Raw genomic sequence first — 54,458 nt, 5'->3', positions numbered from 1 at the left:
ACCGGGTACTTCTCGCCGCCGGCGGAGTCGACGACCACCACGGGCAGGTCCGGCGGGAGGACGATGTCTGCCTCGTCGAGCAGGTGCGCCTCGACGATGATGATGACGCCGTCGACCGCCTCCTCGCTCAGCCGGTGGAACGCGACCGACACCTCGCCCTGGGTGGGGTGGGAGACGGGGATGAGGGTGATCGAGTAGCCCGCGTCGGCGGCCGCGATCGCGATGGCGTCGAGGGTGCGCATGTTGCCGAACGAGGACAGCGTGAACATGATCACGCCGATGCTGTGGAAGCGGCCCGTCCGCAGGGCCCGCGCCGCGCTGTTGGGCCGGTACCCGAGGGCCCGCATCGCCTCGAGGACCCGCTCGCGCGTCTCGCCGTCGACGTTCTGCTTGCCGTTCGACACCCGCGAGACCGTCTGGCCGGAGACGTTCGCGCGCCGGGCCACGTCGGCCATCGAGACGCCGCGTCGCGGCCGGGTGGACGGGGACGGGCGGTCGGTCTCGAGTGACATGGGCTTCCCTTTATAGCGCGCCGCCCGTCAGCCGTGGTGCATCGTGCGCCGAACCGTGACGCAGGAACAGTCGCGGGTGGCGACGTGGACATGCTACGGTGACGCTCTGCCATGTTGACGTGAACATGACGGGCCCGCACTACTCCCCGAACGGAATCCCATGACGACGACGTCTCCCCCCGTCCCGCTGAGCGAGGTCGCCCCTCCGGCGTCCCCCCTCGCGGCCCCGAAGTCGCGGGCGAAGAGCGAGTGGAAGGGCCTGGCGTTCGTCGCACCCTTCCTCGTCGTCTTCCTCCTGGTCTTCATCGCCCCGGTCGTCTACTCGATCTACCTCAGCCTCTTCCGCGAGCAGCTGGTGGGCGGCAACTCCTTCGTCGGCTTCGCGAACTACGCCGCGATCTTCACCGACCCGAACTTCTGGGAGGGCTTCGGCCGCGTCCTGCTGTTCCTCGTCGTGCAGGTCCCCGTGATGCTCGTGCTGGCCCTCGTCGCGGCCCTCGCGATCGACAGCGGCCGCCTCCACGGCACCGGCTTCTTCCGCATCGTGGTCTTCCTCCCCTACGCCGTCCCCGCGGTCGTCGCGGTGCTGATGTGGGGCTTCATCTACGGCGACAACTTCGGCCTGGCCGCGAACGTCAACGACCTGCTCGGCTCCGACGTCGTCCAGCCCTTCTCGCGCGACTGGATCCTCGCCTCGATCGGCAACATCGTCACGTGGGAGTTCGTGGGCTACAACATGCTCATCTTCTACTCCGCGCTGAAGACGATCCCCGGCGAGCTCTACGAGGCGGCCGAGATCGACGGCGCCGGCCCGATGCGCGTCATCCGCTCGATCAAGCTGCCCGCCCTGCGCGGCGCGATCGTCATCGCCACGATCTTCTCGATCATCGGCAGCTTCCAGCTGTTCAACGAGCCGAACATCCTCCGGACGCTGGCGCCGAACATCATCACCACCTACTTCACCCCGAACATGTACGCCTACAACCTGTCCTTCGCCGGTCAGCAGTACAACGCGTCGGCCACGGTCGCCATCGTCATGGGCGTGATCACCGCGGTGATCGCCTACGTCGTGCAGCTCCGCGGCGCGCGGAAGGAGAACTGATGGCCCTCGCGACCGCTCCCCGGACGCCCGCCCGCGCCCCGAAGCGCCCGGCCGCCCGCCGCGGCTCCTCGGTGCAGCCCAAGAAGTCGATCGCCTTCACCCTGCTGATGTCGGTCTTCATCCTCTACAGCCTCGTGCCGCTGGCCTGGCTGGTCATCAACGCGACGAAGACGCAGGCCGGCCTGCTCTCGAGCTTCGGCCTCTGGTTCGACGGCGACTTCGTCTTCTTCCAGAACATCGCCGACACCCTCAGCTACCGCGACGGGATCTTCCTCCGCTGGCTCGGCAACACCCTGCTCTACGTCGTCGTCGGCGCCGGAGGAGCGACGCTCCTGGCCACGCTCGCCGGCTACGGCCTCGCGAAGTTCCGCTTCACGGGCCGCAAGGCGGTCTTCGCCGTGGTGCTCGGAGCGATCGCGGTCCCCGGCACGGCCCTCGCCGTCCCGACGTTCCTCATGTTCAGCCAGCTCGGCCTGACCAACACCCCGTGGGCGATCATCATCCCCTCGCTGATCAGCCCGTTCGGCCTGTACCTGGTGTGGGTCTACGCGGTGGAGTCGGTGCCCACCGAGCTGCTCGAAGCGGCGCGGATGGACGGGGCGGGCGAGTTCCGCACCTTCTTCACCATCTCCATCCGCCTCCTCGCCCCCGGCATCGTGACCGTGCTGCTGTTCTCGGTCGTCGCGACCTGGAACAACTACTTCCTCCCGCTGATCATGCTGAGCGACCCCACCTGGTACCCGCTCACCGTCGGCCTCAACCAGTGGAACGCGCAGGCCACCGGCGTCAGCGCGCAGCCGATCTACAACCTCGTGATCACGGGCTCGCTCCTCACGATCATCCCCATCGTCGTCGCCTTCCTCGGACTCCAGCGCTTCTGGCAGTCCGGTCTGAGCGCCGGCAGCGTCAAGGGCTGAGCCCTCCCCCTACCCATCCCCCGGCCGGAGCGTCCTGCCCCGTCCACAGCACCCGCAGCACGAAGAAGTGAAGGGAAACACCACCATGAAGATCGCCCGTTCCGCCCTCAGGCGGACCCTGACGGTCGCGGCCGTCGCGGCCCTGGCCGCCGGCTCCCTCGCGGCCTGCTCGTCCACCTCCGGTGGCGGCACGACCACGAGCGCCGGCTCCGCCGCCGACCTCGACTCCGCCCTCGAGGCCGGTGGCAAGATCACGTACTGGAGCTGGACCCCCAGCGCCGAGGCGCAGGTCGCCGCGTTCGAGAAGGCCTACCCGAAGGTCGACGTCGAGCTCGTCAACGCCGGCACCAACAAGGACGAGTACACCAAGCTCGAGAACGCGATCAAGGCCGGCTCGGGCGCCCCCGACGTCGTCCAGATCGAGTACTACGCCATGCCGCAGTTCGCGCTGTCGGACTCGCTCCTCGACCTGTCGCAGTACGGCATGGGCGACCTCGAGGACAAGTACTCCGCCTCCACCTGGGGCAGCGTCAACATCGACGGCAAGCTCGTCGGCCTCCCGCAGGACTCGGGCCCCATGGCGCTGTTCTACAACAAGACCGTCTTCGACCAGTACGGCATCGCCGTCCCCGCCACCTGGGACGAGTACGTGGCCGCGGCCGAGAAGCTGCACACCGCCGACCCGTCGAAGTACATCACCGCCGACACCGGCGACGCCGGCTTCGCGACCAGCATGATCTGGCAGGCGGGCGGCGAGCCGTTCACCACCGACGGCACGGACGTGAAGATCGACCTCGCCGACGAGGGCACCGCCAAGTGGACCGGCGTCTGGAACCAGCTCGTCGAGAAGAAGCTGCTCTCGGACACCCCCGCCTGGGGCGACGAGTGGTACAAGGGCCTCGCCGACGGCTCCATCGCCTCGCTGGTGACCGGCGCCTGGATGCCCGGCGTGCTGGAGTCCAGCGTCCCCGACGCCTCCGGCGACTGGGCCGTCGCGCCGATCCCGACCTACGACGGCACCGCCGTCAGCGCCGAGAACGGCGGTGGCGGCCAGTCCGTCACCAAGCAGAGCGAGAACCCGGCGCTGGCCGCCGCGTTCCTGCGCTGGCTGAACAGCGACCAGGCCTCGGTCGACGTCTTCCTGCAGAGCGGCGGATTCCCGTCGACCACGGCCGACCTCGACAGCACGGACTTCACCGGTCAGGAGTCGGAGTACTTCGGCGGCCAGAAGATCAACGAGGTGCTGACCCAGGCCTCGAAGGACGTCCGCTCCGGCTGGTCGTACCTGCCCTACCAGGTCTACGCGAACAGCGTCTTCGGCGACACCGTCGGCCAGGCGTACGCCAACGGCACCAGCCTCGACCAGGGCCTCGCCGACTGGCAGAGCAAGCTCGTCCAGTACGGCAACGCGCAGGGCTTCACCGTCTCGGAGTAGCACCACTGCTCGACGCGGGGCCGGCCGGATCGCTCCGGTCGGCCCCGCGTCGTTCTCACGCTCGGACACACCGGGCACCGATCCTGAGGGGGATCCAGATGACCACCGCTCCCGAGAGCCGCTTCGCCATCGGCGCGGCCGACTTCGAGCTCGACGGCCGCCCGCACCGCATCCTGTCGGGGGCGCTGCACTACTTCCGCATCCACCCGGACCTCTGGGCCGACCGGATCCGCAAGGCCCGCCTGATGGGCCTGAACACCATCGAGACCTACGTCGCCTGGAACGCGCACGAGCCGCGCCGCGGCGAGTGGCGCGAGGACGCCGGGCTCGACCTGGGCCGCTTCCTCGACCTGATCGCCGCCGAGGGCATGCACGCGATCGTGCGCCCCGGCCCCTACATCTGCGCGGAGTGGGACAACGGCGCCCTCCCGGCCTGGCTCTTCCGCGACCCCGAGGTGGGCGTGCGCCGCTCGGAGCCGAACTACCTCGCCGCGGTCAGCGACTACCTGCGCCGCGTGTACTCGATCGTGGCTCCGCGCCAGATCGATGCCGGCGGGCCCGTGGTCCTCGTGCAGATCGAGAACGAGTACGGCGCGTACGGCTCCGACAAGGAGTACCTGGCCGAGCTCGTGCGGGTGACCCGCGACTCCGGCATCACAGTGCCGCTGACCACCATCGACCAGCCCACTCCGCAGATGCTCGCCGACGGCAGCCTGCCGGGCCTGCACCTCACCGGCTCGTTCGGCTCGCGGACCACGGAGCGCCTCGCGACGCTGCGCGAGTTCCAGCCCACCGGCCCGCTGATGTGCATGGAGTTCTGGTGCGGCTGGTTCGACGACTGGGGCACCCAGCACCACACGACGGACGCCGACGCCTCCGCCCAGGAGCTCGACACGCTGCTCGCGGCCGGCGGCTCGGTCAACATCTACATGTTCCACGGCGGCACCAACTTCGGCCTGACCAGCGGCGCGAACGACAAGGGCCGCTACGCCGCGATCACGACGAGCTACGACTACGACGCCCCGCTCGACGAGGGCGGTGACCCGACCGCGAAGTTCTGGGCGTTCCGCGAGGTCATCGCGCGCTACGCGCCGGTGCCGGAGGAGGTGCCCGCGGTGCGCCCGCCGGCCCCCGCCCTGACCGCTCCGCTCGTCCCCGGCCCGGCGCTGCTCGGCCTCGGCCAGGCGTTCGGACCGGCCGCGCACCTCGACGCGATGGCCAGCTTCGACGACCTCGGCCACGACGACGGCTTCGTGCTCTTCACGACGACGCTCGACGGCTCCTCCGCTCCGGCCCGCCTCGTGGTGGGCGAGGAGGTGCGCGACCGCGCCTGGGTGCTGCTGGACGGCGTGCCGGTGGGCGTGCTGGCGCGCGACCACCACGAGCGGGCGCTGACGCTGCCGAGCGGACGCGGCGAGCTCGCGATCCTGGTCGAGAACCAGGGCCGGGTGAACTACGGCACGCGCATCGGCGAGCACAAGGGCCTGATCGGAGGCGTGACGCTCGACGGCGCCCCGCTGACCGGCTGGGCGGCGCGCGCCCTCGCGCTCGAGTGCCTCCCCGACCTGGCCGTCGCGGCACCGGCGTTCTCGGCCGGGCCGCAGCTCGCCTCCGGCTCGTTCGACCTCGACGAGCAGGCCGACCTGTACGTGGACACGCTGCACTGGGGCAAGGGCCTGGTCTGGTTGAACGGCTTCCTCCTCGGACGCTACTGGCGTCGCGGACCGCAGCGGACGCTGATCGTCCCCTCGCCGGTCACCCGCGCCGGCCGCAACCGCGTCGTGGTGCTGGAGCTGGAGGGCATCGCCGAGCCGGAGATCCGCCTGCTCGCGGGAGCCGAGCTCGGGCACAAGGAGATCTGAGCTGCGGAGCGGAGGCGGCGGGAGCGGCCGTCGGAGGCGTGGGTTCGGGGTTCCGGGCTTCGTCGTGCGGGTGGGGCCGGGCCGACTCCGATCCGCACGCGCTGCCGGACCGCCTCCGGCCTGCGGGAGCCACCGGGTCGCCCCCGTCCCGCGGGCGGCGCCGGGCCGCCTCCGGGACGCGAGGCTCTGCTAGCCTCAGGCGCCCCGGTGCGGCGCCGGCGGGCGAAGGGGGAGACATGATGTCCAAGACACTGCTGCGCACGACTCTGATCGGAGGCGCGCTGCTGCTCGCCCTCTCGGGCTGCGCGGGGACCGCGACGAGCGGATCGACCCTCCGCCCGTTCACTCCGACGCTCCCCTCGTCGTCGGCCGCCCCGTCCGCCACCGCGACGGCCGCCGCCCCTGCCGCCGACACCGCTCAGAAGACCGGCGAGCAGGTGGCCGCCGTGCTGACCGGCGTGCAGTTCGTGCCCGGCGAGTACGCGAGCATCCAGGAGATGCTCGACTCGATCTACCCCGGCCTCACCGCGACCGACGCGAGCTGCCTCTCGCCGTTCGGCCTGGGCTGGGACACCGCGCAGCCCGCCGCCGGACTCTCGTACGGCACCAGCGCCGACCGCTCCATGACCGCCGTCGTGTCGAGCACCGGCACCGCCGACGCGGCCGCCTCGCTCCTCGCGAGCGCCACCGACGCGACCACGCGCTGCGCCTCCGGCTCGACGCTCTTCGCCATGCAGGGCGTGCCGGTCGAGACGACCGTCGAGCGCACCGAGCAGACGCTGACCGGCGCCGACGAGACGCTCGGCTGGAAGGTGTCCGGAGCCGTGGGCGGCAAGCCGTTCTCGCTCGTGGGCATCACCGCGCGCGTCGGCGGCGACGCGGTCGCGCTCGTGGGCTGGGACCCGACGACGAACACCTCGTACGTCCCGCGCGCGACGCAGCTCGTCGTCGACGGACTGTAGGGCGCTGGGCGCTGGACGCTGGACGCTCTGAGCTCCGGCTCTGAGCTCTGAGTCCTGCGCTCGGCCGTCCTCCCCTCCGCGAGAGTCCAGGAGTTGTCGCACTCGACGCCGAGTGCGACAAATCTTGAACAGTGGGCGCGGGTCGAGCGCCGGGACTCCGAGCTTTCGGCGCTGCATTTCGACGCCCTCTCCTTCGCGACTGTCCGGGAGTTGTCGCACTCGACGCTGAGTGCGACAACTCGTGAACAGTGGGCGGACGATCGGGCCGAGCGCCTGAGCTCAGAGCTCTGGTCGCTGCGCGTTGGGCTTCGGGCTTCGGGCTCGCTCCTCCGCGAGAGTCCAGGAGTCGTCGCACTCGACGCTGAGTGCGACAACTCTTGAACAGTGGGCGCGGGTCGAGCGCCGGGGCGGAGCGGGCACCGGGCGCCGGGCACCTCCCGGGCTTCGGGCACCCCGCTCCCGGCGCGGGAGCGCGGCTCAGGCCAGCCAGGAGAGGGTGCCGCCGTGGGCGGCCGCGCTCGCGAGCGGGACGCCGTCGGCGGCGAGCAGGAACGGGGTCGGCTCGGGAGCCGTGCGGTCTCCGCGCGCGGCGACGAGGTGCGGGAGCAGCGCCTCCGCCTCAAGCGTCACCAGGCTCGCGCCGCGATCGGCGACCGTCGCCAGGACGCTCTCGCGCGCGGCCCACGGAAGATAGACCAGGGTCCCGAGCGAGACGACGACCGTCCGCAGACCCGGCGGCACCGCGTCGAGCAGGGCGGGCAGCTCGGCGGCCGCATCACCCGCGACGATCGTGGGCGGGTCGTCCTGCAGAGTCTCCACGGCCGAGTGGAGCCGCGCGGTCCGCTCCGGGCGGTCGGGCGGGAGCAGCGCCTCCAACCAGGCGACGTCCTCGGGCGAGCGGACGTCGAGCGGCGCCAGGTCGAGCCCCCGGCGCCACGCGACGACCGGCAGCCGTGCCGGCGCCGCGCCTCCGCTCACCGCGCACCGCAGCAGAGGCGCGCCCGACCCGAGCCGCGTCTCGCCGTCGCTCGCCGTGAAGGCGTAGGAGTACCGCTCCGGCGCCAGGCAGAGCCCCGCGGAGGCGCCGATCTCGACGAGCGCCACCGGCTCACCGGGTTCCGTGATCCGCTCCAGCGCCGCGACCAGGGGCGCGCACCGCAGCGCCTCGTTGGTCTGCGTCCTCCGCTCCGCCGCCACCGGCGCCACCCGCGCCCACTCGCTCCGGAGCCACGCGGCGAATCCGGCGCCGTCGACGTCGGGCACGCCGAGCAGCCGCGCGACCGAGAAGAGCAGGGACGGCTGCCGGTGCTGCGCGGGCAGCTCGTCGATCAGGGCGAGGAGGCGCGCATCCTCCGTGACGGCGAGCGCCCACTCGACCTGCCGCTCGGAGGTCTGCGCGAGCTCGACGGCGGCGCGGCGGAAGCGGTCGGCGGAGGAGGGCATGCCTCCATCCTGAGGGAGCGGCGCCACGGTGCCTGCAGCCGGGCGGAGGACCTGCGCGGCGGGCGACGGCCTCGCCACCGCGGATGTCGGTGGTCGCCGATAGAACGGACTCATGTCCGACACCGCTCCGAGCCCCGCGTCCGCGCAGGTCCGCGAGCGGCGCCTGCTCGACATCCGGCGGATCTACGCCGAGCCGGCCGCGCTCGAGCTGCCCCGTGGGCAGGAGGTCGTGGCGCGATGGCCGGGCGCCGAGATCGTTCCCGTCGAGTCGCACTGGCTGATCCCGGAGGTGCACGGCGACGAGGCGAACGTCGCGCGCTGGGTGCGCATCAAGACGGAGGCGCTCGTGCTCGGGGTGAAGAAGTCGCTCGTCACGCGCCCGAACGGCCGCTCGGCCGACTTCATCGCCCCCTCCACCGCCAACGGCTGCGCCATGGCGTGCGTGTACTGCTACGTGCCGCGGAGGAAGGGCTACAGCAACCCGATCACGCTCTTCACGAACATCGAGCAGATCCAGCGCCACCTCGCCCGGCACATCGGCAAGCAGGGCCCCAAGGCCGAGGCGAACCAGTGCGACCCGGAGGCCTGGGTCTACGACATCGGCGAGAACAGCGACTGCTCCGTCGACGCGCTGCTGAGCGGGAACGTCCGCGACCTCTGCGAGCTGTTCCGGATGTCGCCCACCGCCAAGGCGTCCTTCGCGACCAAGTACGTCAACCGCGAGCTCCTCGAGTGGGACCCGCTCGGGCGCACGCGCATCCGGTTCTCGCTGATGCCCGCCGAGACGGCGAAGGTCACCGACATCCGCACCTCGCCGATGGCCGAGCGGATCGCGGCGATCAACGACTTCGTCGACGCCGGCTTCGAGGTGCACGTCAACTTCTCGCCGGTAATCCTCACCGAGACCTGGCAGCAGGACTGGACCGAGCTCTTCGACCAGCTCGACGCCGCCCTCCACCCGCGGGCGAAGGCGCAGCTCGCGGCCGAGGTGATCCTCCTCACCCACAACGAGGGCCTGCACGAGGTGAACCTCGGCTGGCACCCGAAGGCGGAGTCGCTGCTCTGGCAGCCGGGACGCCAGGAGCAGAAGGTCTCCGAGAACGGCGCCGTCAACATCCGCTACCGACGCGACCTCAAGCGCGCGGCCCTCGACCGCTTCCGCGCCCTCCTCGCCGAGCACCTCCCCTACTGCCGCGTCCGCTACGCCTTCTGAGCGTCGGCACCCCCGCCGGAGCGGTGGCGCGACGACTCGCGGAGGAGCGCACCCTCCCGCGCACGCCGAGTTACCGCCGCGGAGACGGCGTCTCGACGGAGCCGCACGCCCTGTCCAGTGAGCGCACTGTCACGCCTCCTCCCGCTCCACACGCCCCGCCGAGACACCGCCGGCCCGCCCGACACACCGCCGCCGAGACGGCGTCTCGCGCACGAGCGCGTGTCTCGACGCAGCCGCACCGCCCACCCGAGGCACCCGCAACTGAGCCCCGGAGTCACCCGGCTGGGAGTCCGCCCGGCGGCCGGGGCCACTGCTTCGCATTCCGGATAGCGACACGTGCCCTCCGAACGAGGGGCGTACTTTCGGAGAACAGCCGGAGGGACGGCCCGACCGCCCGACTCCACGGGCCTGCAGAGCAGGCGTCAGCGGGGATCGACGGCTCGGCGCGACGGCATCCGGGCTCGACATCCCGGAGCCCGGCACCCTCGGATCGACACTCCGGACACTCGACTCGGCGGCACAGCGCACCCCGGGTCCTGCTCCCCACGAACACCCCCACCATCTCGCACTCCCCCTCCCGGCGGCACTCGCCGGGGCACCCACCGTCGCGGCCGGCACCCGCGACACAGCACAGAACGGCGGCACGCACCATGGGCGCTCTCCTCTACGGCACTCCCCCCACCTCGCACGAGATCGACGACCGCGCGCTCGCGCACCTCCAGATCGTCATGATCAACAAGTTCCGCCGCGACGAGGCGTTCGCCTTCCAGCTCGACGCCTCGAGCGCGCACGGCACCGGACGCCAGACGCTGTGGCTGCACCCGACCATCCCCCTCCAGTTCTCGTTCCACGGAAGCCGCATGCCGGCGATCAACGCCACCTGGGTGCGCGCACTGATGGAGGAGGCCAACAGCGGCCGGGGCCTGCGGATCGTCACCGAGCCGGCGCAGCAGCCCGAGTCCTCCGGGCTCACGCACGCTGCCTGAGCGCGCCGTGTCCAGGCGCGACGACGACGAGCCGATGGAGGTCACCGACTTCGTCGAGCTCGCCGGTGCAGTGCACGACGACGCGGGCTTCGAGTGCTCCTCCACTGTCGACGGCGTGACGGGCGCGCTCTGCGTCCTGCCCGACTCCCTGGTGCTGCGGAGCGTCGGCACCGGCGACTCGACCCGCGTCGGCACCCGCGACATCCGCTCCTGGCGGGCCACTCCGGCCGGCGCCACCTTCTCGCTCGCCGTGGAAGCCGGAGCGCGGCACACCGTGGTGCTGCTCACGCAGTTCCAGGCGGCGACCGTCCAGGCCATGACCCGCGCCGCCGGACCCGCGACTGGTTTATCCGCTTAACGAATTCCCCGTTCGGGGCACGCGGTGAGGAGCTCTCCTCGTGCGACCCTGATCGGGATGAACGAGAAGGACGAGGTCATGCGCTCCGACATCGGCGGGCGTGACATCGAGCAGGCGCGGGCCCTCTTCGAGCAGTCGTACAACGGGCACCGCTTCGTCGTCGAGCCCGGCGAGGACTTCTCGTACCGCTACACATCCGTCGGCGACGGCGATGTGACGCTCCGCGGCAGCCAGTTCGCCGGCTCCGTGCAGGGCTCGATCCAGACCGAAGGCGAGTACGTCGTCTCGTGGCTGACCGCCGGCGCGGGCGTCACCGATCTCGACGGCGACGCGGTGAACCTCGGATTCGGGCAGCCGGCGATCTTCGTCAACGACCGCCCCAGCCGGTTCGAGTTCCACGACTACCGCCAGAACCTCATCCACTTCGACGGCGCGTACCTCGAGGGCATCGCGGAGGAGGTCGAGGGCACCCGCGGCCCCCTCCTCTTCGACACGACCTCACGGCCCGAGGGCGCGGCGCTGCGGCGCTGGTCGGCGACCGTCGCGACGGTCGCCCGGGTGATCTACGACGCCGACAGCTCGCCGCTGCTGCGCCGCGAGGCCGACCGCGCGGTCGCCGTCGCCCTGCTCGAGACCTTCCCGCACTCGACGCTGGACACTCCCGGCGACCTCGGAGTACCCCGCTCGGGGCGCCTCCGCCAGGCGATCGAGTACATGTACGAGCACGCCCACGAGCCGCTCCGGACCGAGCAGATCGCCGACGCGGCGGGCATCGGCCTGCGGACGCTGCAGACCGAGTTCCGGCGCGAGTTCGGCTTCACCGCGGTCGACTACCTGCGGCGGATCCGGCTGGACGGCGTGCAGAAGGAGCTGCGGGCGGGCGAGTCCGGAGTCGTCAGCGTCAGCGAGGTCGCACGGCGCTGGGGCTTCGCGCACCTCGGCCGGTTCTCGGCCTCGTACGCCCACCGCTTCGGCGAGCGCCCCAGCACCACGCTCGACACCTGAGGCGTCAGAGGTAGTCGGTCCCGCCGTCGTCCTCGCTGTCGTCGCCCTCGCCGCGCGGCTGCACGGTCGGCCGCGCGGGCTGGAGCCGTCGGGTCTTCTCGCGCATCGACTCCACCGCCTCCGGATCGTCGAGGTCGACGCCGCGGTCGAGCGCCGGGCTGGTGAAGAGCTGGCTGGCCGGTCCGACCAGGAGACGGGTCTCGCCTCGCAGCCCCTCGTCCGAGAGCGACGGCACCACGACCAGGTCCGACTTCCCCACGTTCGCCAGCGCCTGCGCGTACTCGACGACCGCCGAGCACACCTCGTCGCCCAGCAGCACGAATCCGCTCGCGTAGTACAGCTTCTGCATCTCGCCCTCCCCTGGATCCCGGACCGCCCCTCCGGTCGGCCCGTCCCCCGACGCTAGGACGGCGCCGACCGGGCGCCCCACCCCTTGACGGGGGTGGCGCGGAGGGGTCAGAGTCCGCGCGGAGGGGTCAGAGTCCGCGCGGAACGGGCAGTCGCAGCGCGGTCGCGAGCGCCTCGACGACGCGGGTCGCGCGCACGTCGCCGACCCCCTCCATCCGGTTGGTGAGGAACGCGAAGCCGACTCCCGCGTCCGGGTCGGCGAAGGCGACCTGTCCGCCCGCGCCGTCGTGCCCGAAGCCGCTCGGCGTGAGGCCTACCAGGCGGTCGCGGAGGCGGGGCTCACGATCCCCGGCGACGTCGCGGTGGTGTCGTTCGACGACGACGAGCTGGCCGCCTACCTCCGCCCCGGGCTGACGACCGTGGCGCTGCCGCACGAGGAGATGGGCCGCCGGGCGGTCGAGCTGCTGCTGAGCGGCGCTCCGGGCGAGCGGGTGCTGGTGCCGATGCCGCTGGTAGAGCGGGCGTCGACGCGGCGGGTCTGACGGGCGGGGCCTGGGGCGGGCTGATCGGGGACGGCGGCGGGCCGGGTGGAGTCGGGCGGAGCCGCCTCAGCCGGCCGAGCGGATCCCTCCGGTCGGACCCCAGGCGACTCCGGTGCCGCCCGCGTCGCCCTGGTAGTCGTCGGGCGAGAGGGTCATGCCGCTCGCGATGAAGTCGGCGGTCGCCGCGCAGTCCGTGACGACGACGTCGCCGTCGGAGCGCGCGAGCCCGTAGAGGCAGACGGACTCGTCGGCGAGCTCCGCGGCCGAGAAGGAGTCGAGGCTGAGGGTGGCGAAGTAGTCGACTCCGGCGATGCTGCCCAGGTAGCGCGTCGGCCCCCAGTGGAAGACGCGGAGGCTCGCGAGGGTCGACAGCGGGCGCGTGGCGACGTCGTCCGGGACGGCCCAGGGCTCGGTGAAGACCTCCAGCGACGGGCGAGGGGCCAGCGCGACGGAGGCGGCCGTGCCGAGGGCGGCGAGCCCGAGCACGGCGACGAGCGCGGCGATCACCCCGAGGCGGCGGCGCGGGCGGGGCGTGGCGGAGGTGCGGGAGTCGGCGTCGTCGCCTCCGGTGGTCTCACTGCGCTCGCCCCAGCCGGGCGCCGCGTCCCGGCCGGTCTCGTCACGGCCGACCTCGTCCCGGCCGGTCTCGTCCCAGCCGGTCCGGTCACGGCGCGTCCCGCCCCGGTCGCTCGCCGTCCCGCGGCCGATCCGGCCCCGGGCCGCTGCGGGTCCGGCGGGCGCGGCCAGTCCCGCGACCGCGGCGTCGAGCGCCTCCTCCCGCTCGCGGCGCTGCGCGCGCAGCAGTGCCAGCTCTTCGAGCGCCGCGGGGTCCGCCTCCGCGCTGAACGCCCGGCGCTCGAGCGCGGCCCGCTGCCTCCGCTCCTCCGGCGACGCCCCGTCGCGGCGCCGCTGCAGGGCGGCCCGGCCCCGACCGCGACCGCCCAGGGCCGCATCGAGCGCCGCCTCCGTCGCGGGATCGAGGTCGTCGAGCAGCCGCGCCGCGCGTGCCGGCGTGACCGCGATGCCGACGGACGCCGGCACGTCAGGCCCGGTCGCGGACGGCGCGCGCCAGCGACTCGAGGCGCTCCCGGTACTCCGGCCACCACTCCTCCGGCACCGGCGGGAGGTTGTCGCCGGGCGTCCGGAGCCCGACCCGCCCGTCGATCAGCTCGCGGACGATGTCGGCGTGGCCCGCGTGCCGGTGTGTCTCTGCGGTGATGTGGACGAGGATCCGGTGCAGCGTCACGTCGCGGTTCGTCCACCAGGGGACCTGCCCGGCAGCGTCGAGCGGGAGAGCCGCGACCGTCGCGTCGGAGTGGGCCCACACGCGGCGGTACAGCGCGACGACGTCGGCCAGGGACTCGTCGGCCGTCGCCCACATGTCCGAGTTCGGCTCCGACTCGTCCTCCATCCACGGCATCGGCTCCGGGAACGGCCGCCCGAACACGGCGCCGAGGTAGCCCGCCTCGGTGCCCGCCACGTGCTTCACCAGGCCGAGCAGGTTCGTGCCCGTCGAGACCAGCGGCCGCCGCACGTCGTACTCGTCGAGCCCGTCGAGCTTCTGCAGCAGGGCGTCGCGCCCCTCCTGCAGGTAGCGGAGGAGGGTCTGCTTCGCGTCGTCGCTCATCCCCCCAGCCTGCCGCGCCCGTCCGAGCCGCGCCAGAGCGGTGCCGGAGCCGCGCCGTGCTCAGACCGCAGGAAGGATCGCCCCGCGGGCACCGGGATCCGCGGATCCACGGCCCGCCGGAGCGATCCTTCCAGCGTTGTGCACGGGTCAGGCCGGGACGCCCGCTCCCGCCCGCTGGACCCGCGTGCCGACGAGGCGCTGCGAGGAGGCGTCGACAGCGGCGGCCGGGCCGACCAGCTCGAGCGCCGTCTCCGTCTCGCGCGTCGCGCAGTCCGGGCCAACCCACAGCTCGACGCGGCCGGGCTCGACGATCCGCACGCCCTCGCGTCCGGTGAAGGCCAGGCGCGCGGCCGGGACCTCGAAGCGGACCTCCGCCTCCTCGCCGGGCTCGAGCGCGACCCGCGCGTAGCCGAGCAGCTGCGCCACCGGCCGGGTCACGCTCGCGAACACGTCGCGGGCGTACAGCTGCACCAGGTCGGTTCCCGCTCGCTCGCCCGTGTTGCGGACGCGCACGGTCGCCGTGAAGGAGCCGTCCGTCGGGGCGGACTCCTCGACCGCCAGCTCCGTCCGGGCGAAGTGCGTGTACGAGAGCCCGTGGCCGAACGGCCGCACGGGCGTGCTGTCGGCGGAGGTCACGTCCGACGGCCCGCCGAGGATCGGGTGCAGGTACGAGAACGGCTGCGCCCCGGCCGAGCGCGGCAGCGAGACCGGCAGGTGGCCGGAGGGGTCGACCCGTCCCGAGACGACGCCCGCGATCGCGCCGGCGCCCTCCTCCCCCGGGAAGAAAGCCTGCAGCACGGCGGCCGGAGCCGACGGCCCGTCCAGCGCCCAGCCCACGGCGTAGGGGCGGCCGGTCAGCAGCACGAGCACGACCGGGGTCCCCGTCGCCACGACGGCCTCGACCAGCTCGCGCTGGCGGCCCGGGAGCTCGAGGCTCTCGACGTCGTTGCCCTCGCCGACCGTGCCGCGGCCGAACAGGCCCGCCCGATCGCCGACGACCACGATCGCCACGTCGGAGTCGGCGGCCGCCCGGACCGCCTCGGCGATCCCGGAGGCGTCGTCGCCCTCGACCGAGCAGCCCTCGGCGAGCAGCAGCTCGGCCGAGCCGAACTCGCCGGCCAGCGCGTCCGCGACCGTCGGGATCTCGAAGCCCAGCGGCACGCCCGGGTGGTGCGCCAGCACGTGGTTGGCGAAGGAGTAGCAGCCCATGAGCGCGGGCGCGCTGTCGGCGTTGGGACCGATCAGCGCGAGGCGGCGCGGCGCAGCGAGCGGCAGCACGCCGTCGTTGGCGAGCAGCACCACCGACTCCTCGGCCAGGCGGCGGGCGATGTCGCGGTGGGCCGGCGAGTCGAGGTCGATCGACTCGGGGGCGTCGTCGAAGCGCGCGTCGAGCAGGCCGAGCCGCTCCTTCTGCGCGAGCACCCGCAGCACGGCCCGGTCGACGAGCGCCTCGTCGGCCTCCCCGGCCCGGATGCGCGCGGCCAGCGGAGCGAGGAACGCGTCGCCCGTGGGCAGCTCCACGTCGATCCCCGCGGCGAGCGCCAGCTCGGCCGCCTCGCCCAGGTCGGCGGCGACCGCGTGCATGAGGTGGAGGAACGCGACCGAGAAGTAGTCGGCGACGACCACGCCGTCGAAGCCCCAGCGCTCGCGCAGCACGCCCGTGAGGTAGGCGGGCGTCGCTCCGACCGGGTCCCCGTCGATCTCGGCGTAGGAGTTCATCACGGAGCGGGCGCCCCCGTCGCGGATCGCCATCTCGAACGGCGGCAGCAGCACGTCCGCGATCTCGCGCGGTCCGGCGTGCACCGGCGCGTGGTTGCGGCCGCCGCGGGAGGCGGAGTAGCCGATGAAGTGCTTCAGCGTCGCGTCGACGCCGGTGGACTGCAGTCCCTGCACGTACGCGGTGCCGATCGTGCCGACCACGTACGGGTCCTCGGCGATGCACTCGTCGACCCGGCCCCAGCGGGGGTCGCGGATCACGTCGAGCACGGGCGCCAGGCCCTGGTGGATCCCGAGCTCGCGCATCGAGCCGCCGATCACGGCGCCGAGCTCGGCCACGAGCTCCGGGTCGAAGGAGGCGCCCCAGGCGAGCGGAGTCGGGAACGTCGCGGCCTGCCAGGCGGCGAGCCCGGTCAGGCACTCCTCGTGGACGATCGCCGGGATGCCCAGCCGCGTCTCCTCGACGAGTCGGCGCTGCTCCGCCCACAGCCAGCGGGCGCGCTCGAGCGGATCGACGGGGCGCGTGCCGTAGACGCGGGTCAGCTGGCCGATCCCCTCGCGGGTCGCCTCGGCGTACCCGGTCGAGGTGGCCATCTCTCCGGCGAGCGGGGCGACGACCTCGCCGCCCTGGTCGACCCAGTAGCCGACCAGCTGGGAGAGCTTCTCCTCCAGCGTCATCCGGCCCAGCAGCTCGGTGGTGCGGGCGGACGGGGCCTGGGGATCCTCTGGTGCGTGCGGTGCGGTCACGGTGCGACCCTCTCTGCGGGTGGGGCGACGGGTGCGGACGGGACGGGGGACGCGGCGGACGGGCGGAGCGATCCGCTCATCCCTTCACCGCCCCCGTCAGCCCGCCGACGATGCGGCGCTCGAAGACGCTGAAGAAGATCAGCGCCGGGATCATCGACAGCGACACGAAGGCGAGCACCTTCGCCGTGTCGACCGAGTACTGCGACGAGAACGCCTGGACTCCGAGCGGGAGCGTGAAGGTGGACTCGTTGTTGAGGATGAACAGGGGCAGCAGGTAGCTGTTCCAGCTCGCGATGAACGCGAGGATCCCCGTGGTGATCACGCCGGGCATCGCCAGGCGCACGACCATCCGGAAGAAGAAGCCGATCCGGCTGCAGCCGTCGATGAAGGCCGCCTCCTGGATCTCGTCCGGGATCGCGCGGAGGAACGGCACCAGGATGATGATCGTGGTCGGCAGGCCGAACGCGATCTGCGGCAGCACCACTCCGGCGAGCGAGTTCATCAGGCCGAGGCTCTTGATCACCAGGTAGAGAGGAGTGATCGCCACGGTCATCGGGAACATCAGGCCGGCGGCGAAGAGCGCGTAGAACACGCCGCGTCCGGTGAAGTCGTAGCGGGCCAGGACGTAGCTCGCCATCAGGCCGAGCACGACCACGCCGAGGGTCGTCGCGAGGCCGGCGATGGTGGAGTTGCCGACCTCCTGCCAGAAGACGCCGCCGGTGATCACGTCGAGGTAGTTCTGCACGTTCCACGGCGAAGGCAGGCCCGCCGGGTCGGTGGTGATCTGCGCGTTCGTGCGGAAGCCGCCGAGGATGATGTACGCCACCGGGGCGAGCATCAGCGCGATCACGACGATCGCCACGACGTAGGCGATCGTGGTGCCGCGGCCCAGGGGCTGCCGGCGCCGCTTCACCGCGAGAGGCCGAGGGGTCTCCGGAGTGATCGGCGGGGCCGTCATCGTCGTGCCGGTCATCGCTTGTCTCCCGTCAGTGCGCCCGCCGTGTCGCGCCGGAGCACGAAGCGCTGGTACAGCAGCGCCACCACGAGCGAGATCAGGAACAGGACCACCGCGACGGCGTTCCCGTACCCGTAGTTGCCGGCGTTGCGGCCGTTGGTGACCAGGTAGATCGCCATGGTCGAGGTGCCCGCGGTCGAGGACACGTACTGGCCCCAGATGATGTAGACGAGGTCGAACAGCTGCAGTGCGCCGATGATCGACAGGAACGCCCAGATCCGCAGGGTCGGCGCGAGCAGGGGCAGGGTGATCCGCCGCTGCACCTGCCAGTAGGAGGCGCCGTCGATGGCCGCGGCCTCGGACAGCTCCTCGGGGATGCCCTGCAGACCCGCGAGGAAGAGGATCACGGCGAAGCCGATGTACTTCCACGTGATGATCAGCATCAGCGTCCAGATCGCGATCGCCGGATCCGAGAGCCAGTCCTGCTTCAGCGCGCCGAGGCCGACCTTCTCGAGCAGGCCGTTGACCGCGCCGCTGGTCTGGAGCATCAGGCTCCAGCCGGTGCCGACGACGACCTCCGAGATCACGTACGGCACGAAGATCAGGACGCGGATGATCGACTGCCCGCGCAGCTTGCGGTTCAGCAGCAGCGCCAGGAGGATCGCGACCGGCCCCTGGAGCACGAGCGAGAGCACCACGATGATGCCGTTGTGCGCGAGGGCGTCGTGGAAGGTGGGGTCCTGCAGGATCGTCAGGTAGTTGCGGAAGCCGACGAAGTCCGTCGGCACTCCGTAGCCCTGCCAGCTGAAGAAGCCGTAGTAGGCCGCCATCACGACCGGGAAGATCACGAAGGCGAGGAAGACGATCAGCGCCGGGCCGACCAGGAGCGCGATCTCGAAGCGCCCCGCCCAGCCCACGCTGCGGCGGCGCCGGCGCACCGGAGGCGTCGAGGTGACGCCTCCGGTGCGCGCGGTCCCGCGGGGCTCATCCACTCCGAGGAGCGGGCTCTCGCGGAGTGCCATGGTGGCTAGGCCTTCGCCGCGGCGGCGTTGACGGCCTCGACCAGCTGCTCGGGGTCGCTCTTGCCGGCCAGCAGGTCGACGACTCCGACGTTCAGCGCGTTGCCGACGTTGAGGCCGTAGACGGTGTCGAGCCACTGCGAGACGTACGGGGCCGAGTTGTAGGCCTCGAGGATCTGCTGCAGGTACGGCTCGGTGACCGCCTCCTGCGCCACGGTGTTCACCGGGGGCGCGTTGAAGGCCGCGTAGTACTCCTTCTGCACGTCGGAGGTGGCCAGGTAGTTGAGGAAGTCGACGCACTCGTCGGGAGCGCCCGCGGAGCAGGAGTAGCCGTCGACGCCGCCCATGATCGCGCCGGCCTCGCCGTCGCCGCCGTCGATCTCGGGGAAGGGGAACCAGCCCAGGTCGGGCAGCGGCTTCTCGTCGGGGGTGAGGGAGGCGATCACGCCGGGGTTCCACGCCCCCATGAGCTCCATCGACGCCTGGTGGTTGGCGAGGAGTCCGGCCGAGCTGCCCGCGCCCTGCTGGGCGGCGGTGGTGAGGAAGCCCTCGTTGAACGGCTCGGTGGCCGAGAAGTCCTGCAGGTCCTCGCCCGCGCGGACCCAGCAGTCGTCCGAGAAGTCCTTGGTGTCGGCCGCCTCGGCCATGGTGTCGGCGCTGCACTCGCGGAGCGCGAAGAAGTAGTACCAGTGCGCGGCGGGCCAGGCGTCCTTCGCGCCGAGCGCGACGGCCTGAGCTCCGCTGCCCTTGATCTTGGTGATCGCGGAGTCGAGCTCGTCGATGGTCTTCGGGGTCTCGGTGACGCCCGCCGCCGTGAAGAGGTCCTGGCTGTAGAACAGGCCGCCCGGGAGGACGGCGACCGGCATCGCCCAGACCTTGTCGTCGAGCGTGTTCGCCGAGAACGAGCCCTCGGGGATCTCGCTGCGCGCCTGGTCCGAGATGCCGTCGGTGAGGTCCTTCAGCTGTCCGCCCGCGACCATGGCGGCGAGCTTGCCGCCTCCGCGCTGGAGGAAGACGTCGGGGGCGTCGCCCGAGTTGAGCGCCGTCTGGAGCTTGCCGTCGAGGTCCTCGTTCTGGATGGCCTGCGACTCGATGGTCACTCCGGGGTTCGCGGCCTCGAAGTCCGCGATCGTCTTGTCCCAGAACTCCTGGCCGGGGCCCGTGGTCGAGTTCTGCCAGAGGGTCATCGCGACGGTGCCGTCGCTCGATCCCGAGTCCTGGCCCGAGCAGCCGGTGAGGGCCGCGACCGTGCCGAGCAGGGCTGCTGTCGCCACTGCGATCTTCCTGAACTTCATCGTCCAACCGTTCTCTTCATCGAGGGCGCCGCCTAGTGCACCGGCGCCGTGGGGGTTCCCGCCTTCGCGGGTGGAGTCAGTGTCCGCAGTGCTTGCGAAAGTGGTCAAACGTTTTCGAAATGGTTTTCGAAGCACGGGTTACAGTCGGCCACATGACCACCCGACCGACCATCCACGACGTCGCCGCTGCCGCCGGCGTCTCGGTGGCGACGGTGTCCAAAGCCGTGAACGGCCGCTACGGCATCGCCCCCTCCACCGCCACCCGCGTGCTCGAGGTCGTGCGCGAGCTCGGCTACGAGTCGAGCCTCGTCGCGAGCAGCATGCGCTCCCGGCGCACGGGCGTGATCGGCGTGCTCGTCGCGGGGTTCGAGCCGTTCAGCGCCGAGATCCTGAAGGGCGTGGGGTCGGTGCTGGCGGAGTCGCGGTTCGACCTGCTCGCCTACTCCGGCTCCCACGAGGGCGAGCAGGAGGGCTGGGAGCGGCGCTCGCTCAGCCGGCTCAGCGGCACCCTCATCGACGGGGCGATCATGGTGACACCGAGCGTGGTGAGCGCCCCCTCCGACATCCCGCTGGTCGCCGTGGACCCGCACACCGGCCGCGCCGACCTGCCGACCGTCGAGTCCGACAACTTCGGCGGCGCCCTGCTCGCCACCCGCCACCTCGTCGCCCTCGGGCACCGCCGCATCGGCTTCGTCGCGGGCCGCGGCGACCTGCGCTCGGCGCGGCTGCGGGAGGCCGGCTACCGGGCGGCGCTGGCGGAGGCCGGCATCGCCTTCGACGAGCGCCTGCTGCGGGTGGGCAACTACCACCGCGACACCGCCCGGCGGCCCGCCTCCTCGCTCCTGTCGCTGGCCGACCGCCCGACCGCGGTCTTCGCCGCCAACGACGTCTCGGCGCTCGCGATCATCGAGACCGCCGCGCACCTGGGCCTCGCCGTGCCCCACGACCTGTCGGTGATCGGCTTCGACGACGTGCCCGAGGCCGCTCGCTTCGATCCGCCGCTGACCACCGTCCGCCAGCCGATGCAGACGCTCGGAGCGACCGCCGCCGAGATGCTGATCGCGCTGATGGCCGGGCGCGAGCCGCGCTCGCTGCACGTGCAGCTGCCGACGCAGCTCGTCCGCCGCGCGACGACGGGACCGCCGGCATGAGCGGCGACGGGACCGCCGGCACGGGCGACGAGCTGGAGGACGACGGCCCGACCGCGGTGCACGCCGCCCTCTTCGACGCGCTGGAGCTGGTGGACCTGCCCGCGCTCGAGGCGCTGCTCGACGAGCGCTTCGTGATCGAGCACCCGACCGGCCTGGTGCAGTCGCGGGAGGAGTGGCTCGCCGACATCGACGAGGCGCGCAAGGAGTACCACGAGATCGACCACGTCGAGAGCGCCCTCTCGGGCGGCGCCGCGCACCCGGTGCTCTCCTCCCGCACCATCACCGAGGCGACCATCGGCCGCCTGCACGCGACCTGGCGGCTCCAGCTGACGAGCCGCCTCGTCCGCCGCGACGAGGGGTGGGTGATCACGCGGACCGTGGTGACGAGCTGGTGAGGCGGGCGGACCGGCGCGTCCGTGGCCGGCCCCAGGCGCGGCGGGCAGGATCGACACCGTGCTCCTCCAGGTCGTGACCCGCTCCGCCCGCCCGGCCGCCGAGATGTTCGACCGGGCGCGCGACATCGACCTGCACATGCGCTCGCAGGCCGGCGCTCGCGAGCGCGCGGTGTCCGGGACGACCACCGGGCTGATCGGCCTGGGCGAGCACGTGACCTGGAGCGCCCGGCACTTCGGCGTCCCGCTCCGGCTGACCAGCACCGTCACCGTGCTCGACGCCCCGAACTCCTTCGTCGACGAGCAGACCCGCGGACCCTTCGCGACGTTCCGGCACGAGCACCGCTTCGAGCCCGACGGCTCCGGCTCCGTGATGATCGACCGGCTCGAGTACTCCGCCCCGCTCGGCGTCCTCGGGCGGATCGCGGAGCGGCTGGTGCTCGACCGGCACCTGCGGCGGCTGCTGGAGGAGCGCGGCGCGTTCCTCGCCGGGGGCGACCGGTGAGGCTCCTGATCCGGACCCTGCTGACGCTCGTCGCCGTCGCCGGGGTCCTCTCGCTCGCGACGACCTCGGTCCTGTTCGCCCTGTCCTCCCTCGACACCGGCCGGGACCCCGGCGAGCTGCTCCTCCCGCTGGCCCGAGCGCTTCTGGCGACCGCCGTGACGGCGGCTGTCGGCGGGCTCCCCTACTCCGCGGGACGGGGTCGCGCGCCCTGGCCGGTCCTCTGGACCGCTTCTACGGTCTGCATCCTCGCGATCGCCTGGCTCGTGGTCTCGATCGCGGCGTGGACCGATGCGGGCGACGGGACGGACGCTGTCGTCGCGCTGCTGACCGTGGTGCCCGCGGCCTGCTGCTCGATCGCCGCGGTGCCGGTGACCGAGCTCGTCCTCCGGGTGGGAACGCGCAGGATCGACGCCCGCTAGCGGATCCGTTCCCGCCGCTTGACGTTGACGCAGCGTCAACCCGTACCGTCGCTTCCATCACCGCCGGAGTCACCGGCGACGCGGAGACGGAGGGCGCTGTGGAGCAGGAGTGGACCGTGCACGAGGTGGCGCGGCTGGCCGGTACGACCAGCCGGACGCTGCGGCACTACGGGGCCGAGGGGCTGCTGCCGCCGAGCCGGGTGGGCGCGAACGGCTACCGCTACTACGACGCCGCCGCGCTCGTGACGCTGCAGCGGATCCTGCTGCTGCGCGACCTCGGTCTCGGGCTGCCCGAGATCGGGCGGATCCTGCGGCGCGACGCGGAGCCGGTGGCCGCTCTCGAGCGGCACCTCGACGTGCTCCAGGAGGAGCGCCGACGTCTCGACCGCCGCATCCGAGCGGTCGCCGGGACGATCACCACGATGAGAGAAGGGAACGGGCCGATGGCCGAGGAGATGTTCGACGGGTTCGACCACGCGGAGCACCGCGAGGAGGTGGAGCGCCGCTGGGGTGCCCCGGCGTACGCCGACGGCGACCGCTGGTGGCGCTCAATGAGCGCGGACGAGCGCGAGCAGTGGCAGCGGCGGCAGGCGGACCTCGCCGACGCGTGGACCGCCGCGGCGGCGAGCGGGGCGGATCCGACCGGGGAGGAGGCGCTCGCTCTCGCCGATCGGCACCGCGCCTGGCTCGCCGAGGTGCCGGGCACGCCCCGCGACGCGACCGGCGGCCCGAGCGACGAGTACCTGCTCGGGCTCGGCGAGATGTACGTCGACGACGAGCGGTTCTCGGCGCACTACGGCGGAGTCGCCGGCGCCCGGTTCGTCCGCGATGCGCTGCGGGCACTCGTCGGGCGGCGGGGATGACGGAGGTTCCGTCTGCCGGGCCGGGACCCCGCTCCGGAACGGCATGATCGCCTGATGGGACGCATCCGATTCAGCAGTCCGGGCTGGGACGAGGACACTGATCGGGGGCCTGCGCCCGACCCCGACCGTGCCCGGTACTCCCGGGACGACGGGGCGAGGTTCACCGCGATCACGCTCACCTGCCTGTCGGTTCTCCCCGCGATCGTCCTCACGGCCGCGTTCCTCCTCGTGCGGCTTCCTCCGCTCGACCGCGACGACCAGCCCGACTGGACGGCGCCGAGCGCGGACGTCCTTGCTCCGTGGCTGCTGCTGTTCCTGCTCCCACCGCTGGTCACGGGACTGCTCGCCCGTCTGGTCGGCGGGCGGGACTCCTTCCACGGGTTCCTGCTGTCCGCCGCGGTCTGCCTCGTGGTGATGGCGCCGTTCCTCGGCCTCTCGGCCCTGTCGCTCCTCGGCTAGGCGCCGCCTCTCACGCCTGCAGGACCACCGCGCCGTAGTGGGTGCCGGCGCCCGTGCCCACCAGCAGCACCGACTCCCCCGGCTGCACGCGCGAGCGGTGCAGGGCCAGCGGGATCGCGCTGCCGATCGTGTTGCCGACCTCGCCGAGCGTGATCGTCATCCGGTCGCGACCCCAGAGGCGGGCCATGCCCTCGAGCCCGGCCGCGCTGGTCTGGTGCGGGACCACCCGGTCGATGCCGGGGAGCCCGCTCGAGAGGCCGGGCCGCACCTCCTCGAGGAACGCCGGGAAGTGCCGCAGCGCGTCGACGAGCAGCGCCTTGCCCTGCATGTCGAAGCGGAAGTCGGCGAGCCGGTCGGGCGCCTCCTCGATGCGGATGCGCGAGCCGAAGCCGCGCAGCTCCGCGTGGCGCACACCGCTCGGGCGGGTGCGGAAGTGCGTGGTGACCAGGCCCTGCCCCGGAGTCTCGGCGCGTCCGATCACGACGGCGGCGGCCGCGTCGCCGAAGAGCAGGGCGCTCTCGGGCTGACCCGGGTCGATGCCGCGGCTGCCGCAGTCGGTCGAGACGATGAGCACGGTGTCGGCGCGACCCGTGGCGAGGAGGAATCCCGCCTCCTGCAGAGCGAAGAGGAACGACAGGCAGGTGGCGCCGACGCTGTACGCCGAGACGTCGTCGAGGCCGAGTCCCGCCGCGAGCAGCGCGCCTCCGTCCGGGATCGCCTGCAGCTGAGTGCCCGAGGCGTTGAGCACCACGTCGACCGTGTCGAGCCCGGCCGCCGCGAGCGCCCGACGGGCGGCGAGCAGGCCGAGCTCCAGCGGGTCCTCGTCGTCGGTGACCCAGTGGCGGGTGCGCACGCCGGAGCGGCGCTCGGCCTCGTCGGCGGGCAGGCCGCAGAGCGCGGCGACCTCGGCGGTCGTGACGATCCGCTCGGGCAGCGCTTCGCCCGTGCCGAGGACGCGGAGCGGGAGGAGGTCGGGCACGCGGGCCCCTTCCTGCCCCGGGACGTGCGGAGCGAATCCCTGTATAGCGCGCCTCTGCACCTCCGCGCGCACTGTTCGGCGCGGTTTGACGGCACGGGCCCCCGCCGACACCATGGTCCCGGAGCGGGGGACGGATGGACGCGCGCGGTTTCTGGGTGGTCGTGCCCTTCCTCGACGAGGAGAAGCTGCTCGGCGGCGCCCTCGACGCGCTCGCCCGCCAGACCGATCCGGACTTCACCCTCCTGCTCGTCGACAACGGCAGCACCGACGGCTCGCGCGCCGTGATCGAGGAGTTCCGCCGCCGGTGCCCGGAGCGGCAGGTCGCCGTGATCGACGAGGCGCAGAAGGGCACGGGAGCCGCCTCCGACACCGGCTTCCGCCACGCGATCGCCGAGGGCGCGACGGCCGTCGCCCGCACCGACGCCGACTGCCTGCCGAGCGCCGACTGGGTGGCGCGCCTCAAGGCCGACCTCCGCGGCGGCGCCCGTTTCGTCGGCGGCCGCCTGTCCCCGCGGCGGGACGAAGCCGTCTACCGCTGGTACGACGGCGTGCTCGGCACCGCGCTGATCCGCCTGATGGAGCACGCGCCGGGCGTCTTCTACCGCCGCCCCGGCCAGCGGTACCGGATGTTCATGGCCGCCGGCTGCAACCTCGCGATCGACGCCGCGCTGTACCTCCAGGTCGATGGCTTCCCGCGCTCGAGCATCGACGACACGGACGAGGACCTGGAGCTGCACCTCAAGGTCTGCCAGGTGATCGGGCGGAGCGAGGCGCTGCTCGACAAGGACGCGGTCGTGCTGATGTCGATCCGGAAGGGCAAGGCGCTCGGGTACCTGGGGATCCTGCTCTGGTACTGGGGCCGCAAGCGCGGGCTGGAGGTCGTCGATGTCCGCTGAGCGCCGGCGCCGCGTGCTGATCACCGGGGCGACGGGCTTCCTCGGCGGCTACGCGGTGCGCGAGTTCCTGGCCGCGGGCGACGACGTGCTCGCCACCGGTCGCGCCCCCGAGGCGCTGGCGCGGCTGGAGGAGGAGGGCGCCACGGTCCTCCGCGCCGACCTCGCCGAGCTGGGCGCGACAACCGTCGAGGCCGACGTGCTCGTGCATGCAGCGGCGCTCTCGAGCCCGTGGGGCACGTGGAGCGAGTTCGAACGCGCGAACGTCGCGGGGACGGAGTCGATGATCGCGCTGGCCGAGCGCTGCGGGATCCGCCGCTTCGTCTTCGTCTCGTCGCCGAGCATCTACTCCGCCCGGCGCCACCAGTACCTGGTGCGGGAGGAGGAGGTCGACACCGGCAGCCGGATGAGCCTCTACATCCGCAGCAAGATCGAGGCCGAGCGGCTGCTGCAGGAGGCGCACCGCGCCGGCCGGATCCCCGAGCTCGTGATCCTGCGCCCCCGCGGCCTGATCGGCGTCGGCGACCCCAGCCTCGTCCCCCGCTTCGTCGCCGCCAGTCGCCGCCGCGGCATCCCCCTCTTCGACGGCGGCCGGAACCCCGTCGACATCACCTGCGTCGAGAACGCCGCGCACGCGCTGGTGCTAGCCGCCGACGCTCCCGTGGCCGACGGCGGCGTCTACAACATCACCAACGGCGAGCCCGCTCCGCTCGGCGACCTCCTCGAGCGCTTCTTCGCCGCGATGGGCGAGGAGCCGCGCTTCATCCGCGTGGACCTGCGCGTGCTGACCGCGCTCGCCGAGATCCTGGAGCGGGTCTACCGGCTGCTGCCCGGCCGCGAGCCGCCGTTCACCCGCTACACCGTGGCGACCCTCGCCTACGCGCAGACCCTCGACATCTCGCGGGCGCGGACCGAGCTCGGCTACGAGCCGACCGTGCCGCTTGCCGAGGGCATCCGCCGGGTCGGCGAGCACCTGAGGGGTACGCGTGGCTGAGTCGTCGCTGCAGGTGATGGCGTGCGGGAGCACCGTCTTCCCGCTGTCCCGGGTGTTCCGCGGGAAGGGGCTCCCCCGCCGCGTCTTCCCCTCGAACGTCTTCCTCTACACGCACGCGAGCGGCCGACGGGTGCTCGTGGACACGGGCTACCCGCCGACGTTCCGCGGAACGGGCCTCGTCGGACGGCTGTACGAGCGGATCCTGCCCGCGACGGTGCCGGACGACGAGACCGTCGACCAGCGGCTGCTCGCCCTCGGCCTGACCCCGGCCGACGTGGAGTTCGTGGTGCTCACGCACCTGCACCCGGACCATGTGGGCGGTGTGCGCTGGTTCCCGGACGCGACGTTCGTGCTGTCGTCGGGCCAGGTCGCCTCCGTGCGGCGGAACCGCGTGCGCGAGGGGATCTTCCGCGCGCTGCTGCCGCCGTGGTTCGCGGCCGGGATCGTGGCGGACGAGCAGCCCGCGACGACGATCGCGGGGCTGACCGGATTCGACCTGTTCGGCGACGGGTCGCTGCTCGTGCTGCCGCTCCCGGGGCACGCACGCGGTCACCTGGGGGTGCTCGTCGAGGGTCGCGTGCTCGTGGCCGGGGACGCGGCATGGGGGCGGGAGTTCCTCGGCTGGTCCGGGCGCCTGCGCCGGCTGCCGCGATTCATCAGCGATGACGCGCGGGCGCACGAGCGGACATCCGAGATGCTGGAGCGGGTGGAGGCGGCGGGGGTGCGGCTGTGCTTCTCGCACGACGCGTATCCGGAGGGGGACGTGCGGCTGGGTGGGGCGGCGGCGAGTGGCGGACAGGACCTCATCGACCTCGACGGCGAGAGCTCCCGTCTCCGCTAGACGGGAGGCGACTCAGGTTCACGCGGTCCTCGGCGGATCAGCCGTTCGAACGTCCCGCGAGAGGCCCCGTCACCGAGGCTTGTCATCGGGCATGTCTTTCGGGACGCTGCGGACCGCGAGATCTCGAGTTCCGAGGCTCGACCAGCCGGCGGTCGTCAGCGGGGCAGGTGCTCGTAGGGGACGCGGCGGCTCAGCCAGGCGAGCAGCCCGGCGGCGAGCGCCGCGATCGCCGCAGGGATGAGCAGCAGCCAGAGGGCCGAGGTCACGGCGACGAGGACGAGCGCCGCTGCGGCGACGCCGGCGCCGATCGCGAAGTTCCAGCGCACATCCGTCGCCACTCCGCCCTCGGGACGCGCCCACAGCACGACGAGGGCCGTCGCGATCGGCCCGAGCAGCAGCCCCAGCACGAACCAGCGCCAGCGCGAGCGGCCCTTCTGCTCGGCCAGACCGGCGGTGACGATCGCGAGTCCGAACCAGATCCAACCGGAGTCCTCGGTGAGTGTCATGCGTGGAGCCTAGGGCGCCGACAGGATCGCCCCGGCGAGGTCGCCGGTCGGGAGCGTGGGCCTGTCGCCCGCGTCTCCCGCCCAGCGGTCCACGGCGCGGCCGCTGACCCCCACCGCTACCCGGGCACCACCACGAAGGCGACTCCGACGACGACGCCCAGCACGAGAGCCACCGAGCCGATCCCGATCAGGAGGGCGAACGTCAGCGGACGGGTCTCGCGGAAGCTCATCGTCCCGGGGATCAGCTCGTTGACCTCGGAGGGGCTGAGCGTCTTCTCCGGGGCGGACGGCACCTCGATCTCCTGGCGACGAGCGGCTCCGGTCAGGCGCGCCCACACGCTTCGGCTACCGGTGTGCACGCCACGCGCCGCCGGCGAGAGCGGTGTCGTCACGGCGGCGACGACGGCCCGCAGATCCTCGAGCTCCCAGTCCGCCCCGCGGAGCCGCAGCGACCGGCTTCCGTCCGACAAGAACAGGATGAGCGACGGCGGCAGATCGATCCCCTCACTGTTGGGGCCGGCGGGCACCCATGCGAGCAGCGCCTTCACCGACGGGTCGGCCCGCTCGAAGGTCACGACCCTGCCTCGAGCGTCCGTGCACTCGATCGCCCGGTCCGAGATCCGGAGCGACGCGGTGGCGAGGAACCGCCGATTGCGGAGCGCCAGCACTCCGACGATCACCAGAGCCACCACGGTGGCGAAGCCGAACAGCCCGAGGTAAACGGCCAGCGCCGCACCGCGGTCGTCGGCGACCACGACTCCCCAGACGCTCCCCGCCAGCAGGACCAGCGCGGGGAGGACGGCGACGGGCCTCAGCCGTCGCGACTCGTTCTTCTGCCGGGCCCTCGAGGGCCGGAACTCGCGAACCGGCTCCGAGCGGTCCGTCCGTCGCCGCTCCATCAGGCGGACGCGACGGACGGAGAGCCGGTGCGGACGCGGTTCCGAAGAGGGTCGTCGAGGATGCGGCGCATGGCGTCAGGGTAGCGGTGGCGCTCACCAGCGCCGCCCTCGCCTCAGGGGCCTTGGATTCTTCGCGCGGCTGTAGCGCGACGACCGCCGAAAGCGAGGACCACCGCTCCTTCTGTGCTCCCGGCGACGCCGATAGCCTTCGCCCGTGACCTCCTCGACTCGCGCACTGGACCTCGCTCGTGCACGCCTCCGGATCGGAGTGCTCGCGTTGGTCCACCTCGTGGTCGCCGTCAATCTGGTCCCGTTCGGACTGTTGAGCTACGCCTCCGAGAACTATCCGGCCGTCGATGAGTGGTCCGACCTGTCGACGCTCGGGCGGGCCGTCCAATGGGCGGCCTTCGCTCCGTGGGTGCTCGTCGTCATCACTCCCGTCGTCTCGTTCATCGTCGTCCGTCGCCTCTCCGCCCCCCTGAGGAGCTTCTGGATCACGCCCGCCGCCGGCATCGCCGCCACCGTTGCGATCCACTTCGTGTCCTACCTCTTCTTCGATGCCCCTCGCCCAGTCACCGGAGGGTGAGCGGACGCGGCGCGCCTGTCGGTCCGCGCGGGATGTCACCGCACGACAGGTCGACCTCTCCCGAGGTGCTGCCGCCGAGCACGATCATCCGAGCGAGGGCGCGTCCGGGTCGACAGACTGGGCTGGTGTCCTCACCGACGACGATCCGAGCAGTGCCGACCTCGGCCCGCCGTGACGAGACGCGCCTCAGGTTCCGTCGCGCGGAGATCAGGGGAGCGCGAGGCCTGGCGGCCGTCCCCGGCGATCGGCCTCCTCAGGACGTCGCGTGCAGGACCGCGCGCTCGACGCACGCGGGACGCCGGGCGCGGCGGCAGCAGGCCGGGGGCCGAGCGCCCTGACGCGACTCCCGTGCCGCCGGCCATCCGACGCCCCCACTCGACGCCCACGTACCCACTCAGACAGGACCTGCCATGACCTCCTCCCTCTCCCACCCGGCGAGCCGCTGGGCTCTCGACCACATGCCCCTCACCGCGCAGGCCGTCCGGGAGCTCGCTCCGGTGCTCTCCGGGAAGAAGCTGGCGATCTGCCTCCACGTCGAGCCCAAGACCGCCGCCCTCGTGTCGCTCCTCGTCGAGGCCGGAATGGACATCGCTCTGACGGGCTCGCCCGGAACCACGAAGGACGACGTCGCCGACGGCCTCCGCGCCCTCGGCGTGCACGTGCACACGAAGCAGAGCGACGGCGAGGCGGAGCACCTCCGCAACATCGAGAGGGTGCTCCAGCACGATCCCGATCTCACCCTCGACAACGGCGCCGACCTGACTCTCCGGCTCATCAACTCGGGCGTCCCGGACCACTACCTCGGCGGCACCGAGGAGACCACCACCGGCGGCATCCGCCTGCGGGAGAACAGCGCGACCCTCCCGCGACCGGTCGTCGTCATCAACGACTCGCCCCTCAAGCTGATCGTCGAGAACGAGTACGGGGTCGGCCAGAGCGTCGTCCAGGGCTTCATGAACGCCACGAACCTCATGATCCCGGGCACCCGCGCCGCGGTCATCGGCTACGGCCCGTGCGGGCGCGGGGTCGCCGACACCCTCTCGCAGCTCGGAGCGCGGGTCTCCGTCGCCGACGTCGACCCGATCCGCTCGCTGCAGGCGATCCTCCGCGGCCACCGCGTCGGACCCGTCGCCGACGTCCTCTCGGACGCGCAGTTCGTCTTCACCGCCACCGGCGCACCCGGCGTCATCGGCGCGGCGGAGATCGACGCCTTCGCCGACGGCGCTGTGATCGCGGGCGTCGGCCACTTCCCGTGGGAGATCGACGAGGACGCCCTCGCGGCCGCCACGGAATCGACCACCGAGTTCGCCGACGGACAGCGCCGGCAGGGCATCCGCCTGAAGAACGGCAAGCGGATCGTCCGCCTCGAGAACGGCCGGATGATCAACCTCACCGCGGCCGGCGGGAATCCGATCCAGGCGATGGACCTCGGCCTGACCCTGCAGGCCCGGAGCCTCGCCGCTGTCGTCACCGCGGACCTCGACGCCGCCGTGCAGCCCGTCCCGGCCGACGTCGAGCACCGCATCGCGACCGACCTCGTCGCCCTCCTCAGCCGCTGAGGGGCGCCGGGCAGGAGGGCCTCGTCGGGCGCAGCGGGTCGGGATCACGACCCCGCTGCGCCGACGTCGTCGCGGTTGCCGACAGCAGGAGCAGGCATCCGTGGCCGCTCCCGCGAGGCCGAATCAGCGGGCCCGCCCGGCTCACGGGCCCGTCACTCGCGGCCGAGCCAGTCCGTGATCGCGCTGACGACGCGGTCGAGGTGGGACTCGAGCAGGAAGTGCCCGCCGTCGACGAGCTCGATGCGCGCGTGGGGCGCGTCGCGGAGGAACGCCTGGGCGCCGGCGGGGGCGAAGATCTCGTCGTTCCGGCCCCAGACGGCGAGGACGGGGACTCCGGACTCGCGGATCCACGCCTGCACCGCGGGGTACAGGGCGCGGTTCGTGGCGTAGTCGCGGAAGAGCGCCAGCTGCACGTCGTCCTGGCCGGGGCGGGCGAGGAGCGCGAGGTCGTGCTCCCAGGCGTCCGGATCGACGGTGGTGGAGTCGGGGACACCGTGGGTGTACTGCCATTCGACGGCCTCCCGGCCGAGAGCCGGCCGGAGGGCGTCGCGCGTCTCGTCGGTCCGCTCGGCGGCGTCGGCCCAGATCGGGTCCCAGAAGCCGGGCACGAAGCCCTCCTCGTAGGCGTTGCCGTTCTGCGAGATCACGGCGACGACCGCGGACGGATCGGCGAGGGCGAGGCGCCAGCCGACGGGGGCGCCGTAGTCCTGGGCGTAGATCGTGTACCGGGTCACCCCGATGGTCTCGAGGAAGCGGCCGGTCACCGCGGTCAGGGCGGCGAACGTGTAGTCGAAGTCCTCGACGGAGGGCGCGGACGAGCGCCCGAAGCCGATGTGGTCGGGGGCGATGACGCGGTAGTGCCCCGCGAGGGCGGGGAGGAGGTGGCGGAACATATGCGAGCTGCTCGGGTACCCGTGCAGCAGCAGGAGGACGGGCGCGTCGACGGGCCCGGCCTCCCGCCAGAAGACGTCGAGTCCGTCGACGGACACGGTGCGGTGATGGACGACGACCATGGCTAACCCCTTAAAATAGATTTACTGGTTAGCCGGACGCTAGCATGGATCGAACGGGCCGCACGGCGCGGGAGGACGGGGAACGATGGATCGGGACGAGGAGCTGCTCCTGGCGGTGCTGAACAGCGCGCCCGTGGTGGACGGACGGCCGACGGACGGCCTCGGCGACGCGCACGGTCGCGAGCTCGCCCGGCGGTGGGGCGGACTCGGCACCGAGGACGAGCTCGAGCAGCTGCGCCGTGCCCGCGACGCGCTCCAAGCGGTCGTGCGCTCGGGCGCGCCCGAATCCGTCGCGGAGCTCGCGGACCTGGTCGCGCACGCCGTGCGCACCCCGCGCATCACCGGTGAGGGCGTCGTGTGGGAGCTGAGCGCTCCCGAGCCGGATCGCCTCGCGGTGCAGTCGGTCCTCGCCTGGTCCGCTGTGAACGCCCGGTTCCCCGGGCGGCTCCGCGCCTGCGCGAACGACGAGTGCAACCTCTTCCTCCTCGACCGCAGCCGCCCCGGCACCGCCAAGTGGTGCTCGATGGCGACCTGCGGCAACCGGATGAAGGCCCGCGCGCACGCGAGCCGGTCGCGGGACTGAGCGCGGCCGGGAGGCGCAGCGGCGAAGGCTACGCGGCGCGCAGCCGGGCCGTCGATGCGGACGCCTGCGCGCGAGCCCGTTGCAGGGCGTCCTCGCGTCCGGCCGCGTCGAGGCGGGCGGGACCGTAGGTGACCACCGGGGGCAGGACGTCGTACCCGACGAACTCGAGCATCCCGCGATGGATGTGGAAGAGGAACGACTGCAGGTCGCCGTAGCCGTCGGCGGCGCCGGGCGCGAAGGCCGCTTCGCCACCTCCCGTCGTCAGCAGGAGCATCGCGGTCCTGCCGCGCAGGCCGCCCTCGGCGAAGACGCCGTGCTCGCCTCCGAACGTCGCGCCCATCACGAAGACGCGGTCGATCCAGCCCTTCATGATCGCCGGCATCGAGAACCACCACAGGGGGAACGAGAGCACCAGGAGATCCGCCTGCATCAGCTCGTCGAGATCGCTCGCGACGGGCTCCCCGAGCGTCTTCTCGAGGACCGCGGTCATCTGCTGCGCCTGCGGCTTGAAGTAGCCGGAGCCGGACGCGAACTGGTCGCGGTGCAGCACCGGGTCCCGGCCCTCGGCGTACAGGTCGAGCCGGCGGACCTCCATGCCGTCGGCCCTCAGCTGCTCGAGGACCGCGTCCGCCTGCGCCGAGGAGAAGGACCGCTCCTCGGGATGGGCGTGGACGAGCAGAGCACGGCGAGCGGGAGCGGCCTCGGAAGCATCGGTCATGCGGCCGATCATATCGACGATTCGCGATACGTCGCTAGATCGAGGCTCCGAGCCGCTTCAGGAGCCCGTCGACGTCGGCGTCGCTCCTCCGGTAGTGGGTGTACTTCCCGACGCGCGTCGAGCGGACGAGGCCCGCGCGCTCCAGGGATCCCATGTACGACGAGATGGTCGACTGCGCGAGACCGCTCTTCGCGGCGAGATGGGTGACGCAGACCCCGAACTCGGCGCGGTCGGCGATCGGCTCGAACTCGCTGAACGACGCCTCGGGAGAGCGGAGCCACTCCATGATCTGCAGTCGCGTGGGATTGCCCAGCGCCTTCAGCACCTCGACCAGTCCCGTGTCCACCGCGCCATTCTCCCCTGCTCGCCGCCCGGGCGCCTCCGCGCCGGAATCACCCTCCGCCCGGACGCACCCCGCTCATGGCAGCAGGATCACCTTGCCGTCGAGCGTTCGGGACTCGGCGAGCTCCATCGCCTCGACGATCCCCGTGAGCGGGAAGCGGGCGGCGATGTTGGCCGTCAGGGAGCCGTCGGCGAGGAGTCCGAGCACGCGGCCGAGGTCCTCCTCGAGCCTCGCACGGAAGCGCGCGGGGCGCATCGAGTGGCCCGCCCAGAGGTCGTAGAAGACCGCGCGCCGGCCGTTGGGGGCGAGCTGGTAGGCCTGGATCCGCACGAGCTGGCGGAGGAAGGGGGGCCAGATACTCCCGGTGCTCGCGCTGACGATCGCGTACGCGACGAGGGTGCCGCCGGGCGCGAGCAGCGACCACGCCAGCCGGGTCGTCGCTCCGCCGACGTTGTCGAACACGGCCTGCACTCCGCCGGGAGCGAGCTCGCGCACGCGGGCGGCGAGGTCGGGATCGGCGTAGTCGACGGGCTCCACTCCGGCCGCTCGGAGGGCCTCGTGGTGGCGGGGCGAGGCGGCGCCGATCACGCGGATCCCCTCGAGGCGGGCGAGGCGGTGCACGAGGCCGCCGACTCCGCCGTTCGCGCCGAACAGGAGGATCGTGTCGCCGCGGGAGACCCGGGCCGAGCGGTGCAGCATCTGCCACGCCGTCACTCCGTTGACCACGACGGCCTCGGCGTCCTCCGACGCGACCGCGTCGGGGACGAGAACGCAGTCGCGGGCGGCGACACGGGCGTGCGCGGTCCAGCCGCCGGTCTTGGTGAGCGCGGCGACGCGGCGGCCCTCGAGCGACGCGTCGCCGCCGGGGCCGACCGCGAGGACCCGGCCGACGAGGTCGTAGCCGGGCGTGAAGGGGAACGGCGGCTGGGCGAAGTAGCGGCCGCGGCGCATCGACTGCTCGGCGAACGAGATGCCGGTGGCCTCGACGGCGACGAGCAGCTCGCCGGCCGCGGGCGGCTCGACCGGTGCTTGCTCGAGGAGCAGCCCGGACGGCTCGACGATCCCGGGGAGGACGACGCGGCTGGTGGTGCGGGGAATGGTGGTGGACATGAGGGGCTCCTGGAGGTTGTGGTGAGTGACTGGACAGTCACATCGGCGGGCATGAGGAAGAGGGTGGCGAAGAGGAGGAGGGGAGAAAGAAGAGGAGCAGACGGGAGGACCGCGGACTCAGTCGCGGTGCCGGATGCCGTCGGAGACGATGCGGGCCCACTCGGAGTCGACGCCGCCGAGGTCGGTCTGCACGATCAGGTGGCAGAGCTGCCCGTAGGCGACGAAGCGCTGCACGGCCGGGCCGTCGGCTCCGGAGACGACGGTGACCGTCCGGACGACCGCGGAGATCCCGCGGCGCACTGCCTCGCGGATCTCGGGGACGTCGCACGCGCTCTGCGCCTGCGACTGCAGCATGATCAGGTCGCGGTCGGCGATCAGGTCGATGTAGGCGACGGTCATCGCCTCGAGCCGGTCGGCCGGGTCCGAGGAGGGCGAGGCCTCCCCCGCCGCCGCGAGCGTGGACGCCACCTGCTCGTAGCAGCGGTCGACCGCGGCGACGAAGACGCCGAGCTTGCCCGGGAACAGGCGGAAGACGTAGGCGGGCGAGACGCCGGCCTCGGCCGCGACCTCGGTGATCGGAGTCGCGGCGTAGCCGGTGCGCGCGAACACGTGCAGCGCCGCCGCGGTGATCCGCTCGCGCTGCGCCTCGGCGGTGGAGCGGGTGGAGGGAGAAGGCATGTGACTGATCGAACACTTACTTCGTTCGGTTGTCAAGAGCGACTGCCGGACGGATCGACGCGCGGGCCGGATCCGGAGCCCCAACGACTCCTTCAGCAGTACCGACGCAGGCCTGCCGGCCAGGAGGGGCGCGCGCCGCTCCGGAGCTCGAGCGCGCCTCCTCCGCCCTGCCGAAAATGGTTCGGCTACCGTCCGTGGCGGGCCGAGTTCCTCGGTCCGCCACCCGAGGAGGGATCGCCCATGCACGATTCGACCGAGGCTGCCGTCGTTAAGAGGGTCCTGGAGGACGAGATCCTCGAGAACTACGCCTCCGTGGTGGACGTGGTCCGGACCTGGATCGAGAGCCCGAACAGCGTCTGCATCGTCTACCGGCGCCGTCTCGACGGCGACCATCTGATCGGTCAGCGCTTCCGCTTCCCACCGCACGCCGCGAACGACGATCCCGTCTCGACGGGAGTCGATGCGGCGCTGAACACGGCCGAGCCCCTCGGCGCGCCCTTGGAACGCGCGCGGCTCGCGGACGGGGTCTTCTGGTTCGCGATACCGCCGACCGACGCACTGCCCGCCATCCCCGACGGGCCGTCAGCACCGAGCCGGGACTGAGCGACGGCGGCGAGCTCGACCGGGCACCCCCTACCCCGCACCCCCACCCCGCCCCTAGGTTGGGGGGACCCGCATCGCCGACCGCGCACCACAGAGTTCCGATGGAGGAACGCCATGGCCACGACACCCGTGCTCCGCAGGATCGCGATCGCGCTGGTCGCGGTCGTCGCAGTGGGAGTGGCGGGTGCCGCACCGGCGTCCGCTCTCGACAGGCCCGTCTCCGGATACCTGAAGGACAGCGGGCTCACGCCCGAGAAGATCCGCGACTTCCTCGGCGGACCCCTCATCTCGCCCTCGACGCAGGTGGGCTACGGCGGAGCGGTCTCGAGCGTCGACGCGAACGCGAGCCGCGTGGGCATGGAGGTGCTGAAGCGCGGCGGCAACGCAGCTGACGCCGCGGTCGCCACGGCCGCGGCCCTCGGCGTGAGCGAGCCGTACAGCGCCGGCATCGGCGGAGGCGGGTACTTCGTCTACTTCGACAAGGCCTCCGGCGAGGTCAGCACCATCGACGGACGCGAGACAGCGCCGGCCGGCATCACCTCGGACGCGTTCCTCGACCCCGCGACCGGAGCCCCGTACCCGTTCACCCCGGACCTCGTCTCCTCCGGCGTCGCGGTCGGCGTGCCCGGCACGGTGGCGACCTGGGACACCGCGGTCGACCGCTTCGGCACCCTGCCGCTCCCCGTCGTGCTGGCGCCCTCGATCGCGCTCGCGGCGAAGGGCTTCCGGGTGGACGAGACCTTCCGCAACCAGACGCTCGACAACCTCGAGCGGTTCCAGGCGTTCCCCGACACGGCCGAGCTCTTCCTCCCCGGTGGGGACGCGCCGAAGGTGGGCAGCACCTTCCGCAACCTCGACCTCGCGAAGACGCTGACCTCCATCGCCGTCCACGGGCCGGACGCGTTCTACGAGGGCGCGCTGGCCGCCGAGATCGCCGACACGGTCCAGAACCCGCGGATCGCCGAGGGGTCAGGCCTCCCCGCCCCGGCCGGCACGATGACCGCTGCCGACCTCGCGGCGTACTCGGTCGCCGAGCAGGCGCCGACCCGCGTCTCCTACCGCGGACTCGACGTCTACGGGATGGCGCCCTCCTCCTCCGGCGGGATCGCGGTCGGCGAGGCCCTCAACATCCTCGAGAACCACGACCTCGCGGCCGAGGACACGGGCAGCGCCCTGCACCTCTACCTCGAGGCGTCCGCCCGCGCCTTCGCCGACCGCGGCGCCTACGTCGGCGACCCGGCCTTCGTCGACGTGCCCACCGAGACGCTCCTCAGCCAGGAGTTCGCGGACTCGCGGGACTGCACGATCGACCCGGCGACCGCCTCCGTCCGCCCGGTCGCGCCCGGCGCTCTCGACGGCTCCGGATGCGCGACCGCCCCCGCCGCGGAGGAGTCGGACACCGAGAACATCTCCACGACCCACCTCTCGGTCGTCGACAAGTGGGGCAACGCCGCCTCCTACACGCTGACGATCGAGCAGACCGGCGGCTCGGCGATGACCGTCCCCGGCCGCGGCTTCCTCCTCAACAACGAGATGACCGACTTCTCCCCCACCTTCGTCGACGGGGACCCGAACCGGATCGAGCCGGGCAAGCGCCCGCGCTCGTCGATGTCGCCGACGATCGTGCTCGACGGCGGGGACGTGCGGTTCGTCGTCGGCTCGCCGGGCGGATCCACGATCATCACGACGGTCCTGCAGACCCTGGTCAACCGCATCGACCTCGGCATGACACTCCCCGAGGCGGTGGCAGCGCCCCGCGCCTCCCAGCGCAACGGCGCGACGACCTCGGCCGAGCCCGAGTTCATCGAGGCGTACGCCGACGACCTCGCTCCCTTCGGCCAGCAGCTGGTCCCCTCGGGCGACACCTTCACCTCGGCCGCGCAGATCGGCGCGGTGGCCGCCATCGAGGTCGACCCCTCCGGCCGGATGACCGCGGTCGCCGAACCGGTGCGGCGCGGCGGCGGCGTCGGGCTGGTGGTCCGGCCCGAGAAGTGACGCACCGGAGCCTCCGCTGCCCGCTGAGAGGAACCGTCGGCCGGCCGCCCCTCTCGCCCGAGAGCGGTCCTCCGCGGGAAGGAGGCGTCTGCGACACTGGGGAGATGTCGTCGTCGCGCCCGCTGCGCACCCTCCGGGGTGTCGTCGCGGCGACGGTGGCGACGCTCGTCGCGCTGTTCTCGCACGTGGCCGGCGGCGGCCAGATCCCGGGTCCGCTCGGTGTCGCGATGCCGCTCGTCCTGTCGGTGCTGGTGTGCGTGGCGCTCGCCGGGCGCAGGCTCTCCCTGGTCCGCCTGGCGGTCTCGGTGGGAGTCAGCCAGTTCCTGTTCCACACGCTCTTCACGATCGGCACCTTCGCGGGGCCGGTCGATGCGCCGACCCTGCACGCGCACCACGGTGCCGTGATCGACGTCAGCGCGGCGATGATGCACAGCGGGATGACCGGCTCCTCGATGTGGGCGGCGCACCTCGTCGCCGCCGTCGCGACGACCGCGGCGCTCCACCGCGGCGAGTCCCTCCTCGTCAGTGTCGCCGCGACGACGAGCCACCTCGTCACCCGCCTGGTGCGGGTCCTGCCGACTCCGGTGGCCGCTCCTCGACCCGCGCGACGCTCCTCCTTCGAGCTGCGCGACGTGCTCCCCCTCGCCTCGGGCGTCTTCCCCCAGGCGGCGCTGCGGCGCGGCCCCCCTCTGCAGCCCGCCTCCTGATCATCGACGCGAGCCGCGGCGAGGACCTCCCCGGAGGTCCCCGCGGCGTCTGACCGACCCGTCTCCTCCCCCGCAGGGGTCTCCGAGGGACGCCGGCCGGTCGGCGTCTCGGCGACTCCTCCCGGACGGATCGTCCTGGCCCGGCGCTCCTGCGCGCCGGCGGAGGGGTCTGTGGAGCGTCCCCTCGGGGACGCCCGTGAAGGGAGCCGCGCCTGTGGCACAACCATCGACACCGGTCGACGACGACCTCCTCCCGCCCCAGCGGCCGCTCGCCGCTCCTCTCCGCGGGGCGGAGGCGTCCCTCCTGCTCGCGATACCGGCGGCGGTCGCCGTCGCCCTGCTGGGCCTGTCGTACACCGGGGCGTTCTCGGTGGAGACGCGGCTGATCGACCCCGGCGACCTGGTGACGCGGGGCCTGCCGATCGCGCGGGTCCTGCACGACTCCGCCGCGTCGCTGACCATCGGCCTGCTCACCGCGGCCACCTTCCTGCTGCCCGGGCAGCGCATCGCGCCGGGCGTCGTCTCGTACTCGCAGAACCGCGCCCTGCGCTGGGCGACCTGGTCGGCCGCGGTCTGGGTGGCGTCCGCGATCGCTGTCCTCGTGTTCACGGCGGCGAACACCATCGGGCAGCCGCTGGACGCGCCGGGCTTCCGGACGCAGCTCGTCTTCTACGCCACGCGGATCGAGCTGGGGCAGACGCTCGTGGCCTCGACGGTGTGCGCGACGGCCGTCCTCCTCCTCACCCTGTTCTCGCGGCGGCTGGCCTGGGTGGCGGCGGCGACCGCGATCGCGGTGCTGGCCCTGCTCCCCCTCTCGCTCTCCGGGCACGCCGCCGGCGCCGACGAGCACGCGAACGCGGTGAACAGCCTGGCCGTGCACCTGATCGGAGTGACAGCCTGGGCCGGCGGGCTCGCCGCGGTGATCCTGCTGCGGCGGACCGTCGGCGCCCAGCTCGGCGTGGTCGTCGCGCGCTACTCCGTGCTGGCCGGCTGGGCGTTCGGGGCCGTCGCCTTCTCGGGTCTGGTGAACGCGTCGCTCCGGATCGAGGACCTCGGCGACCTGGGCGCGCCCTACGGGCAGCTGCTGATCGTCAAGGCCGTCGCGCTGCTCGCCCTCGGCGGCGCGGGCCTCGGGCACCGGCTGCGGCTGATTCCGCGGCTGCGCGCCGACCCGGCCGACCGCCGCGCGTTCGTCGCGGTCGCGGTCGGCGAGGTGGTGGTGATGGCGCTGACCATCGGCGTCTCGGTGGCGCTCTCGAACAGCGCGCCGCCGGTCTCGCAGGACCCGATCAGCGGAGACGTCCGGCGCAGTCTGCTCGGCTTCCGCTACCCGCCCGAGGTCACGCCCGAGCGGATGCTCGACCAGTGGCACCTCGACGCCGTCTGGCTCGGGATCGCGGTCGTCGGCGCCGCCCTCTACGTGTCGGCGGTCCTGAGGCTGCGGCGCCGCGGCGACGCCTGGCCGCTCGGGCGCACCGCCGCCTGGGTGGCCGGCTGCTTGGCCCTCGCCTACACGACCAGCGGCGGCCCGGCCGTGTACGGGCAGGTGCACTTCAGCACCCACATGATCCAGCACATGCTGCTGATGATGGTCGTGCCGCCGCTGCTCGTGCTCGGCGGACCGGTGCTGCTCGCTCTGCGGGTGCTGCCGGTGCGCCGCGACGGCGGGCGCGGGCTGCGCGAGTGGATCCTCGCCGTCGTGCACTCCCGCTACCTCGCCGTGCTGTCGCGGGCGCCCGTCGCCGCCGTTCTCTTCGCCGGCAGCCTGGTCGTCTTCTACTACACCGGCTGGTTCGAGTGGGCGATGTTCAGTCACCAGGGCCACGTCCTGATGACCCTTCACTTCCTCGCCACGGGCTATCTCTTCTTCTGGGTCCTGATCGGCGTCGACCCCGGCCCGAACCGGCCCGGCCACGTGCTGAGGCTGCTGGTGATGCTCGCGACGCTGGCGTTCCACGCCTTCTTCGGCCTGGCGATCATGTCGCAGACCACCGTGCTGGCCGCGTCCTGGTGGACCGCGCTCGGGTACACCGACACGGAGGCGCTGATCGCCGACCAGGGCGTCGGCGGCGGGATCGCCTGGTCGGCGGGCGAGATCCCGATGGTGCTGATCGCCCTGGTCGTGGTCGCGCAGTGGGTGCGCTCGGAGGAGCGGACCGCGAAGCGCTACGACCGGCGCGCCGACCGCGACGGCGAGGCCGAGCTCACCGCCTACAACGACCGCCTGAACCGGCTCGACAGCCGGAGCACTCCCCGTCCGACCACCACGAAGGAGACCGACCGATGACCTCTCGACCCCTGCGACGGCTTCCCGCCGCGCTGGCAGCCCTCGCCCTGGCGGGCGTCCTGATCGGGACGGCCGGGCCCGTCCAGGCGCACGACCAGCTGATCAGCAGCACTCCCGGCTCCGGTGAGCACTTCACGAACTCGCCCGCGGAGGTGACGCTGACGTACTCCGAGGACGTCCTCACGATCGGCGCGCTGGTCCTCGTCACCGACAGGGACGGCATCGACCACGTGTCCGGCCCGGTCGAGCTGACCGACTCGACGGTCACCGCTCCGCTCGAGGCGGCGCTTCCGGGCGGCTCCTACGACCTCAAGTGGCGGGTGGTCTCCGCCGACGGCCACCCGATCGCGGGCGTCGTCCCCTTCACGGTCGGCGACGGCGCCTCGGCGCAGGCCGCGGCCGTGGCGGAATCCACCCCGACCGTCGAGCCGACCGTCGTCGCTGCCGCCTCCTCGCAGGCCCCGCCGGACGTCCTCCGACCGGTTCTCATCGGTCTGACCGGCGCGGTCCTCGCCGTCGCTGCCTTCCTCCTGATCACCCGCCGCCGCGGGCGGCCCTCGACCACCGCCGAAGACCGGACGTCGTCGTGACCGCCGACGTCCTCCACCCACCGCACCACTTCACAGGAAGGCGCCACACCATGCGCACTCGACACGTCACCACCCTCTCCGCCCTCTCGGCCGCAGCCCTGCTCGCCCTGACCGGCTGCAGTGCCGGAGCCTCCGGCAGCCCCTCCGCCGAGGTCGCGCCCGCCGCGACCGAGGTGAGCATCACCGACGGCTGGGTGAAGGCCGCCGACTCCGGCATGTCCGCCGCGTTCGGTGAGCTGGAGAACTCCGGCACCGAGGACGTCACCGTCGTGTCCGCCACCTCCGCCGCGTCCTCCGAGCTGGAGCTGCACGAGACCGTGGCGAACGAGTCGGGCGAGATGGTGATGCGTGCCAAGGAGAGCGGCTTCACGATCCCCGCCGGCGGCAGCCTCGAGCTCGCCCCCGGCGGGAACCACATCATGCTGATGGACCTCGCCGCGCCGATCGTCGCCGGGGACGAGGTCACCGTCACCCTCACCTTCTCGGACGACTCCACGACGGAGTTCACCGTCCCGGCGCGCGACTACGCCGGCGCGAACGAGGACTACGAGGGCGGCGACATGGACATGGACATGGGCGGAGAGGGCTGATGAGCGAGGACCGCGAGACCGGCCACGGCGCCGACGAGCGCCCGCGCAGCGCCGTCAGCCGGCGACGGCTCCTCCTCGGCGGAGCAGTCGCCGGTATCGGCGCGGCCGGTGCGATCGGAGCGGACCAGCTGCTCGGCCGCGGCGGCGCTGCGCCGGCAGCGGCCGCGGCGCTGAACGGCGACGAGACGATCCCCTTCCACGGTGCGCACCAGGCGGGGATCGCCGCGACACCGCAGGCGCACGCGACCTTCGTCGCCCTCGATCTGCGCGAGAGCACCGACCGGGACGGGCTGCGGCGGATGCTTCGCATCCTGTCCGACGACGCCGCGCGCCTCACCCAGGGGCAGCCGGCCCTGGCCGACTCCGAGCCCGAGCTCGGCGTGGTCCCCGCCCGCCTCACCGTGACCTTCGGGTTCGGGCCGAGGCTCGTGTCCCTCGCGGCCGGCGAGGCGGCGAAGCCTGCCTGGCTGGCACCGCTGCCTTCGTTCGGGATCGACCGGCTCGAGGAGCAGTGGAACGACGGGGACCTGCTGCTGCAGTTCCACGCCGACGACGCGTTCACGATCGCGCACGCGCTGCGGATGCTGCTGAAGAGCACCCGCACCTTCGCGACCGTCCGCTGGACCCAGACCGGGTTCCGCCGGGCGCACGGCTCCGAGAAGGTCGGCACCACGATGCGGAACCTGTTCGGCCAGGTCGACGGGACCGTCAATCCGCGCCCCGAGGACGTCGACTTCGACGAGCTGGTCTGGGTCCGCGACGGCTGGCTGGCCGGCGGCACCGGGCTGGTGCTGCGCCGGATCCGGATGGACCTCGACAAGTGGGACCGCCTGGACCGCAGCGGCCGCGAGCAGTCCGTCGGGCGGACCCTCGCGAACGGCGCGCCCCTCACCGGGACGGCGGAGGCCGACGAGCCCGACTTCGAGGCGACGACGGCCATCGGCTTCCCGGTGATCCCGGAGTTCTCGCATATGAGGCGCGCCCGCTCGGAGAACACCGCCGAGCGCTTCCACCGCCGCGCCTACAACTACGACGACACCCCGACGGGCGAGGACATCTCGAACTCCGGGCTGATCTTCGCGGCGTACCAGGCCGACGTCACCGCGCAGTTCGTGCCGATCCAGAAGCGCCTGGACGAGCTGGACCTGCTCAACGAGTGGACGACGCCGATCGGCTCCGCCGTCTTCGCGATCCCGCCGGGCTGCGTCGAGGGCGGCTACATCGGCGACACCCTCCTCTGACCCTCACCGGCACCCGCCACAGCACCGAAGGACCAGAAGCATGACCACCACCGCCACGAGACCCCGCGACTCCGCCGACACCCCGCCCCCGCCGCGCAGAAGCAGCGCAGGCTGGCTCGGACAGCTGCTGCTCCGCCTGCACTTCTCCGCCGCCCTGTTCGTCGGGCCGTTCATCCTCGTCGCCGCGACCAGCGGAGCGCTCTACGCACTCACCCCGCAGCTCGAGCAGGTCGTCTACGCGCAGGAGCTGCACGCCCCCGAAGCGGACGCCTACCTGCCCCTGGCCGACCAGATCGACGCCGCCGACGCGTACACCGGAGGCGGGCAGAGCATCGTCGCCGTCCGCCCCGCCCCGAACCCCGGCGACACCACCCGGGTGATGTACGCGGACCCGTCGCTCGGCGCCAGCGAGACCCGCGCGGTCTTCATCGACCCGGCCACCGCCGACGTCCGCGGCGACCTCACCGCCTACGGCACCAGCGGCGCCCTGCCGTTGCGGACCTGGGTCAGCGACCTGCACCGGACGCTGCACCTCGGGGACGTGGGCCGCTCCTACAGCGAGCTCGCCGCCTCCTGGCTGGGGGTCGTCGCCCTCGCCGGCCTGGGTCTCTGGATCATCCGCCTCCGCCGAGCCCGCGTGAAGAGGGACCTGCTGCGCCCCGCGCCGAGGACCACCGGCTACAAGCGCCTGTTCTCCTGGCACGCCTCCACCGGCGTCTGGCTGCTCGTCGGCGCCCTGTTCCTCTCGGCCACCGGGATCACCTGGTCGCTGTACGGAGGCGGGAACTTCGAGACCCTCCGCTCCGCAGTCGGCTGGACCACGCCCTCGCTGGGGACGACGCTCGGCGACCGGACCGGCGAGGTGGCCGACGAGCACGCCGGGCACGCCGGACACGGCGCGGCCACCGGCGACGCCGTCGAGTCGACGGCGGGCTACTCGCCGGCCGCCTACGACTCGGTGCTCTCGGTCGCCCGCGAGGTCAACGTGAACACGGGACTGGTCGAGATCCGGCCGCCCGCGGCGGAGGGCTCGGCCTGGGTCGTGCAGGAGATCCAGCGCAGCTTCCCGACCGAGGTCGACGGCGTCGCGATCGACGGGAGCACGATGCAGGTCGTCGACCGGGTCGACTTCGCCGACTTCGGCCTCGTCGCCAAGCTCTCCCGCTGGGGCATCGACACGCACATGGGCTCGATGTTCGGGCTTCCCAACCAGCTGCTGCTGTTCGTCACCGCGGCCGGCATCGCCACGATGGTCGTGCTCGGGTACCTGATGTGGTGGAAGCGCCGCCCCACCCGCGGCCCCCGACGGCTCGTCGGCACCCCGCCGGCCCGGGGAGCTCTCCGGCGCGCGCCGTGGTGGGGAGTCGCGTCCGTCCTGGTCGTCGCCGCCGCGGTCGGGCTGTTCCTCCCGCTCCTGGGGGCGAGCCTCGCGGCCTTCGTGATCGTCGACACGCTGCTGGGGCTCCGACCCGCGCACCGCTGAGCGCGCGCGCCGGCCCGGTGAGGTCCACCGGGCCGGCGTCACAGCCCCTTCGGGAAGCCGAGTGAGCGCAGCGCGGGGTCGAGGCTCTCCCACTGCTGACGCCGCTCCGCGTCCCGGTCGGCGTCGCTCCCCCGGAGCCCGACCGACTTCGCGGCGTACACGGCGGCGTGCGAGCAGTGATCGACCATGTGCGCGACTGCTGCGGCCTGCCCGGCCGCCCGCGCGGCAGCGGTGGCGGCCCGCTCGCCCGCCTGCGTCGCGGCGCGGGCTGCGGCGTGCGCCGTGAAGGCCACCGTGCGGCACTCGGTCATCGGAGCCTCACCCCGCCCCCAGGCGAGGAGGACGTCGAGCGCGCGCCGGGGCCGGGCATTGTCCGGGTCCCACTCCTCGAACGCCGGGAGGGCGCGCTCCGCGCACTCCGCCGCCCACCGCGCGAGCGCCCGGTGGACCTCCGGCTCCGGATCCGCCCAGGCCTGCTTCTCCGATCCGCCCACGGGTCTTCCTCCGGCTCCAGCGCTCAGCTCAGGCGCTCGGTCAGGTGGACGGTGACGACGTCGCCGAGGTCCTTGCCGATCGTCTTCCGCAGTTTCGCGCTGATCGACAGCATGTGACCGCCGGCGCCGGTCGGCAGCAGGCCCGCGGTCACCGGCTCGCCGTCGACGGCGGCGACCACCTTCACGGACCTCCCTGTGCCGAGCAGCTCGACGGAGCCGGGCACCTCGACGCACGACCAGAGGTCGCCCTTGACGGTGACGCCGATCGGAGCGGTGAAGGCGAGGTCCAGGGGGCCGGCGCTCATGCGCTCTCCTCCGCGGACGCCGCGCTCTCGCCGGAGGAGCCCTGCCCGCTGTACCGGTCGAGGATCTCGTCGTACATCGCGGCGTCGAGCAGACCATCGGACAGGGCCCGGCAGACCTCCTCGAACTCCCCGGGGTCGAGGGTCGTCCAGTCGAAGCCGTCGCTCGGCGATCCGGGCCGGTAGCGCCGGCGGCCGAGCTCGTCGACGGCCTGCTCCCGCGTCAGCTCCCCCGCGGCGAAGCGCTGCGCGATCCCGTACGGTGTCGCGCCGGAGAAGCCGGAGCGCACCTGCGCCAGCGCGGCGGCCGCCTCGATCCCGTGGGACACCTCGTCGATCGACATGCGGACCCCTCCCGTCCGAGGGTCCACCGACCCTCCCGTCGACCCTACGACGAGACGTCGCATCCCGGTCGGGCCGGGCGACGAGCACTGCCCGCGACTTGCGGCTACCGTTCCTCCATGACCGGACGCTCCGCTACCTCCCGGCATGAGTTCCGTGTCGACTCGCGCACGCTCGTCGCCCACGACCTCCCCGGGACTCGAGCCCCCCCGCGCTGCAGTCGTCTGGTGCGGAGGGACACCGCACACCCGGCGCACTCCTCGCTCCCCACGTCGACGCCGCTGCGGCGCGCGGCATCCGGCTCGTCTCCGTCGCCCGTCCCGGCTTCGGCGGCTCGATGCGCGCACCCGGACGGAGCATCGCGGATGCGGCCGCCGATGTGCTCCGCGTCGCCGACCTGCTCGGGATCGAGCGCTTCGTGGTGACGGGCTACTCCGGTGGCGGCCCGCACGCACTGGCCGCCGGGGCTCTCGGAGGTGATCGCGTCCTGGGCGTCGCGACGTTCGGCAGCCCGGCGCCCTTCAGTGACGACGGAGCGTGGTTCGACGGCATGCAGGATCCGGGCGCTCTCCGCAGCGCGCGCGACGTCCGGGCTGCGCGCGAGGAGTGGGAGGAGACGGCCCGCTTCGATCCGGAGCAGTTCACCGGTGACGACTACTCGGCCCTCGACGGCCCGCTGACGGCGCTCGGCGCAGAGGCCGGCCGCGCCTCGGAGCTCGAACAGGGCGGGAGCGTCGACGACGACCTCGCCCTCGTCATGCCCTGGGGCGTCGACCTCTCGCGCCTCACGGCGCCGGTCCTCCTCCACCACGGCGCGGCGGACAGGGTGGTCCCGGTCGCCCACGCGGAGCGGATCCGCCGCCTCCACCCAACCGCGGAGCTCACGATCCGGCCCGGTCGAGGCCACATCGGCGTCCTGCTCGACTGGCCGGACGTCCTCGACCGCCTCCTCGCGGACGGGACCCCCGGGGACCGCCCCGGCAGCGGAGGCTGAGCGTCTCATCGCGGCCGGCAGCGGATCCGACGCGGAAGGTGGGCCTGGAAGGGCCACGCTTCGGGAGGGCTCCCTCCGCGAGGATCACGGCATGGCCCCCCACACGGATCCCCGCCGATGACTCTGCAGGACCTCGCCGACGAGCTCGCCCAGGCTCTCGACCGCCCGGTGACGATCGAGGACGCCTCGAGCCGGGTGCTGGCCGCGACGCGCGCGCGCGAGGAGGCTCCTCACGACGGCGTCTTCCCCGTCCAGGATCCGCGGGGCCGGCTCGCGACCCTCCTCCTCCCCCGGGAGCGGCCCGCGCCGCTCACTCCGGCCGAGTACTCGCTCATCGACGCGGCCGTCGGAGCGATCCGCCGCCTCCTCGGCCCCTCGACGCGGGCGGGCGGCAGCTCCCGGCGCGCGGACGTACTGGCGGCGCTCCTGGCGGCCGACGGCGGCACCCGGCGCGCCTCCTTCGCCGAGGCGGTGGAGCGCCGCTGGCTGCGCCGGGACGCCCAGACCGTGGTCCGCGCGGTGCGGCTGACCGGCCCAACCGGCTCCCTGCAGCGGACGGCGCTGGCGCGGCGGATCGACGCGAGCGCCGCCTCCGGCCTGACGTTCCTCGGCGACCAGGAGGGTGTGCTGTTCTTCGTGAGCGTGGAGGCGCCCGAGGCCGCCGCGGAGGCGGACGACGTCCTGCGGGCGGAGGCGCGCGGCCGCGGCACGGCCGTCGACGCGATCGGCTCGGCGCGCTTCGACGTCCGCGACGACGACCTCCTGCCGACTGCCGAGCGGGCCGCTCTCGCGGCGACCATCGTCGGCTCCCTGCCCGACGGCCGTAGCCGGGCCGACATCGCCGAGCTCGGGGCCTGGGTGCTCCTCGCCTCGATCGGGGCGGACAGCTCGCAGCTCGCCATGCTCTCGCCGGCCGCGGCGACGCTGCTCGAGCGGGGCGACGAGGTGCAGCGGCGGACCGTGGAGGCCTACCTCGACGTGCGCGGCAGCGTGCGGGAGGCGTGCGGGCTCCTCCACATCCACCGCACCACGCTCTACTACCGTCTCGACAACCTGCCCGAGGCGGTCCGGGACGCGCTCGACGACGGCCTCGCCCGCAGCACGCTGCACCTCTGCCTCAAGCTGATGAAGTTCCGCGACGGGCTCGAGCGGCGGCATGCCTCGTGATTGTGCCCGGGGACCTCCCGCAGGTCCGCCTCTACGGGCGGCGCGAGAGCCGCGACGCGTGGGAGATCCGCGACCTGCTCTCGCGCAGCGTCGTCTCGTTCTCGTGGACGCCGATCGACACGGACGAGCAGTGCCTCGCCGTCGCCGGGCACCCGCTCGCCACCGCGTCGCTCCCCCTCGTGGTGTTCCCGGACGGCAGCCGCGCCTCCGATCCGACGCTCGCCGAGGTCGCGGCCCGGCTCGGCTGGGTCGGCTCGCCGCGGCTCGCCGAGTACGACCTCTCCATCTACGGAGCCGGTCCGGCCGGGCTCTCGGCCGCCGTGTACGCCGCCTCGGAGGGGCTGAAGGTCGTGGTCCTCGAGCGCTCGGCCATCGGCGGGCAGGCCGGCTCGAGCAGCCTGATCGAGAACTACCTCGGCTTCCCGCACGGGATCGCGGGAGCCGATCTGGCCGAGCGCGCGCGGCAGCAGGCCGTCTCCTTCGGCGCCGAGCTGCTGCGGATGCGCGAGGGGATCCGCGGGCGCTTCGCCGACGACCGGATCCACGCGCTGCTCGCCGACGGGACGACCGTCGTCGCCCGCACCAACATCTGCGCCACGGGCATCCAGTGGCGCCGGCTCGGCCTCGAGCGCGAGGACGAGCTGCTCGGCGTCGGCCTCTACTACGGTGCCGGCACGAGCGAGGCGCCGCTCTGCGAGGGCGAGGACGTCGTGGTCGTCGGAGGCGGCAACTCGGCCGGGCAGGCCGTGATGAACCTCTCGGCGCACGCGCGGCACGTGACCATGCTGGTCCGCGGCCCGGATCTGGCCGACAGCCTCTCCTCCTACCTCGCGGAGCGCGTCGTCCGGCAGCCGAACGTGACGATCCTGCTCGACTCGCGCGTCACCCGCCTGCACGGCGCCGACGCCCTCGAGTCGATCGAGGTCGAGAACTCGGCGACCGGCGCGCACGGGGCGCTGGCCACCTCCCACCTCTTCGTCTGCATAGGGGGCGAGCCGGATACGACGTGGGCGGCGGAGACCGCGATCGTCCGCGACTCCGGCGGCTACCTCGTGACGGGACCGGACCTCGCCGGCGAGCACGCGGCTCGCGACTGGCCGCTCGAGCGGGCGCCGTTCTACCTCGAGACAAGCGTCCCCGGCTCCTTCGCCGCGGGGGACGTGCGCCGCAGCTCGGTCAAACGCGTCGCCTCCGCCGTCGGCGAGGGCGCGATGGCCGTCACCTTCGCCCACCGCCACCTGCAGGAGACCTCGTGAGCCGCCGGCTGCCGACGGTGCGCCACGGCGTCGGCTTCTGGATCGTCGCCGCGACCTTCCTGCTCGTGATGGCGTACTCCACGGTGCCGACACCCCTCTACCCGCTCTACCAGCAGCTCGACGGCTTCCCGCCGTTCGTGATCACCGTCGTCTTCGCCGCCTACGCGGTCGGAGTGATCGTGAGCCTGTACCTCGCCGGTCACGTCAGCGACTGGCTCGGCCGCCGCCGAGTGCTGCTGATCGCGGTGCTCGTCTCGGCGGTCTCGGCCGTGCTCTTCTCGCTGACGACGGAGGTGCCTGGGCTGATCGTCGCCCGCTTCGTCAACGGCGTCAGCATCGGGATGCTCACCGCCACCGCGACCGCCCACCTCGGCGAGCTGCGCGCCCGCGCCCGGCCGGACGAGAACACGATCGTCGCCGCGTCGATCTCGGGCGCAGTGAACCTCGGCGGGCTCTCGCTGGGCCCGCTGCTCGGCGGGGTCTTCGCCGAATTCCTGCCCGATCCGCTCCTCCTGCCGCACCAGGTGTTCCTGGTCGCGCTGCTCGTGGCGGGCCTGGCGCTGCTCCTCGTGCCCGAGACGGTCGACGTGCCGGAGACGGCGCCCCCCTACCGGCCGCAGCGGCTCTCGGTGCCGGCGGACGCGCGCCGGGCGTTCCTGCTCGCGGCGTTCGGAGCGTTCTCGGCCTTCTCCGTCCTCGGCCTCTTCACCTCGCTCGCACCGACGTTCCTGGTGCAGACCTTCCAGGTGCGCGACCACCTGCTGGCCGGCGCGACGTCCTTCGCCGTGTTCGCCTCCGCGGCCCTCGGCCAGCTGCTGCTCGTGAAGGTGGGGACGCGCCTGCAGCTCTCGATCGCGGTGGCGGGCTGCGCGGTCGGGCTGGCGGCGGTCGCGGCCGGAGCGATCGCTCCGCAGCTGGGAGTGTTCCTCGCCGGGGCCGTCGTCTCGGGCTTCGGGGTGGGGCTGCTCTTCAAGGGCTCGATCGGCACGGCGGTCGCCCTCGCGGATCCCGCCCGCCGGGGCGAGACCCTGGCGGTGGTGTTCCTGGTCGCGTACACGGGGCTCGCGGTGCCCGCACTGGCGGCGGGAGCGGCGCTCGACCTCGTCGCCGCGACGACGGTGCTGACGGTGTTCGCGGCGCTCGTGCTGGCGGCGACCGCGACGGCCGGCGTGCTGCTGCGCGCCCGCAACGCGGCGGCCGGGCGATGAGCGGCGGAGCGGGGCGGCGCTGCGGGGTGCGGGCCGGCGGCCGTCCGGGTGCCGGCCGCGTGCACCCCGGACGGCCGCCCGCCGCATCAGAAGTCCTCGCGCCGCTCCTGCTCGGCCTCGGCGGCCGGCTCGAGCGCGGCGAGATCCCCGAGCGCGAGGCGCAGCTGGCGCAGCAGCCACTCCTCGGTCAGCGCACCCGCGTCGAGCGCGTCCAGCCGGCGGAGGCGCTCGGCGGCCGACCCGGTGAGGTCGGCGGGCGTCCCGGCGCTCATGCGCCGTACCCCGCTCCGCGGAGCAGGCGGCGCAGGTCGACGAGCTGCTGCTCGTCCACGTCCTTGTGGTGCGGCCGGTGGAGGGTCTCGGTCGTCGAGCCGACCGTCACCGAGAAGGCGCCGTCGTGCTTCTCGTGGACGGTGCCGACGGCCTCGAGCAGCGTCAGCACGTCCGCCCAGAGGACGTTGTGGCTCGGCGAGTCCTCGAGCAGCCGCTCGAGGGTGTCTCGCTGGTTCGAGTGGAGGTGGCGGGTGTCGGTCATGAACGGCCCTTCGGTGTCTGCGCACGCGCCCCGGTGGCGGTGCTCGGCGTCGCGTCCGACGGTAGGCGCGCGGGTGGAGCCGGTGCGCGAGTCGGATGACTCGAAGAGCGGACGCCGCGGGGCGGCCCCGCGAGAGGTGCGGCCGTGAATCCGGAGCCGAGCGACCGCCTCGACGAGGAGGAGCATCCCCGCACGCCCGCGCTGCCCGAGGCCGCCGTCTCCGCCGCGTCGCTCCCCGACCGGCCGGCCGCGTTCCTCAACGCCCTGCTGACCGAGCACTTCGTGCTGGAGTCGGCGCGCGGCATCACCGTGACGGAGTCGAGCAGCCGCGCCTCGCTCTACCTGACGATGCTCTCCAGCTCGCTCGTGGCCTTCGGCTTCCTCGCCCCGACCCGGTACGCGATGGGGTTCCTCGCGGTGATCATCCCGGTCGTCGTGCTGCTGGGGGTGTTCACCTACGAGCGGCTGGTGCAGACCTCGATGGAGGACATCGCCGCGCTGACGGCCATCCAGCGCATCCGCCGCTACTACGGGACCCTGCTGCCGGGCGCGGGCGCCTACTTCGCGGTGCCGCGCGGCCGCCACGCGCCGAACGAGCTGCTCGAGATCGGCCGGCGGCAGAGCTGGCGGGGCCTCTTCTTCACGATGTCCTCGGCGATCGCGGTGGTCAACTCGATCGTGGCGGGCGCCGGAGTCGCGCTCGCGCTGACGCAGAGCGGCGCGGACGAGGTCCCCGCGATCGCGTGCGGGATGGCGGCCGCGGTCGTCCTCGCGGTGCTGCACGGGGTGTACCAGTTCCACCGCTACCGGCAGATGCGGCTGCGGATCGCCGAGGCGGAAGCGCTGGACGGGGTCGAGAGGGGGTGACGGGGCGGGACCCGGCCGGCGGGGTCCGGAGCTGACGAACGCCGACCAGGCGCGGCGTCGGCCGCCGGCTGGTCAGCTGGCTCCGACCTGCTCCCGCGACTGCTCCCGCGACTGCTCCCGCGACTGCTCGAGAGTTGTCGCACTCGACGCCCAGTGCGACAACTCCTGGACTCTCGTGGCGATCGCTCCTCGGCGGGCCGCCGCGAGCATCCAGAAGTCGCCGTGGTCGGTCGCGAGCACGGCGACTTCTGGCTGCACGCCGCCTGCGGACGTGCGCAGGGAGCCGGCGGCCGGCGACTGTCCAGGAGTTGTCGCAGTCGATGCCGAGTGCGACAACTCCTGGACTCTCGCGAAAGTCCTGCGCTCTCGCGGAGGCGCGCGGCTCAGCCCCGCTCGGCGCGCTCGGCGCGCTCGGCGAGGAGGTACTGCCAGTCGCGCGGCACGCGGTCCTTCGGCCCCGGGGTGGTCTGGCTCGCCGGGTGGCTCTGCGGGTCGGCCAGGGCGGGGCCGTCGGCGTAGTCGTCGGTCCGGTAGTCCCAGAACCAGTCCTCGCCGGGCTCGAAGCTGCGGATGACCGCGTGGCCCGTCGAGTGGTAGTGGGCCGTCGCGTGGCGGTTCAGCGAGTCGTCGCAGCAGCCGATGTGCCCGCAGAGCGCGCAGCGGCGCAGGTGCAGCCACCACGAGCCGGACTGCTCGCACTCGACGCAGCCGGGGCCGCTCGGCGGGACGGAGGGGTCGATCATCTGCTGCGACGTCATGCGCTCAGCATGCGCCTCCCGCGGCGGCAGGCACCAGGTCGGATGACTCGATCCTGCGGCTCCGTCACGCGCTCCGGGCGTCCTCGAGGCTGAGGAGCGCGTCGCGGAGCCCGGCCCGCGAGGTCACCCCGAGCTTGGGGAAGATCCGGTACAGGTGCCCGCTGACGGTGCGGGGCGAGACGAAGAGCTGCTGGGCGATCTGCTTGTTCGACAGGCCCGCGGCGGCCAGGGAGACCACGCGCCGCTCCTGCTCGCTGAGGTCGGCGGCGACCGGCGCCTCCCCCGCTCCGCCCGCCGCCCGCAGCTCGTGCTGGGCGCGGGCGAGCCAGAGCTCGGCCCCCACCGCGGCGAACCCCGCGGCGGCCTGGCGGAACCGGGTGCGCGCCTCCAGCGGGCGCATCCGGCGGCGCAGCCACTCGCCGTGGCAGAGCTGGACGCGTGCCCGCTCGAACGGCCACTCCTCGGAGGCCGGGTCGAGGGAGCGCTCGAAGAGGGCGCCCGCGCCGCCGGTCGGATCGAGGACCGCGGTCGCCGCGAGGGCGAGCATCCGCCCGCGGGGAGCGAGGGGCCGCGCGGCGAGTTCCGCCGCGGCCGCCGCCAGCTCGGCGCAGTGCTCGGGCAGGCGGAGGCGCGAGGCGGCTTCGGCGGCGTCGAGGAGCTCCAGCGGATCGCCACCGGCGCGGGAGGAGGAGCGGGCGTGCGCCTCCTCGAAACGGCCGCCGCCGAGGTCGAGCGAGCACAGGGCGTGATCGGCGGCGCGCGCGACCGACGCCGCTCCGTGCCGCAGCGCCCAGGCCGTCGCGCGCTCGGCGCACTCGAGGGTGCGTGCGCGGTCGCCCTGCACGGCGTGGACCCGGGCTCGAGTCGCGTCGATCAGCGCGCGCACGGCGGGCAGGTCGTCGGCGCGGGCGGCGGCGCGGTCGAGGTCGGCCGAGGCGTCGTCGAGGCGACCGCCGTCGAGTGCGGCGGTGCCGCGGCGGAGGAGGGCGAGGGCGCCGGGCAGGCCGTCCGCCTCCTCCCCGCCGTCGAGGAGCCCGGCGAGGCGGTCGCGGCGCTCGTCCGAGACCTCGAGCAGCGACCAGGCGAGATGCAGCGCGACCGTCTTCCACGGGTCGCCCGTGACCGCGGAGTCCTCGGCGAGCCGCAGGCGGCGCTCCCACTCCTCGTCCGGGACCGGCCGCACGCAGGCCTCCACGAGGCGCAGGACGGGATCGAGGGGGTGCTCCTCGCCGACGGCGAGCGCCTCCTGCCACCACGCGGGATCGCCGCGGAGCATGCAGGCGATGTGGAGGACGGTCGCCAGCAGGTCGACGGCGGCGTCGTGAGGGGCTGCGTGGTCGGCGGGGATGCTGCTGGCGTCGTCGTTGGAGGCGCCGGTCTCGGCGGGAGAGGCACCACCGACAGACGAGGCACCACCGACTCCCGAGCCCCCACGCCCCACCCGAGCGCCTACCGTCGGACGCGACGCCGAGCACCGCCACCGGGGCGCGTGCGCAGACACCGA

General features: G+C 73.1%; 60 protein-coding genes (1 of these 60 running past the window's edge). 34 read left to right on the top strand and 26 right to left on the bottom strand.

All coding sequences use genetic code 11. The features are described from left to right. A protein-coding gene (locus tag C5B98_RS11665; RefSeq protein ID WP_146076621.1) for a LacI family DNA-binding transcriptional regulator crosses the window boundary here: on the bottom strand, positions 1–512 show its 5' portion. It extends 535 nt beyond the left edge of the window; the window shows 512 of its 1,047 coding nt (coding positions 1–512); it begins with the start codon at positions 510–512; its stop codon lies off the left edge, out of view. Positions 513–672: 160 nt separating this feature from the next. On the opposite strand from C5B98_RS11665, the gene C5B98_RS11660 reads away from it, so the two are divergent. The 5 genes from C5B98_RS11660 (at position 673) to C5B98_RS11640 (ending at position 6,790) form a co-directional block, all read left to right on the top strand. Beyond that, entirely contained in the window at positions 673–1,614 is a 942-nt protein-coding gene (locus tag C5B98_RS11660; RefSeq protein WP_104223405.1) for a carbohydrate ABC transporter permease, read from the top strand. Positions 1,615–1,721: 107 nt separating this feature from the next. Then, positions 1,722–2,531 (top strand): carbohydrate ABC transporter permease, encoded by an 810-nt coding sequence (locus C5B98_RS11655; RefSeq protein ID WP_258062773.1) that lies wholly within the window; start codon positions 1,722–1,724, stop codon positions 2,529–2,531. A gap of 85 nt (positions 2,532–2,616) precedes the next feature. Beyond that, positions 2,617–3,966, top strand: a complete 1,350-nt coding sequence (locus C5B98_RS11650; protein WP_104327847.1) for a sugar ABC transporter substrate-binding protein — start codon at positions 2,617–2,619, stop codon at positions 3,964–3,966. 98 nt (positions 3,967–4,064) lie between these two features. Further along, positions 4,065–5,828 carry a beta-galactosidase family protein gene (locus C5B98_RS11645; protein ID WP_104327846.1) on the top strand — a complete coding sequence of 588 codons (1,764 nt, stop codon included), beginning with the start codon at positions 4,065–4,067 and terminating at the stop codon, positions 5,826–5,828. Between the two features lie 236 nt (positions 5,829–6,064). Continuing rightward, complete coding sequence (locus tag C5B98_RS11640) at positions 6,065–6,790, top strand: hypothetical protein (RefSeq protein WP_104295376.1); 726 nt, start codon at positions 6,065–6,067, stop codon at positions 6,788–6,790. 477 nt (positions 6,791–7,267) lie between these two features. Here the strand turns inward: C5B98_RS11640 and C5B98_RS11635 are convergent, their stop codons facing one another. After that, entirely contained in the window at positions 7,268–8,233 is a 966-nt protein-coding gene (locus tag C5B98_RS11635) for a DUF2332 family protein (RefSeq protein ID WP_181065525.1), read from the bottom strand. A gap of 112 nt (positions 8,234–8,345) precedes the next feature. Between C5B98_RS11635 and C5B98_RS11630 the strand changes: the two genes are divergently transcribed. From C5B98_RS11630 to C5B98_RS11615, 4 genes are all read left to right on the top strand, one after another. Further along, positions 8,346–9,446, top strand: a complete 1,101-nt coding sequence (locus C5B98_RS11630) for a spore photoproduct lyase family protein (RefSeq protein WP_104327844.1) — start codon at positions 8,346–8,348, stop codon at positions 9,444–9,446. Positions 9,447–10,096: 650 nt separating this feature from the next. Beyond that, complete coding sequence (locus C5B98_RS11625; protein ID WP_104223411.1) at positions 10,097–10,432, top strand: ATP-dependent DNA ligase; 336 nt, start codon at positions 10,097–10,099, stop codon at positions 10,430–10,432. A 7-nt stretch (positions 10,433–10,439) separates the two neighbouring features. After that, positions 10,440–10,790: a hypothetical protein gene (locus C5B98_RS11620; RefSeq protein WP_104327843.1), complete on the top strand. Its 351-nt coding sequence runs from the start codon at positions 10,440–10,442 to the stop codon at positions 10,788–10,790. A 57-nt stretch (positions 10,791–10,847) separates the two neighbouring features. Next, the gene (locus C5B98_RS11615; protein ID WP_104327842.1) at positions 10,848–11,795 is read left to right on the top strand and encodes an AraC family transcriptional regulator; all 948 of its coding nucleotides are present in this window, start codon (positions 10,848–10,850) and stop codon (positions 11,793–11,795) included. A 4-nt stretch (positions 11,796–11,799) separates the two neighbouring features. Here the strand turns inward: C5B98_RS11615 and C5B98_RS11610 are convergent, their stop codons facing one another. The 8 genes from C5B98_RS11610 to C5B98_RS11570 form a co-directional block, all read right to left on the bottom strand. Further along, the gene (locus C5B98_RS11610; RefSeq protein WP_104223414.1) at positions 11,800–12,144 is read right to left on the bottom strand and encodes a hypothetical protein; all 345 of its coding nucleotides are present in this window, start codon (positions 12,142–12,144) and stop codon (positions 11,800–11,802) included. A 127-nt stretch (positions 12,145–12,271) separates the two neighbouring features. Then, positions 12,272–12,577, bottom strand: a complete 306-nt coding sequence (locus C5B98_RS17480) for a serine hydrolase (protein ID WP_374953061.1) — start codon at positions 12,575–12,577, stop codon at positions 12,272–12,274. A 174-nt stretch (positions 12,578–12,751) separates the two neighbouring features. Then, a complete protein-coding gene (locus tag C5B98_RS11595; protein ID WP_104327841.1) occupies positions 12,752–13,726 on the bottom strand; it encodes a hypothetical protein in 975 nt (324 codons plus the stop codon). 1 nt (position 13,727) lies between these two features. Then, positions 13,728–14,312, bottom strand: coding sequence for a DinB family protein (locus C5B98_RS11590; RefSeq protein WP_104258081.1), 585 nt, complete (start codon positions 14,310–14,312; stop codon positions 13,728–13,730). A 147-nt stretch (positions 14,313–14,459) separates the two neighbouring features. Continuing rightward, positions 14,460–16,706, bottom strand: coding sequence for a glycoside hydrolase family 3 N-terminal domain-containing protein (locus C5B98_RS11585; protein ID WP_104224898.1), 2,247 nt, complete (start codon positions 16,704–16,706; stop codon positions 14,460–14,462). Positions 16,707–16,851: 145 nt separating this feature from the next. Beyond that, entirely contained in the window at positions 16,852–17,748 is an 897-nt protein-coding gene (locus tag C5B98_RS11580; protein ID WP_104224899.1) for a carbohydrate ABC transporter permease, read from the bottom strand. Next, positions 17,745–18,752 carry a carbohydrate ABC transporter permease gene (locus C5B98_RS11575; protein ID WP_104226347.1) on the bottom strand — a complete coding sequence of 336 codons (1,008 nt, stop codon included), beginning with the start codon at positions 18,750–18,752 and terminating at the stop codon, positions 17,745–17,747. Before C5B98_RS11575 ends, C5B98_RS11580 begins: the two co-directional genes overlap by 4 nt. A 5-nt stretch (positions 18,753–18,757) precedes the next feature. Then, positions 18,758–20,044, bottom strand: a complete 1,287-nt coding sequence (locus C5B98_RS11570) for an ABC transporter substrate-binding protein (protein ID WP_104226346.1) — start codon at positions 20,042–20,044, stop codon at positions 18,758–18,760. Between the two features lie 152 nt (positions 20,045–20,196). On the opposite strand from C5B98_RS11570, the gene C5B98_RS11565 reads away from it, so the two are divergent. From C5B98_RS11565 to C5B98_RS11540, 6 genes are all read left to right on the top strand, one after another. Continuing rightward, entirely contained in the window at positions 20,197–21,195 is a 999-nt protein-coding gene (locus tag C5B98_RS11565; RefSeq protein ID WP_104263367.1) for a LacI family DNA-binding transcriptional regulator, read from the top strand. After that, entirely contained in the window at positions 21,192–21,590 is a 399-nt protein-coding gene (locus tag C5B98_RS11560; protein ID WP_104263368.1) for a nuclear transport factor 2 family protein, read from the top strand. The genes C5B98_RS11565 and C5B98_RS11560 overlap by 4 nt, the downstream gene beginning before the upstream one ends. Positions 21,591–21,648: 58 nt before the next feature. Then, positions 21,649–22,092: an SRPBCC family protein gene (locus C5B98_RS11555; RefSeq protein ID WP_258063504.1), complete on the top strand. Its 444-nt coding sequence runs from the start codon at positions 21,649–21,651 to the stop codon at positions 22,090–22,092. Beyond that, positions 22,089–22,511 (top strand): hypothetical protein, encoded by a 423-nt coding sequence (locus tag C5B98_RS11550; RefSeq protein ID WP_104250421.1) that lies wholly within the window; start codon positions 22,089–22,091, stop codon positions 22,509–22,511. Before C5B98_RS11555 ends, C5B98_RS11550 begins: the two co-directional genes overlap by 4 nt. 98 nt (positions 22,512–22,609) lie before the next feature. Beyond that, positions 22,610–23,374: a MerR family transcriptional regulator gene (locus tag C5B98_RS11545; protein WP_104327840.1), complete on the top strand. Its 765-nt coding sequence runs from the start codon at positions 22,610–22,612 to the stop codon at positions 23,372–23,374. 54 nt (positions 23,375–23,428) lie between these two features. Beyond that, entirely contained in the window at positions 23,429–23,833 is a 405-nt protein-coding gene (locus C5B98_RS11540) for a hypothetical protein (RefSeq protein WP_104263371.1), read from the top strand. A gap of 10 nt (positions 23,834–23,843) precedes the next feature. On the opposite strand, the gene C5B98_RS11535 is transcribed toward C5B98_RS11540, so the two are convergent. Beyond that, entirely contained in the window at positions 23,844–24,812 is a 969-nt protein-coding gene (locus C5B98_RS11535) for a 3-oxoacyl-ACP synthase III family protein (protein ID WP_219814445.1), read from the bottom strand. Between the two features lie 134 nt (positions 24,813–24,946). On the opposite strand from C5B98_RS11535, the gene C5B98_RS11530 reads away from it, so the two are divergent. Genes C5B98_RS11530 through C5B98_RS11520 form a run of 3 tightly spaced genes read left to right on the top strand, consistent with a single transcriptional unit; the run spans position 24,947 to position 27,540 of the window. After that, a complete protein-coding gene (locus tag C5B98_RS11530) occupies positions 24,947–25,708 on the top strand; it encodes a glycosyltransferase (protein ID WP_104261373.1) in 762 nt (253 codons plus the stop codon). Beyond that, complete coding sequence (locus C5B98_RS11525) at positions 25,698–26,699, top strand: NAD(P)-dependent oxidoreductase (protein ID WP_104327838.1); 1,002 nt, start codon at positions 25,698–25,700, stop codon at positions 26,697–26,699. The genes C5B98_RS11530 and C5B98_RS11525 overlap by 11 nt, the downstream gene beginning before the upstream one ends. Next, on the top strand, positions 26,692–27,540 hold the full coding sequence (locus tag C5B98_RS11520; RefSeq protein ID WP_104327837.1) for an MBL fold metallo-hydrolase: 849 nt from the start codon (positions 26,692–26,694) through the stop codon (positions 27,538–27,540). Before C5B98_RS11525 ends, C5B98_RS11520 begins: the two co-directional genes overlap by 8 nt. 155 nt (positions 27,541–27,695) lie before the next feature. On the opposite strand, the gene C5B98_RS11515 is transcribed toward C5B98_RS11520, so the two are convergent. Continuing rightward, positions 27,696–28,046: a hypothetical protein gene (locus C5B98_RS11515; protein ID WP_104282933.1), complete on the bottom strand. Its 351-nt coding sequence runs from the start codon at positions 28,044–28,046 to the stop codon at positions 27,696–27,698. 116 nt (positions 28,047–28,162) lie between these two features. Then, positions 28,163–28,945, bottom strand: a complete 783-nt coding sequence (locus C5B98_RS11510; RefSeq protein WP_104327836.1) for a hypothetical protein — start codon at positions 28,943–28,945, stop codon at positions 28,163–28,165. 214 nt (positions 28,946–29,159) lie between these two features. On the opposite strand from C5B98_RS11510, the gene C5B98_RS11505 reads away from it, so the two are divergent. Together C5B98_RS11505 and C5B98_RS11500 are read left to right on the top strand one after the other, a co-directional pair. Next, entirely contained in the window at positions 29,160–29,531 is a 372-nt protein-coding gene (locus C5B98_RS11505) for a hypothetical protein (RefSeq protein WP_104224916.1), read from the top strand. Between the two features lie 410 nt (positions 29,532–29,941). After that, the gene (locus tag C5B98_RS11500; RefSeq protein ID WP_104327835.1) at positions 29,942–31,090 is read left to right on the top strand and encodes an adenosylhomocysteinase; all 1,149 of its coding nucleotides are present in this window, start codon (positions 29,942–29,944) and stop codon (positions 31,088–31,090) included. 152 nt (positions 31,091–31,242) lie between these two features. Here C5B98_RS11500 and C5B98_RS11495 read toward each other — a convergent pair whose 3' ends face one another. Continuing rightward, positions 31,243–32,103, bottom strand: a complete 861-nt coding sequence (locus C5B98_RS11495; RefSeq protein WP_104224918.1) for an alpha/beta fold hydrolase — start codon at positions 32,101–32,103, stop codon at positions 31,243–31,245. An 85-nt stretch (positions 32,104–32,188) separates the two neighbouring features. On the opposite strand from C5B98_RS11495, the gene C5B98_RS11490 reads away from it, so the two are divergent. After that, the gene (locus tag C5B98_RS11490; RefSeq protein WP_104224919.1) at positions 32,189–32,686 is read left to right on the top strand and encodes a CGNR zinc finger domain-containing protein; all 498 of its coding nucleotides are present in this window, start codon (positions 32,189–32,191) and stop codon (positions 32,684–32,686) included. Positions 32,687–32,714: 28 nt separating this feature from the next. Here the strand turns inward: C5B98_RS11490 and C5B98_RS11485 are convergent, their stop codons facing one another. The 4 genes from C5B98_RS11485 to C5B98_RS11470 all read right to left on the bottom strand — a co-directional run bounded on the left by C5B98_RS11485 (position 32,715) and on the right by C5B98_RS11470 (position 35,535). Then, a complete protein-coding gene (locus tag C5B98_RS11485; RefSeq protein WP_104327860.1) occupies positions 32,715–33,404 on the bottom strand; it encodes an NAD(P)H-dependent oxidoreductase in 690 nt (229 codons plus the stop codon). A 34-nt stretch (positions 33,405–33,438) separates the two neighbouring features. After that, positions 33,439–33,750: a helix-turn-helix transcriptional regulator gene (locus C5B98_RS11480; RefSeq protein ID WP_244230566.1), complete on the bottom strand. Its 312-nt coding sequence runs from the start codon at positions 33,748–33,750 to the stop codon at positions 33,439–33,441. A 72-nt stretch (positions 33,751–33,822) separates the two neighbouring features. Then, positions 33,823–34,857 carry a medium chain dehydrogenase/reductase family protein gene (locus C5B98_RS11475; protein WP_104327834.1) on the bottom strand — a complete coding sequence of 345 codons (1,035 nt, stop codon included), beginning with the start codon at positions 34,855–34,857 and terminating at the stop codon, positions 33,823–33,825. Positions 34,858–34,974: 117 nt separating this feature from the next. Next, positions 34,975–35,535: a TetR/AcrR family transcriptional regulator gene (locus C5B98_RS11470; RefSeq protein WP_104250436.1), complete on the bottom strand. Its 561-nt coding sequence runs from the start codon at positions 35,533–35,535 to the stop codon at positions 34,975–34,977. A 240-nt stretch (positions 35,536–35,775) separates the two neighbouring features. Between C5B98_RS11470 and C5B98_RS11465 the strand changes: the two genes are divergently transcribed. The 8 genes from C5B98_RS11465 to C5B98_RS11430 all read left to right on the top strand — a co-directional run bounded on the left by C5B98_RS11465 (position 35,776) and on the right by C5B98_RS11430 (position 45,031). Next, a complete protein-coding gene (locus C5B98_RS11465) occupies positions 35,776–36,138 on the top strand; it encodes a hypothetical protein (protein ID WP_104224922.1) in 363 nt (120 codons plus the stop codon). 114 nt (positions 36,139–36,252) lie between these two features. After that, positions 36,253–38,133 carry a gamma-glutamyltransferase gene (gene ggt, locus C5B98_RS11460; RefSeq protein WP_104327833.1) on the top strand — a complete coding sequence of 627 codons (1,881 nt, stop codon included), beginning with the start codon at positions 36,253–36,255 and terminating at the stop codon, positions 38,131–38,133. Positions 38,134–38,237: 104 nt separating this feature from the next. After that, positions 38,238–38,840 (top strand): hypothetical protein, encoded by a 603-nt coding sequence (locus tag C5B98_RS11455; protein WP_104327832.1) that lies wholly within the window; start codon positions 38,238–38,240, stop codon positions 38,838–38,840. A gap of 214 nt (positions 38,841–39,054) precedes the next feature. After that, on the top strand, positions 39,055–41,127 hold the full coding sequence (locus C5B98_RS11450; RefSeq protein WP_258063503.1) for a cytochrome c oxidase assembly protein: 2,073 nt from the start codon (positions 39,055–39,057) through the stop codon (positions 41,125–41,127). Next, positions 41,124–41,717: a copper resistance protein CopC gene (locus C5B98_RS11445; RefSeq protein ID WP_104327831.1), complete on the top strand. Its 594-nt coding sequence runs from the start codon at positions 41,124–41,126 to the stop codon at positions 41,715–41,717. The genes C5B98_RS11450 and C5B98_RS11445 overlap by 4 nt, the downstream gene beginning before the upstream one ends. A 50-nt stretch (positions 41,718–41,767) precedes the next feature. Then, on the top strand, positions 41,768–42,307 hold the full coding sequence (locus tag C5B98_RS11440; RefSeq protein WP_104327830.1) for a copper chaperone PCu(A)C: 540 nt from the start codon (positions 41,768–41,770) through the stop codon (positions 42,305–42,307). Further along, positions 42,307–43,548: a Dyp-type peroxidase gene (locus C5B98_RS11435; RefSeq protein ID WP_104327829.1), complete on the top strand. Its 1,242-nt coding sequence runs from the start codon at positions 42,307–42,309 to the stop codon at positions 43,546–43,548. The genes C5B98_RS11440 and C5B98_RS11435 overlap by 1 nt, the downstream gene beginning before the upstream one ends. A 40-nt stretch (positions 43,549–43,588) precedes the next feature. Further along, a complete protein-coding gene (locus C5B98_RS11430) occupies positions 43,589–45,031 on the top strand; it encodes a PepSY domain-containing protein (protein WP_104327828.1) in 1,443 nt (480 codons plus the stop codon). A 38-nt stretch (positions 45,032–45,069) separates the two neighbouring features. Here C5B98_RS11430 and C5B98_RS11425 read toward each other — a convergent pair whose 3' ends face one another. The 3 genes from C5B98_RS11425 to C5B98_RS11415 are packed head-to-tail and all read right to left on the bottom strand — an operon-like array spanning position 45,070 to position 46,171. Beyond that, the gene (locus tag C5B98_RS11425; RefSeq protein ID WP_104327827.1) at positions 45,070–45,525 is read right to left on the bottom strand and encodes a putative immunity protein; all 456 of its coding nucleotides are present in this window, start codon (positions 45,523–45,525) and stop codon (positions 45,070–45,072) included. A gap of 23 nt (positions 45,526–45,548) precedes the next feature. Continuing rightward, positions 45,549–45,830 carry a DUF1905 domain-containing protein gene (locus C5B98_RS11420; protein WP_104327826.1) on the bottom strand — a complete coding sequence of 94 codons (282 nt, stop codon included), beginning with the start codon at positions 45,828–45,830 and terminating at the stop codon, positions 45,549–45,551. Next, complete coding sequence (locus C5B98_RS11415; RefSeq protein WP_104327825.1) at positions 45,827–46,171, bottom strand: hypothetical protein; 345 nt, start codon at positions 46,169–46,171, stop codon at positions 45,827–45,829. The genes C5B98_RS11420 and C5B98_RS11415 overlap by 4 nt, the downstream gene beginning before the upstream one ends. 212 nt (positions 46,172–46,383) lie before the next feature. On the opposite strand from C5B98_RS11415, the gene C5B98_RS11410 reads away from it, so the two are divergent. The 4 genes from C5B98_RS11410 to C5B98_RS11395 all read left to right on the top strand — a co-directional run bounded on the left by C5B98_RS11410 (position 46,384) and on the right by C5B98_RS11395 (position 50,794). Next, on the top strand, positions 46,384–47,163 hold the full coding sequence (locus C5B98_RS11410; RefSeq protein WP_104327824.1) for an alpha/beta fold hydrolase: 780 nt from the start codon (positions 46,384–46,386) through the stop codon (positions 47,161–47,163). A gap of 117 nt (positions 47,164–47,280) precedes the next feature. Continuing rightward, positions 47,281–48,330 (top strand): helix-turn-helix domain-containing protein, encoded by a 1,050-nt coding sequence (locus C5B98_RS11405; protein WP_104327823.1) that lies wholly within the window; start codon positions 47,281–47,283, stop codon positions 48,328–48,330. Positions 48,331–48,332: 2 nt separating this feature from the next. Then, on the top strand, positions 48,333–49,586 hold the full coding sequence (locus tag C5B98_RS11400; RefSeq protein ID WP_104224779.1) for an NAD(P)/FAD-dependent oxidoreductase: 1,254 nt from the start codon (positions 48,333–48,335) through the stop codon (positions 49,584–49,586). Next, entirely contained in the window at positions 49,583–50,794 is a 1,212-nt protein-coding gene (locus C5B98_RS11395) for an MFS transporter (protein ID WP_258063502.1), read from the top strand. Before C5B98_RS11400 ends, C5B98_RS11395 begins: the two co-directional genes overlap by 4 nt. A gap of 86 nt (positions 50,795–50,880) precedes the next feature. Here the strand turns inward: C5B98_RS11395 and C5B98_RS11390 are convergent, their stop codons facing one another. Further along, entirely contained in the window at positions 50,881–51,066 is a 186-nt protein-coding gene (locus C5B98_RS11390; RefSeq protein WP_104224778.1) for a hypothetical protein, read from the bottom strand. Continuing rightward, a complete protein-coding gene (locus C5B98_RS11385; protein WP_104257441.1) occupies positions 51,063–51,329 on the bottom strand; it encodes a hypothetical protein in 267 nt (88 codons plus the stop codon). Before C5B98_RS11385 ends, C5B98_RS11390 begins: the two co-directional genes overlap by 4 nt. Positions 51,330–51,473: 144 nt before the next feature. Here C5B98_RS11385 and C5B98_RS11380 point away from each other — a divergent pair, with 144 nt between their 5' ends. Beyond that, positions 51,474–52,196, top strand: coding sequence for a hypothetical protein (locus tag C5B98_RS11380; RefSeq protein WP_104327822.1), 723 nt, complete (start codon positions 51,474–51,476; stop codon positions 52,194–52,196). Positions 52,197–52,268: 72 nt separating this feature from the next. Here the strand turns inward: C5B98_RS11380 and C5B98_RS16680 are convergent, their stop codons facing one another. The 3 genes from C5B98_RS16680 to C5B98_RS11370 form a co-directional block, all read right to left on the bottom strand. Further along, positions 52,269–52,454 carry a hypothetical protein gene (locus C5B98_RS16680; RefSeq protein ID WP_146076955.1) on the bottom strand — a complete coding sequence of 62 codons (186 nt, stop codon included), beginning with the start codon at positions 52,452–52,454 and terminating at the stop codon, positions 52,269–52,271. Positions 52,455–52,579: 125 nt separating this feature from the next. Continuing rightward, entirely contained in the window at positions 52,580–52,954 is a 375-nt protein-coding gene (locus C5B98_RS11375; RefSeq protein WP_104224775.1) for a UBP-type zinc finger domain-containing protein, read from the bottom strand. Positions 52,955–53,018: 64 nt separating this feature from the next. Next, positions 53,019–54,395 carry a LuxR C-terminal-related transcriptional regulator gene (locus tag C5B98_RS11370; RefSeq protein WP_104327821.1) on the bottom strand — a complete coding sequence of 459 codons (1,377 nt, stop codon included), beginning with the start codon at positions 54,393–54,395 and terminating at the stop codon, positions 53,019–53,021. Positions 54,396–54,458: the final 63 nt, after the last annotated feature.

The sequence above is a fragment of the Rathayibacter sp. AY1A5 genome (genome assembly GCF_002930875.1).
Lineage (GTDB): Bacteria > Actinomycetota > Actinomycetes > Actinomycetales > Microbacteriaceae > Rathayibacter.
The sequence above is the reverse complement of the archived record's forward strand: the minus strand, read 5'-3'. Positions and strand labels throughout refer to the sequence as shown.

Excerpts from the sequence above, each read along its gene's own strand:
- C5B98_RS11660 (WP_104223405.1), top strand. The coding sequence starts at position 673 with ATGACGACGACGTCTCCCCCCGTCCCGCTGAGCGAGGTCGCCCCTCCG.
- C5B98_RS11655 (WP_258062773.1), top strand. The coding sequence starts at position 1,722 with ATGTCGGTCTTCATCCTCTACAGCCTCGTGCCGCTGGCCTGGCTGGTC.
- C5B98_RS11650 (WP_104327847.1), top strand. The coding sequence starts at position 2,617 with ATGAAGATCGCCCGTTCCGCCCTCAGGCGGACCCTGACGGTCGCGGCC.
- C5B98_RS11645 (WP_104327846.1), top strand. The coding sequence starts at position 4,065 with ATGACCACCGCTCCCGAGAGCCGCTTCGCCATCGGCGCGGCCGACTTC.
- C5B98_RS11640 (WP_104295376.1), top strand. The coding sequence starts at position 6,065 with ATGATGTCCAAGACACTGCTGCGCACGACTCTGATCGGAGGCGCGCTG.
- C5B98_RS11635 (WP_181065525.1), bottom strand. The coding sequence starts at position 8,233 with ATGCCCTCCTCCGCCGACCGCTTCCGCCGCGCCGCCGTCGAGCTCGCG.
- C5B98_RS11630 (WP_104327844.1), top strand. The coding sequence starts at position 8,346 with ATGTCCGACACCGCTCCGAGCCCCGCGTCCGCGCAGGTCCGCGAGCGG.
- C5B98_RS11625 (WP_104223411.1), top strand. The coding sequence starts at position 10,097 with ATGGGCGCTCTCCTCTACGGCACTCCCCCCACCTCGCACGAGATCGAC.
- C5B98_RS11615 (WP_104327842.1), top strand. The coding sequence starts at position 10,848 with ATGAACGAGAAGGACGAGGTCATGCGCTCCGACATCGGCGGGCGTGAC.
- C5B98_RS11610 (WP_104223414.1), bottom strand. The coding sequence starts at position 12,144 with ATGCAGAAGCTGTACTACGCGAGCGGATTCGTGCTGCTGGGCGACGAG.
- C5B98_RS11590 (WP_104258081.1), bottom strand. The coding sequence starts at position 14,312 with ATGAGCGACGACGCGAAGCAGACCCTCCTCCGCTACCTGCAGGAGGGG.
- C5B98_RS11585 (WP_104224898.1), bottom strand. The coding sequence starts at position 16,706 with ATGACGCTGGAGGAGAAGCTCTCCCAGCTGGTCGGCTACTGGGTCGAC.
- C5B98_RS11580 (WP_104224899.1), bottom strand. The coding sequence starts at position 17,748 with ATGACCGGCACGACGATGACGGCCCCGCCGATCACTCCGGAGACCCCT.
- C5B98_RS11575 (WP_104226347.1), bottom strand. The coding sequence starts at position 18,752 with ATGGCACTCCGCGAGAGCCCGCTCCTCGGAGTGGATGAGCCCCGCGGG.
- C5B98_RS11570 (WP_104226346.1), bottom strand. The coding sequence starts at position 20,044 with ATGAAGTTCAGGAAGATCGCAGTGGCGACAGCAGCCCTGCTCGGCACG.
- C5B98_RS11565 (WP_104263367.1), top strand. The coding sequence starts at position 20,197 with ATGACCACCCGACCGACCATCCACGACGTCGCCGCTGCCGCCGGCGTC.
- C5B98_RS11560 (WP_104263368.1), top strand. The coding sequence starts at position 21,192 with ATGAGCGGCGACGGGACCGCCGGCACGGGCGACGAGCTGGAGGACGAC.
- C5B98_RS11540 (WP_104263371.1), top strand. The coding sequence starts at position 23,429 with ATGGGACGCATCCGATTCAGCAGTCCGGGCTGGGACGAGGACACTGAT.
- C5B98_RS11530 (WP_104261373.1), top strand. The coding sequence starts at position 24,947 with ATGGACGCGCGCGGTTTCTGGGTGGTCGTGCCCTTCCTCGACGAGGAG.
- C5B98_RS11525 (WP_104327838.1), top strand. The coding sequence starts at position 25,698 with ATGTCCGCTGAGCGCCGGCGCCGCGTGCTGATCACCGGGGCGACGGGC.
- C5B98_RS11515 (WP_104282933.1), bottom strand. The coding sequence starts at position 28,046 with ATGACACTCACCGAGGACTCCGGTTGGATCTGGTTCGGACTCGCGATC.
- C5B98_RS11510 (WP_104327836.1), bottom strand. The coding sequence starts at position 28,945 with ATGGAGCGGCGACGGACGGACCGCTCGGAGCCGGTTCGCGAGTTCCGG.
- C5B98_RS11500 (WP_104327835.1), top strand. The coding sequence starts at position 29,942 with ATGACCTCCTCCCTCTCCCACCCGGCGAGCCGCTGGGCTCTCGACCAC.
- C5B98_RS11495 (WP_104224918.1), bottom strand. The coding sequence starts at position 32,103 with ATGGTCGTCGTCCATCACCGCACCGTGTCCGTCGACGGACTCGACGTC.
- C5B98_RS11490 (WP_104224919.1), top strand. The coding sequence starts at position 32,189 with ATGGATCGGGACGAGGAGCTGCTCCTGGCGGTGCTGAACAGCGCGCCC.
- C5B98_RS11485 (WP_104327860.1), bottom strand. The coding sequence starts at position 33,404 with ATGACCGATGCTTCCGAGGCCGCTCCCGCTCGCCGTGCTCTGCTCGTC.
- C5B98_RS11475 (WP_104327834.1), bottom strand. The coding sequence starts at position 34,857 with ATGTCCACCACCATTCCCCGCACCACCAGCCGCGTCGTCCTCCCCGGG.
- C5B98_RS11470 (WP_104250436.1), bottom strand. The coding sequence starts at position 35,535 with ATGCCTTCTCCCTCCACCCGCTCCACCGCCGAGGCGCAGCGCGAGCGG.
- C5B98_RS11465 (WP_104224922.1), top strand. The coding sequence starts at position 35,776 with ATGCACGATTCGACCGAGGCTGCCGTCGTTAAGAGGGTCCTGGAGGAC.
- ggt (WP_104327833.1), top strand. The coding sequence starts at position 36,253 with ATGGCCACGACACCCGTGCTCCGCAGGATCGCGATCGCGCTGGTCGCG.
- C5B98_RS11455 (WP_104327832.1), top strand. The coding sequence starts at position 38,238 with ATGTCGTCGTCGCGCCCGCTGCGCACCCTCCGGGGTGTCGTCGCGGCG.
- C5B98_RS11445 (WP_104327831.1), top strand. The coding sequence starts at position 41,124 with ATGACCTCTCGACCCCTGCGACGGCTTCCCGCCGCGCTGGCAGCCCTC.
- C5B98_RS11440 (WP_104327830.1), top strand. The coding sequence starts at position 41,768 with ATGCGCACTCGACACGTCACCACCCTCTCCGCCCTCTCGGCCGCAGCC.
- C5B98_RS11435 (WP_104327829.1), top strand. The coding sequence starts at position 42,307 with ATGAGCGAGGACCGCGAGACCGGCCACGGCGCCGACGAGCGCCCGCGC.
- C5B98_RS11430 (WP_104327828.1), top strand. The coding sequence starts at position 43,589 with ATGACCACCACCGCCACGAGACCCCGCGACTCCGCCGACACCCCGCCC.
- C5B98_RS11420 (WP_104327826.1), bottom strand. The coding sequence starts at position 45,830 with ATGAGCGCCGGCCCCCTGGACCTCGCCTTCACCGCTCCGATCGGCGTC.
- C5B98_RS11415 (WP_104327825.1), bottom strand. The coding sequence starts at position 46,171 with ATGTCGATCGACGAGGTGTCCCACGGGATCGAGGCGGCCGCCGCGCTG.
- C5B98_RS11405 (WP_104327823.1), top strand. The coding sequence starts at position 47,281 with ATGACTCTGCAGGACCTCGCCGACGAGCTCGCCCAGGCTCTCGACCGC.
- C5B98_RS11390 (WP_104224778.1), bottom strand. The coding sequence starts at position 51,066 with ATGAGCGCCGGGACGCCCGCCGACCTCACCGGGTCGGCCGCCGAGCGC.
- C5B98_RS11385 (WP_104257441.1), bottom strand. The coding sequence starts at position 51,329 with ATGACCGACACCCGCCACCTCCACTCGAACCAGCGAGACACCCTCGAG.
- C5B98_RS11375 (WP_104224775.1), bottom strand. The coding sequence starts at position 52,954 with ATGACGTCGCAGCAGATGATCGACCCCTCCGTCCCGCCGAGCGGCCCC.